Origin of the sequence: Aeromonas sp. L_1B5_3, from assembly GCF_963866575.1 — a bacterium.
Classification (GTDB): domain Bacteria; phylum Pseudomonadota; class Gammaproteobacteria; order Enterobacterales; family Aeromonadaceae; genus Aeromonas; species Aeromonas jandaei.
This window is the reverse complement of sequence record NZ_CAWMDN010000113.1, coordinates 1-57,671: the sequence shown is the minus strand read 5'-3', so window position 1 is coordinate 57,671 and position 57,671 is coordinate 1. Positions and strand designations below refer to the sequence as shown.

Annotated in this window: 52 protein-coding genes (1 of these 52 running past the window's edge); 23 read left to right on the top strand and 29 right to left on the bottom strand. The window is 57.5% G+C overall.

Annotated elements, in window-relative coordinates:
- The 3 genes from AACR93_RS10435 to AACR93_RS10425 form a co-directional block, all read left to right on the top strand.
- Positions 1–21, top strand: the 3' end of a protein-coding gene (locus tag AACR93_RS10435) for a hypothetical protein (protein WP_181364361.1). Its footprint begins 156 nt before the window's first position; only the last 21 of its 177 coding nucleotides appear in the window; its start codon lies beyond the left edge, outside the window; its stop codon occupies positions 19–21.
- A gap of 95 nt (positions 22–116) precedes the next feature.
- Complete coding sequence (locus AACR93_RS10430) at positions 117–764, top strand: AAA family ATPase (RefSeq protein ID WP_041209517.1); 648 nt, start codon at positions 117–119, stop codon at positions 762–764.
- Between the two features lies 1 nt (position 765).
- A complete protein-coding gene (locus tag AACR93_RS10425) occupies positions 766–1,134 on the top strand; it encodes a hypothetical protein (protein ID WP_043850715.1) in 369 nt (122 codons plus the stop codon).
- 727 nt (positions 1,135–1,861) lie between these two features.
- On the opposite strand, the gene hemN is transcribed toward AACR93_RS10425, so the two are convergent.
- From hemN to AACR93_RS10405, 4 genes are all read right to left on the bottom strand, one after another.
- Positions 1,862–3,235 carry an oxygen-independent coproporphyrinogen III oxidase gene (gene hemN / locus AACR93_RS10420; RefSeq protein WP_043850714.1) on the bottom strand — a complete coding sequence of 458 codons (1,374 nt, stop codon included), beginning with the start codon at positions 3,233–3,235 and terminating at the stop codon, positions 1,862–1,864.
- Positions 3,236–3,266: 31 nt separating this feature from the next.
- On the bottom strand, positions 3,267–3,707 hold the full coding sequence (locus AACR93_RS10415) for a DUF2489 domain-containing protein (protein ID WP_043850713.1): 441 nt from the start codon (positions 3,705–3,707) through the stop codon (positions 3,267–3,269).
- Between the two features lie 11 nt (positions 3,708–3,718).
- Positions 3,719–4,300 (bottom strand): Der GTPase-activating protein YihI, encoded by a 582-nt coding sequence (gene yihI, locus AACR93_RS10410; protein ID WP_043850712.1) that lies wholly within the window; start codon positions 4,298–4,300, stop codon positions 3,719–3,721.
- An 841-nt stretch (positions 4,301–5,141) separates the two neighbouring features.
- Entirely contained in the window at positions 5,142–5,759 is a 618-nt protein-coding gene (locus tag AACR93_RS10405; RefSeq protein ID WP_033114784.1) for a c-type cytochrome, read from the bottom strand.
- 142 nt (positions 5,760–5,901) lie between these two features.
- Between AACR93_RS10405 and yihA the strand changes: the two genes are divergently transcribed.
- Positions 5,902–6,558 (top strand): ribosome biogenesis GTP-binding protein YihA/YsxC, encoded by a 657-nt coding sequence (yihA, locus tag AACR93_RS10400; protein WP_043850711.1) that lies wholly within the window; start codon positions 5,902–5,904, stop codon positions 6,556–6,558.
- A gap of 776 nt (positions 6,559–7,334) precedes the next feature.
- Here yihA and AACR93_RS10395 read toward each other — a convergent pair.
- The 9 genes from AACR93_RS10395 to AACR93_RS10355 all read right to left on the bottom strand — a co-directional run bounded on the left by AACR93_RS10395 (position 7,335) and on the right by AACR93_RS10355 (position 14,076).
- Positions 7,335–7,595 (bottom strand): DUF1488 family protein, encoded by a 261-nt coding sequence (locus tag AACR93_RS10395; RefSeq protein WP_043850710.1) that lies wholly within the window; start codon positions 7,593–7,595, stop codon positions 7,335–7,337.
- Positions 7,592–8,413, bottom strand: a complete 822-nt coding sequence (aroE, locus tag AACR93_RS10390; RefSeq protein WP_043850709.1) for a shikimate dehydrogenase — start codon at positions 8,411–8,413, stop codon at positions 7,592–7,594. The genes AACR93_RS10395 and aroE overlap by 4 nt, the downstream gene beginning before the upstream one ends.
- A 103-nt stretch (positions 8,414–8,516) precedes the next feature.
- Positions 8,517–9,425, bottom strand: coding sequence for an oxygen-dependent coproporphyrinogen oxidase (gene hemF / locus AACR93_RS10385; protein WP_043850708.1), 909 nt, complete (start codon positions 9,423–9,425; stop codon positions 8,517–8,519).
- A 102-nt stretch (positions 9,426–9,527) separates the two neighbouring features.
- Entirely contained in the window at positions 9,528–10,088 is a 561-nt protein-coding gene (locus AACR93_RS10380) for a Sua5/YciO/YrdC/YwlC family protein (protein ID WP_043850707.1), read from the bottom strand.
- A 121-nt stretch (positions 10,089–10,209) separates the two neighbouring features.
- Positions 10,210–10,713: a 5-(carboxyamino)imidazole ribonucleotide mutase gene (purE, locus tag AACR93_RS10375; protein WP_033114778.1), complete on the bottom strand. Its 504-nt coding sequence runs from the start codon at positions 10,711–10,713 to the stop codon at positions 10,210–10,212.
- Positions 10,714–10,787: 74 nt separating this feature from the next.
- Positions 10,788–11,345 carry a DNA topoisomerase family protein gene (locus AACR93_RS10370; RefSeq protein ID WP_043850706.1) on the bottom strand — a complete coding sequence of 186 codons (558 nt, stop codon included), beginning with the start codon at positions 11,343–11,345 and terminating at the stop codon, positions 10,788–10,790.
- Positions 11,346–11,400: 55 nt separating this feature from the next.
- Positions 11,401–11,874 carry a DUF494 family protein gene (locus AACR93_RS10365; RefSeq protein WP_041209503.1) on the bottom strand — a complete coding sequence of 158 codons (474 nt, stop codon included), beginning with the start codon at positions 11,872–11,874 and terminating at the stop codon, positions 11,401–11,403.
- Positions 11,867–12,982: a DNA-processing protein DprA gene (gene dprA / locus AACR93_RS10360; protein ID WP_043850705.1), complete on the bottom strand. Its 1,116-nt coding sequence runs from the start codon at positions 12,980–12,982 to the stop codon at positions 11,867–11,869. Before dprA ends, AACR93_RS10365 begins: the two co-directional genes overlap by 8 nt.
- A gap of 2 nt (positions 12,983–12,984) precedes the next feature.
- Complete coding sequence (locus tag AACR93_RS10355) at positions 12,985–14,076, bottom strand: LysM peptidoglycan-binding domain-containing protein (RefSeq protein ID WP_043850704.1); 1,092 nt, start codon at positions 14,074–14,076, stop codon at positions 12,985–12,987.
- 108 nt (positions 14,077–14,184) lie between these two features.
- Here AACR93_RS10355 and def point away from each other — a divergent pair, with 108 nt between their 5' ends.
- From def to AACR93_RS10330, 5 genes are all read left to right on the top strand, one after another.
- Complete coding sequence (gene def / locus AACR93_RS10350) at positions 14,185–14,697, top strand: peptide deformylase (protein ID WP_041209500.1); 513 nt, start codon at positions 14,185–14,187, stop codon at positions 14,695–14,697.
- Positions 14,698–14,709: 12 nt separating this feature from the next.
- Positions 14,710–15,654: a methionyl-tRNA formyltransferase gene (gene fmt / locus AACR93_RS10345; RefSeq protein WP_043850703.1), complete on the top strand. Its 945-nt coding sequence runs from the start codon at positions 14,710–14,712 to the stop codon at positions 15,652–15,654.
- 60 nt (positions 15,655–15,714) lie between these two features.
- The gene (gene rsmB / locus AACR93_RS10340) at positions 15,715–17,007 is read left to right on the top strand and encodes a 16S rRNA (cytosine(967)-C(5))-methyltransferase RsmB (protein ID WP_041209498.1); all 1,293 of its coding nucleotides are present in this window, start codon (positions 15,715–15,717) and stop codon (positions 17,005–17,007) included.
- A gap of 79 nt (positions 17,008–17,086) precedes the next feature.
- Positions 17,087–18,463, top strand: a complete 1,377-nt coding sequence (gene trkA, locus AACR93_RS10335; protein ID WP_033114770.1) for a Trk system potassium transporter TrkA — start codon at positions 17,087–17,089, stop codon at positions 18,461–18,463.
- Between the two features lie 96 nt (positions 18,464–18,559).
- Positions 18,560–20,002, top strand: coding sequence for a TrkH family potassium uptake protein (locus AACR93_RS10330; protein WP_041209496.1), 1,443 nt, complete (start codon positions 18,560–18,562; stop codon positions 20,000–20,002).
- Positions 20,003–20,478: 476 nt separating this feature from the next.
- Here AACR93_RS10330 and typA read toward each other — a convergent pair whose 3' ends face one another.
- On the bottom strand, positions 20,479–22,290 hold the full coding sequence (typA, locus tag AACR93_RS10325) for a translational GTPase TypA (protein WP_041209495.1): 1,812 nt from the start codon (positions 22,288–22,290) through the stop codon (positions 20,479–20,481).
- Positions 22,291–22,641: 351 nt separating this feature from the next.
- Between typA and glnA the strand changes: the two genes are divergently transcribed.
- The 5 genes from glnA to add all read left to right on the top strand — a co-directional run bounded on the left by glnA (position 22,642) and on the right by add (position 28,454).
- Positions 22,642–24,051, top strand: a complete 1,410-nt coding sequence (glnA, locus tag AACR93_RS10320; RefSeq protein ID WP_033114767.1) for a glutamate--ammonia ligase — start codon at positions 22,642–22,644, stop codon at positions 24,049–24,051.
- Positions 24,052–24,165: 114 nt separating this feature from the next.
- A complete protein-coding gene (locus AACR93_RS10315) occupies positions 24,166–24,747 on the top strand; it encodes a DUF4124 domain-containing protein (RefSeq protein WP_043850702.1) in 582 nt (193 codons plus the stop codon).
- An 80-nt stretch (positions 24,748–24,827) separates the two neighbouring features.
- Positions 24,828–25,883 carry a nitrogen regulation protein NR(II) gene (gene glnL, locus AACR93_RS10310; RefSeq protein ID WP_043850701.1) on the top strand — a complete coding sequence of 352 codons (1,056 nt, stop codon included), beginning with the start codon at positions 24,828–24,830 and terminating at the stop codon, positions 25,881–25,883.
- Positions 25,884–25,892: 9 nt separating this feature from the next.
- A complete protein-coding gene (gene glnG, locus AACR93_RS10305) occupies positions 25,893–27,311 on the top strand; it encodes a nitrogen regulation protein NR(I) (protein ID WP_043850700.1) in 1,419 nt (472 codons plus the stop codon).
- Positions 27,312–27,452: 141 nt separating this feature from the next.
- Positions 27,453–28,454 carry an adenosine deaminase gene (gene add / locus AACR93_RS10300; RefSeq protein WP_043850769.1) on the top strand — a complete coding sequence of 334 codons (1,002 nt, stop codon included), beginning with the start codon at positions 27,453–27,455 and terminating at the stop codon, positions 28,452–28,454.
- 151 nt (positions 28,455–28,605) lie between these two features.
- Here add and rmuC read toward each other — a convergent pair whose 3' ends face one another.
- Together rmuC and AACR93_RS10290 are read right to left on the bottom strand one after the other, a co-directional pair.
- Positions 28,606–29,946, bottom strand: a complete 1,341-nt coding sequence (gene rmuC / locus AACR93_RS10295) for a DNA recombination protein RmuC (RefSeq protein ID WP_043850699.1) — start codon at positions 29,944–29,946, stop codon at positions 28,606–28,608.
- Entirely contained in the window at positions 29,943–30,158 is a 216-nt protein-coding gene (locus tag AACR93_RS10290) for a hypothetical protein (protein WP_033114762.1), read from the bottom strand. The genes rmuC and AACR93_RS10290 overlap by 4 nt, the downstream gene beginning before the upstream one ends.
- Positions 30,159–30,299: 141 nt before the next feature.
- Between AACR93_RS10290 and napF the strand changes: the two genes are divergently transcribed.
- The gene (gene napF / locus AACR93_RS10285; RefSeq protein WP_043850698.1) at positions 30,300–30,821 is read left to right on the top strand and encodes a ferredoxin-type protein NapF; all 522 of its coding nucleotides are present in this window, start codon (positions 30,300–30,302) and stop codon (positions 30,819–30,821) included.
- A 53-nt stretch (positions 30,822–30,874) separates the two neighbouring features.
- Here the strand turns inward: napF and AACR93_RS10280 are convergent, their stop codons facing one another.
- The 6 genes from AACR93_RS10280 to AACR93_RS10255 form a co-directional block, all read right to left on the bottom strand.
- Complete coding sequence (locus tag AACR93_RS10280) at positions 30,875–31,327, bottom strand: Rrf2 family transcriptional regulator (RefSeq protein ID WP_033114760.1); 453 nt, start codon at positions 31,325–31,327, stop codon at positions 30,875–30,877.
- Between the two features lie 321 nt (positions 31,328–31,648).
- Positions 31,649–32,488 (bottom strand): PfkB family carbohydrate kinase, encoded by an 840-nt coding sequence (locus AACR93_RS10275; RefSeq protein WP_043850697.1) that lies wholly within the window; start codon positions 32,486–32,488, stop codon positions 31,649–31,651.
- A gap of 106 nt (positions 32,489–32,594) precedes the next feature.
- A complete protein-coding gene (locus AACR93_RS10270; RefSeq protein WP_033114758.1) occupies positions 32,595–33,566 on the bottom strand; it encodes a LysR substrate-binding domain-containing protein in 972 nt (323 codons plus the stop codon).
- Between the two features lie 155 nt (positions 33,567–33,721).
- Positions 33,722–34,450 (bottom strand): glutamine amidotransferase-related protein, encoded by a 729-nt coding sequence (locus tag AACR93_RS10265; RefSeq protein ID WP_043850696.1) that lies wholly within the window; start codon positions 34,448–34,450, stop codon positions 33,722–33,724.
- Between the two features lie 86 nt (positions 34,451–34,536).
- On the bottom strand, positions 34,537–36,033 hold the full coding sequence (locus AACR93_RS10260; RefSeq protein WP_043850695.1) for a CoA-acylating methylmalonate-semialdehyde dehydrogenase: 1,497 nt from the start codon (positions 36,031–36,033) through the stop codon (positions 34,537–34,539).
- 91 nt (positions 36,034–36,124) lie between these two features.
- Complete coding sequence (locus AACR93_RS10255) at positions 36,125–37,456, bottom strand: aspartate aminotransferase family protein (RefSeq protein WP_043850694.1); 1,332 nt, start codon at positions 37,454–37,456, stop codon at positions 36,125–36,127.
- 186 nt (positions 37,457–37,642) lie between these two features.
- On the opposite strand from AACR93_RS10255, the gene AACR93_RS10250 reads away from it, so the two are divergent.
- From AACR93_RS10250 to AACR93_RS10225, 6 genes are all read left to right on the top strand, one after another.
- The gene (locus AACR93_RS10250) at positions 37,643–38,185 is read left to right on the top strand and encodes a cupin domain-containing protein (protein WP_041209486.1); all 543 of its coding nucleotides are present in this window, start codon (positions 37,643–37,645) and stop codon (positions 38,183–38,185) included.
- Between the two features lie 124 nt (positions 38,186–38,309).
- Positions 38,310–39,806, top strand: coding sequence for an aldehyde dehydrogenase (locus AACR93_RS10245; RefSeq protein WP_043850693.1), 1,497 nt, complete (start codon positions 38,310–38,312; stop codon positions 39,804–39,806).
- A gap of 125 nt (positions 39,807–39,931) precedes the next feature.
- On the top strand, positions 39,932–40,102 hold the full coding sequence (locus AACR93_RS10240; RefSeq protein ID WP_005341999.1) for a hypothetical protein: 171 nt from the start codon (positions 39,932–39,934) through the stop codon (positions 40,100–40,102).
- A 114-nt stretch (positions 40,103–40,216) separates the two neighbouring features.
- The gene (gene rarD, locus AACR93_RS10235; RefSeq protein ID WP_043850692.1) at positions 40,217–41,119 is read left to right on the top strand and encodes an EamA family transporter RarD; all 903 of its coding nucleotides are present in this window, start codon (positions 40,217–40,219) and stop codon (positions 41,117–41,119) included.
- Positions 41,120–41,261: 142 nt separating this feature from the next.
- Positions 41,262–42,881 carry a methyl-accepting chemotaxis protein gene (locus tag AACR93_RS10230; RefSeq protein ID WP_043850691.1) on the top strand — a complete coding sequence of 540 codons (1,620 nt, stop codon included), beginning with the start codon at positions 41,262–41,264 and terminating at the stop codon, positions 42,879–42,881.
- Positions 42,882–43,011: 130 nt separating this feature from the next.
- Entirely contained in the window at positions 43,012–44,121 is a 1,110-nt protein-coding gene (locus AACR93_RS10225; protein WP_197077951.1) for a YeeE/YedE thiosulfate transporter family protein, read from the top strand.
- Between the two features lie 128 nt (positions 44,122–44,249).
- On the opposite strand, the gene mgtA is transcribed toward AACR93_RS10225, so the two are convergent.
- Complete coding sequence (gene mgtA / locus AACR93_RS10220; protein WP_043850690.1) at positions 44,250–47,012, bottom strand: magnesium-translocating P-type ATPase; 2,763 nt, start codon at positions 47,010–47,012, stop codon at positions 44,250–44,252.
- 438 nt (positions 47,013–47,450) lie between these two features.
- Between mgtA and AACR93_RS10215 the strand changes: the two genes are divergently transcribed.
- Entirely contained in the window at positions 47,451–47,753 is a 303-nt protein-coding gene (locus AACR93_RS10215) for a hypothetical protein (protein ID WP_104016265.1), read from the top strand.
- Between the two features lie 373 nt (positions 47,754–48,126).
- Here the strand turns inward: AACR93_RS10215 and ompA are convergent, their stop codons facing one another.
- From ompA to AACR93_RS10200, 3 genes are all read right to left on the bottom strand, one after another.
- On the bottom strand, positions 48,127–49,218 hold the full coding sequence (ompA, locus tag AACR93_RS10210) for a porin OmpA (RefSeq protein WP_043850688.1): 1,092 nt from the start codon (positions 49,216–49,218) through the stop codon (positions 48,127–48,129).
- A 166-nt stretch (positions 49,219–49,384) separates the two neighbouring features.
- Complete coding sequence (locus AACR93_RS10205; protein ID WP_043850687.1) at positions 49,385–50,290, bottom strand: tetratricopeptide repeat protein; 906 nt, start codon at positions 50,288–50,290, stop codon at positions 49,385–49,387.
- On the bottom strand, positions 50,277–50,867 hold the full coding sequence (locus AACR93_RS10200; protein ID WP_043850686.1) for a hypothetical protein: 591 nt from the start codon (positions 50,865–50,867) through the stop codon (positions 50,277–50,279). The genes AACR93_RS10205 and AACR93_RS10200 overlap by 14 nt, the downstream gene beginning before the upstream one ends.
- A gap of 524 nt (positions 50,868–51,391) precedes the next feature.
- On the opposite strand from AACR93_RS10200, the gene AACR93_RS10195 reads away from it, so the two are divergent.
- Positions 51,392–52,300, top strand: coding sequence for a helix-turn-helix transcriptional regulator (locus AACR93_RS10195; RefSeq protein WP_197077950.1), 909 nt, complete (start codon positions 51,392–51,394; stop codon positions 52,298–52,300).
- On the opposite strand, the gene AACR93_RS10190 is transcribed toward AACR93_RS10195, so the two are convergent.
- Genes AACR93_RS10190 through AACR93_RS10180 form a run of 3 tightly spaced genes read right to left on the bottom strand, consistent with a single transcriptional unit; the run spans position 52,297 to position 57,018 of the window.
- A complete protein-coding gene (locus AACR93_RS10190; protein ID WP_043850684.1) occupies positions 52,297–53,628 on the bottom strand; it encodes an McrC family protein in 1,332 nt (443 codons plus the stop codon). The genes AACR93_RS10195 and AACR93_RS10190 overlap by 4 nt on opposite strands.
- Complete coding sequence (locus tag AACR93_RS10185; protein ID WP_082044093.1) at positions 53,625–55,157, bottom strand: McrB family protein; 1,533 nt, start codon at positions 55,155–55,157, stop codon at positions 53,625–53,627. Before AACR93_RS10185 ends, AACR93_RS10190 begins: the two co-directional genes overlap by 4 nt.
- 43 nt (positions 55,158–55,200) lie before the next feature.
- Positions 55,201–57,018, bottom strand: coding sequence for an McrB family protein (locus tag AACR93_RS10180; RefSeq protein ID WP_231556931.1), 1,818 nt, complete (start codon positions 57,016–57,018; stop codon positions 55,201–55,203).
- Positions 57,019–57,671 lie beyond the last annotated feature (653 nt).

Genomic DNA, 57,671 nt, shown 5'->3' with positions numbered 1-57,671 from the left:
GGCGGTAGTCAGCACTACTGATAGATTGGGCGGGAGGCAAAGCACCTCCTGCCTTGTTATGAGAGCAGCCCCTCCTATACTGAAAACAGCGGTTTTCTCATGGATAGGGGAACGTCATGATCTTGTTGGTTGGCGGAGAAAAAGGAGGGAGTGGCAAGAGCTGCCTGGCGCAAAATCTGGCGGTCTACCTCAGATCCCAGTTTCAGGGGGAAGTTTTGCTGGTCGACTGCGATCCCCAGCGCACCACCTCCGACTGGATTCAGGAGCGCAATGACAATCCGGAACTGCCACAAATCAACTGCGTCCAACTCTACGGCAATATCCGCAACGACCTGCTCAGTCTGAAAAACCGCTACGACTACGTCATCGTCGACTGTGGCGGACAAGACAACCGGGCGCTGCGTTCTACCATGGCAGTCGCCACCCACGCTCTTATACCGCTGCGCCCCAAACGCCGGGATCTCAAGACCCTACCCCATATGGAAGATCTCATCACCACCTGCAAGATGGTCAACCCGGCCCTCAATGCGGCTGTAGTGCTGACCCAGTGCCCTTCCCTGCCCAATCAGGTGAAACGGATTCTTGAAGCGAAAGAGGTTTGCTCCTCCTTTGGGGTAGATGTGCTTAATGCCATCACCTATGGACGCAACGTCTACGACGACAGCGAGGAGAAGGGGTTGTCGGTGATGGAGATCGAGCCGGATGGCAAATCCGCCGAAGAGATCCGAGCCATTGCCAAAGAGTTCCTGCAAGTGGGGGTGTGAGATGGGTCTGGCCGATCTGAAGAAGAAGCACCAGCTTCATCACCAGAAGAACTTTACCGTCGACGAGTTTATCGAAGATGCGGAGTTCTACGCCAAAGGCAAGCCCAAGGTGGTCAGTCTGGAGCTGAGCCTGCACCGGAACGAAGCACTGACGGCACTGGCATTCATCGAGAGCGGTGAACACCTCAAGCCCAGTTACAAGAAGGCGACCTTCTCCATGAGTACCGTCGCCATCGATGAGTTGGGCAATCTGACCCAGCAGGACGGCATGAACAAATCTCTGCTACTGCGCCTCTTTACTCACTACTTCTCATCGCTCAGCCCTGAAGAGCGGCAGACCATATACGAACGGCTCAATCAGCGCTCCTGACACCGCCTTTTCTTGCTCAAATTCCCCTTTTCCTGCTGGTGAAAGACATCACCATCAGGACGACATATTGGTTTCCAAAGCAACCATAACGCCTCGTAAGAGATCAGCCATTAAGGATGTGAGCAATACGCTCGAAATGTTCTCGAAATAATCGGAAGATAACGTCTTAAAAACAGCAGCAGAATCCAATAACACAATGTTTTATATCAAATAAATCGAAAGAGATTGCTTTCGTTAACCATCAACACAAAAACGTTTTCCATCTTGCCATTGTCGCCTCCCAGAAAATCCTTATAGTTACTCATGCACGGACGCAATGAAGTCGGTCAGGAGGACTGGCTGCCAGGGTTGGGCAAATGGACTAGTCACAGGATGTGGCAAAGGACACCTCCCAGGACGGAGAAAGTGCGGCGGGAAAGGATGACTCGTCAGGCCAAGATGGCTAAAGGACACCCCAAAGGATTGGGAAGGGGAAACCTAAAGGAAGAGGTAAACAGTCAGGGATTGCAGGGAGCAACTTCGTTCAAGGATCTGAGCGATACGACTACCGGGGGCGACGCAAGTCGCCCCCATCTTTTTGTCTGCGTTTCACCGGGCAATTGCTTGCCCCACTCGCAGCGCTTTCTTGCCAAGACCTTCCAGCGTCACTGGCTCAAGCAAAAGACATGCATATGAAAGGGGCGCCACTGATGGCGCCCTTTTCTGTTTTCTGGCCGGCAAGCAAAACTTATATCACGCGAGAGAACTGCTGCTGGCGAGCCTTGTTGCGCAGGTAGACGTCGAAGCACATGCAGATGTTACGGATCAACAGCTGCCCAGTGGAAGATACCTCAAGCCCCGTATCCGTCATACGCACCAGCCCATCGCCGATAAAGGTCTGTAGCAGCTTGAGATCCTCGGCGAAGTACTCTTTGAACTCCAAGCCAAATGTCTGCTCAATGGTGGTGAAGTTCAAACGAAAATCGCAGATAAGGCGCTTGATCACTTCACGGCGGATCAGGTCATCCTGATTGAGCGAGCACCCTTTCCATTGTGCCTGCCCCAACTCCTCAACCTGAGCGTAATAGGTTTTGAGCTCTTTCTGATTCTGCGAGTAGGCATCGCCGATCATGCTGATGGAGGAGACGCCCAGCCCAAGCAGATCGCAATCCCCCTGGGTGGTATAGCCCTGGAAGTTGCGATGCAGCTTGCCTTCGCGTTGTGCCACGGCCAGCTCATCATCCGGCTTGGCGAAGTGATCCATGCCGATGAACTGATAACCGCGGCCGGTAAGGAACGCGATAGTCCCCTGCAACATGGCCAACTTCTCCTGCGGAGCAGGCATATCCTCTTCCTTCAGCTTGCGCTGCGCAGCAAAGCGACTGGGCAGATGGGCATAGTTGAAGATGGATAGGCGCGCCGGATCCGTCTTGAGCACCTCTTCCAGCGTATGGTGGAAGCTCTCTTTGTTTTGATGCGGCAAACCGTAAATCAGGTCGAGATTGGTTGAGCGAAAGCCCAGCTTTCTGGCTCGTTCCAGCATGGCGCGAATGAAGTCGTTATCCTGCTCGCGATTTACGGCAACCTGCACATCCTTGTTGAAGTCCTGCACGCCCAGACTGATACGGTTAAACCCGACTTCTCGCAACACATCCAGCATGGACAGTTCGATCTCGCGCGGATCGACTTCAATACTGAATTCGCCCTCATCGGCAAAATGGAAGTGCTCGCGCAGCATGGCCATCAGACGCCGGGTCTGGCTTTCATTGAGATAGGTAGGAGTGCCACCACCCCAGTGCAGCTGGGTAACCAGCCGCTGTTTGAATAGTGGAGCCTGCGCCTTGATCTCCCGTTCGAGATAGTCGAGGTACTCGTCAGCCTTGTGCTGATGACGGGTAATGACCTTGTTGCAGCCACAGTAGTAACAAAGTTTGTGACAGAAGGGGATGTGAACGTAGAGAGAAAGATGGCGCTCGGGGTACTGCCCGGCAGCACGAACAAAATCCGGGTAACCGAAGTTCTCGTTGAACTCCAGTGCCGTGGGATAGGAGGTATATCTCGGGCCGCTGTAGTTATATTTTTCGATCAGGGCCTGATCCCACACAATCTGTCCTGCTTGCACGCTCGCTTCCTCTCTTTTTGTTATCAATGGCTTATCGGCTTAACTGAAAATCCTTCAGTTGTGCCACATCCTTGAGGATCTGGGCTTCCAGCTCGGCCTCATAACCGCTGCGCTCGAGATCCATCTTCATCACTTCATTGCGCTTGAGTGCACGCCGCGCCTCATGGGTCGGCATATCCTTCACCTTCTCGTATAACCCGTAGAGACCGGGAAATTCGCTGGCAAAAGGGCGCCCATCCTTGATCTGCAGAGCATCCAGCAGATTGGTCAGCCGAATGGCTCCTTCGGAGTAGTCGCACTGCCCCTCCTGCACCGCATGGGCAATGACCCGCACGCTCTCCAGGATTCGTTTATTGCGAGCTGCAATAACCTGCCACTGCATCGCCTGCTGGCGTCGGAGTCTGGCCAGCAGCATACCTGCATAAATGGCCAGCCCGGACAAAATCAGGCCGCCCAACAGGGCGGCCAGCATCCATCCACTCATCACTTCTTCTTCGGCTCAGGCTTGGTCTCGGGCTGATAATCGACCTGGGTAAAGCGATCCCACAACTCATCTTCAGAAGCTGGCTGGAACGACTCTTCATAGTCGCTCTCCTCGAAGGCGTCGTCGGTCTCTTCGTCATCGTCGTTGTCGATGATGCCAAGCTCATCCATCAGCTCCTGATAGCGGTCAACCCGCTGGTCAACCCAGGCCTGCTCAGCCGCTTCCAGGGTTGCACCGGCATCGAGACGATCCAGCAAATCATTGAGACGGTCATCGTTCTCGATGGATGCCAACTCCTGCTCCGGAGTCATCACCAGCTTCTTCTCTTTTACCGCCTTGGATACGGTGGACTTGGAGCCCTTCTCTTCAACAATCAGAGCGACCGGCTTGCGTGAACCGATACGCGGATCCTTGGCCTGTTTGCCGGCTGACTTGCCTTTCTGCTGCTCGACTTGCTGGCGAGAGCCCGCTTTCAAGCCCTTGCGCTTGGCCGCACGTTTCCGCTCACGACCTTCCTGAGCACTGGCTTCTGATTCTTTGCGCTTGCCAGCAGGCTTGCGATTGGGTTGTTTGGCAGACATGAATGGATAACTCCGAAAAATAACTGGAATGAGCCCGACCCCGGGATGATCTCACCCGGCGGGATGCAATTCTGGGGAACAGTGAAACCGGAACATCAGCAGGATCCCGCATCAATCCGGCCCGTCAGGGCCACTGAACACCGCAGGATCGGTATCCTCTGGGCATATTGCTGGTATTTTGACACAGAAAGGCTGATCGGGTTAATGACCCAATAAGAAAAAAGGCAGCCGAAGCTGCCTTGATATGTTTGTGTGAGGATCATCCTGAATGGCAAAACAGCCTGTTTTGTCCCGTCCATGACGACTTGTTGCCACATCATATCTTTATATGGTCATCCTGACCTTCTTGTGGTCGTTCCTGAATGTGCGTGTGCCTGTTTGACCCGTTCCGACCGCATCCTGCCATCGTGCCGGGGAGCCTGCATCCCGCAACTCCATCCCGCTCCGGAGATGGTCACCATCCTGATCTTTCAATCCCTTGCCAGTTCTTGCGAACCCATGGCATCCCGCCATGCCAAACATCCTGTGCTCACAGCATCCCACTGTGAAACCGCTATCCATTCCGTGGATAAATCCATTGAACTTAATGTATCAGCTCTATAAAGACACTCAATCTACCTGAATAGATCCCAATACCGCAGAAAACCGCAATAAAGCCATAACTCATTGATATATATCTTTTATTTTAAATTTTATACAAATCTATGAGCCTTGACCTGCCGCGGGAATGGAAGATCTCTTACATAACGAGAGGATTAAACCGAGAATGATGTGGAAACCATAAAAACAACGAGGAGCCCAAGCTCCCCGTTTCTCATCCATTGCAGGTAACGCAATCAGCTTAGTGCAGTCCGGCAACATACTTGGACAACACATCGATATCCTGATCAGTCAGCTTCTTGGCAACGTCGCGCATCATGCCATTCGGGTCGTTGTCCCGAGTACCGGCACGGAAACCGGTCAGCTGCGCTTTGATATAGGCAGGGTGCTGCCCGGAGAGACTGGGATATTTGGCCTGCTCAACCCCGGAACCTCGCGGCCCGTGGCAAGCAGTACAGGCTGGCAGGCCGCGACTCATGTCGCCACCCATATAAAGCGCCTTGCCTGCAGCAACAACGTCATCAGGAACGGCCACCGGAGTCACTTTCTGGCTGGAGAAGTAAGCCGCCAGGTCATCCATGTCCTGATCCGACAAAGGCAGAGCCATCGGCCCCATAACGGGCGCAACCCGACCAATTTGGCCAGAAGCGGCAGCCTTCAGTTCAACCAACTGCTTTTTGATATATGATGCGTGCTGACCAGCAATTTTGGGGTACATATCAATCAGGCTGTTTCCGTCCGGTCCATGACAAGCCGCACAAACTGCAGCCTTGGCCTGTCCCGCAGCGGCATCGCCTTTGGCTTGTGCCATCCCCGTTACGCCAACCATCAGAGCAAGAGTAATGACTAGGTTCTTCATGGCGTTCCAACTTTTAGTTATTAGGCTTCCAGATCCCATGCCGCTGAAGGCATGTTAAAATAAACGCGTTTAAGCGACGCCATTTTACACCTTTTTACAAAAAAGTAACTCTATAACCCTCTATCTCCATGGGGAATTTACGTTGGATACACAAACTCTCAATTTCAATAAGGTGCATTTTGTGACCAGCGCACCCGACATCCGCCACCTGCCAAATGATGGGGGTGTCGAGATCGCGTTTGCTGGCCGTTCCAACGCCGGTAAGTCATCTGCATTGAACACGTTAACCAAACACAAGAACCTGGCCCGAACCAGTAAAACCCCCGGCCGCACCCAGCTGATCAACCTGTTTGAGCTGGAACCGGGCAAACGTCTGGTCGACCTGCCGGGTTATGGTTATGCCCAGGTTCCACTGGAAATGAAGCTCAAGTGGCAAAAGTCACTGGCAGAGTACCTGCAACGTCGTGAGTCATTGAAAGGGCTGGTAATCCTGATGGATATCCGTCATCCGCTCAAAGATACCGACATGAACATGCTGGAGTGGAGCGCTCATCGCGAACTGCCGGTCATGCTGTTGCTGACCAAGGCCGACAAGCTGAGCCCTGGCCCGCGCAACAATCAGGTGATCAAGGTGCGCCAGGCCGTTGCCAACCTAGGATCCCAGATCCAGGTTGAAGCCTTCTCCTCCCTCAGTAATATCGGGGTAGAAAAACTGGCCCAGACCCTGACCAACTGGTATGTCACCGGAGCCGATGACTCTCACATCGCAGCGGATGAGCAAGAACCCGCCGGGGAGTGATCCACTCCTCGCTAGTCTCGCAATTGGCGGAGTCCCCCTCCGCTGATTGAAAGACTTTCAGATCCCTACAATCCTCACAACCCCGCCCACACATCAGATATCACTCTTGGCAAGAGCGAGTTAGTGGTTGAAATTCATATAGATAGACAATTAATTCTCGAGAATAATTAACTTTTCATGTTTTTGATATCGTTTTCATATCTGCCCCCACATCAGGGATGAAAATCACCAAAAACGACAAAAAATGAAATTTAATTACATCGCGAGCAGAGAAGGGATAAAAATGAGGCCGGACGACAGTTCTGCCATCCAGCCTTAAACAATAAGTTCAAAAAATTGGGAAGAAGCTGAATCTCGAGCACCAGACGACCGGTGTACCTCAAGAATCGACCCCATTTTAGCAAACGCATCGACAAATTAAAGCTTTTACTCTAAATGCTGCGCATAAAAAAACACCCCGACGAGAAACTCATCGGGGCCGCTATTCAGCCACATTCAATTACGTGAAATAAAAGGTCTGAAAGATAGAACATCTTACCTCTGTACCCTACGCAGACAACTGTACAGCAAAGCAGCAAAAAGTGAAAGTAATTTATGTAATTTAGTTTCACGAGTTTTTGCTTTATAAAAAATACTTTTATTTCAAATAGATAAAAAAATCCCCAGTACGAATACCGGGGAGTTATAAAGGTGACTAGCTAGCACTTCCTCAACTATCAAGTTAGTCAGCAGAAAATCGATGAAGTTCCGCTGCAAAGGAAAAAAACTTTGAAAATCTACAGATAGATGGCACCATCTTCGGCAAATGATTGTTCTTCAATGAGTTTTTCAGCCAAATCCTCAATATCAAAACGCACGCTTTCGAATGCTCGCAGGATGTCATCCTCTCGGCTCAGAGCCAGACCAGTCATCTTCTCCAGCCGACGCAGGCTGATATAGCAGTTGATCAGTGCCCCCATCTGCTGGGCAGGAAAATGCACCCGCATCTCCTGGGCCCGCCACTCCATCAGATCAGGAAACAGAATACCCTGGTTCATATCACCCCCAAGTTACGCTTCAACTCTCTCAATACCTGTTTAGTCCCGGGACGGATTCCACGCCACACGGTAAACGCCTCGGCAGCCTGTTCGACCAGCATGCCGAGCCCATCCATGGTTTGACGGGCGCCATGTTGCTTGGCCCAACCAATGAAGGGGGTATCCGTTGCACCATACATCATGTCGTAGATAGCAATATCGGCGTGGATCAGACCGGGAGCCAGCGGCGGCAGCTCACCCTGCAGACTGGCCGACGTGGAGTTGATAACAAGATCGAAATGACCGGCCAGCTGCTCATACGTCAGGGCGCTGACACTACCCAGGTCGCGGAATTCGGCAGCCAGTTGTTCTGCCCGGGCGTGGGTACGGTTGACGATCACCACCTCGGCCGGATGTTCGGCCAGCAGTGGAGCCAGAGCACCTCGAGCGGCGCCTCCGGCCCCCAGCAGCAGGATCCGGCTGCCGGTCAACGTCACGCCATGAGCCTTGAGATCCGCCACCAGCCCGGCACCATCGGTGTTATCGCCAAGCAGCACACCGTCATCGGTCAGTTTGATGGTATTGACTGCCCCCGCCCGTTTTGCCCTTGGGCTCAGCCGATCAACCAGCGCGAATGCCTGCTCCTTGAACGGCACGGTGACATTGCAGCCCTTGCCGCCCCGAGCAAAGAAGTCCCGCAGAGTGTTGGCAAATTCATCCACCGCAGGTTCGGCCAACCCATACTCCAGCTCTTGCTGGGTCTGTCTGGCAAACAGGGTGTGAATGAAAGGGGATTTACTGTGGCGCACCGGGTGGCCAAAAACCAGATAACGATCCATCAAACAGTTCCTTTATAGGGCAATCTCCCGATTTAACGGTTTTTCCCCTGCGGGAACAAGTCGAATATCGGCTAACAAAAAGGGGCCATTATGGCCCCTTCGTTCACAACCACTCGCGTGGCTTGAGGTAATCGCTGTAGAGCAGGGCTTCCGGACTGCCTGCAGTCGGTTGCCAGTCATACTCCCAACGAGCCAGAGGCGGCATCGACATCAGGATCGACTCGGTACGGCCACCGCTTTGCAGCCCGAACAGAGTGCCCCGATCGAGCACCAGATTGAACTCCACATAACGTCCGCGACGATAGAGCTGGAACTCCCGCTCCCGCTCGCCATAAGCAAGATCTTTGCGTCGTTCGATAATCGGCAGATAGGCCGCAAGGTAACCGTTACCCACCGCCTGCATAAAGGCGAAGCTGTCGGCAAAGGGCCAGCGATTCAGGTCGTCGAAGAAGAGGCCACCGACGCCACGCGTCTCGTCCCGATGCTTGAGGAAGAAGTAGCGATCGCACCAGGATTTGAATTCCGGATAGATATCTGCGCCAAACGGCTGACAGAGGTCATGAGAAACCTGATGCCAGTGGCGAACATCCTCTTCGAACGGATAGAAAGGCGTCAGGTCAAAACCACCGCCAAACCACCAGATGGGCTCTTCGCCCTCTTTCTCGGCAATGAAAAAACGGACGTTGGCGTGGCTGGTCGGCACATAGGGGTTGTGCGGATGGATCACCAGAGAGACCCCCATCGCCTCGAACTTGCGACCGGCCAGTTCGGGTCGATGAGCGGTGGCAGAAGCCGGCATGGCATCCCCATACACATGGGAGAAGTTGACCCCACCCTGCTCGATCACTGCACCATGGCGCAGCACGCGGGTGCGACCGCCGCCACCGCCTTCACGACTCCAGGCATCTTCCACAAAGTGTCCGCTGCCATCGGCCTGCTCCAGGCCACGGCAGATCTCGTCCTGCAACTGCAGCAGAAAGGCCTTGACCCGGGCCACATCCGGTTTGCTCATCTTGTCTCCAGCTCAGGCGGGATCTACAGAGTCCCGCTCATTTTTTATAGTGATATTACAGGCGGGCTAGCCCGCCGGCATGGCCGCAAAGCGGTCTGCCACTCAGGAAGGGCGGATGATTGCGCCGCTTCTGGCATCCTTGATTTCGGAGGGGTTGGCTTGTCCACCCACCTCACCCGGCAGGATATAGGCCAGCTTGCTTGCCAGCAGTTCGCCGATATCGGCCACGCGGCGAGCCGGCTCTTCGCCAGTCAGGTTGGCGCTGGTAGAGACCAGCGGCTTGCCAAAGGCCCGACACAGCCCTTGTACCTGCGGATGCGCCGTGACCCGCACTGCCAACGTATCGAACTGACCGGTCAGCCATGAGGGTGTGTCGGGCTTGGCAGGCATGATCCAGGTAAAAGGGCCTGGCCAGCTGGCCTCAACCCGAGCCAGCTGCTCTGCGGTGAGCTGACTCAGATCGATATAATCGAGCAATTGCCCCAGCTCGGCCGCAATCAGGATCAAGCCCTTCTCCACCGGACGCTGCTTGATATCGAGCAGACGCTGCACGGCCAGTTCAGAGTCCGGATCACAACCCAGGCCAAAGACCGCCTCGGTTGCATAGGCGATCACCCCTTCACTCTCGAGCGCGGCAACCGCTTGTTCAAATTCGTTTTGCATCAGAAAAAATGCGGCAGTCCAGCTGCCGCCTCATCATTGGGTTGCTATCAACACAATGGCCACCGTTGCAAACCCGGCATCCCGGAGGGAAGCGCCGTGCAACTGGCGGCCACCTAGAAACTTACTTGAGCTGCGCCTGCAGGGCAGCATCTTTCGCCATCACCTCTTCGGCGCTCTTCTGGCGTTCGGCACGCACTCTTGCGGCCAGCTCGTCGTCAGCGACAGCCAGCAGCTGAGCTGCCAGATAACCGGCATTCTTGGCACCCGCCTTACCGATGGCAACCGTCGCTACCGGTACGCCGCCCGGCATCTGCACGGTAGAGAGCAGCGCATCCAGCCCTTTCAGCGGGCCACCATCAATGGGCACCCCGATCACGGGACGCGTGGTGATACCTGCAACTGCCCCTGCCAGATGGGCAGCCAGACCGGCAGCACAGATAAATACCTTGCAGCCACGGGCCTCGGCATCGGTCACATACTGGTGGGTCGCAGCCGGAGTCCGGTGGGCTGAAGTCACTTTGACTTCCACTGTGATATCAAACGACTTGAGCACTTCAAGGGTGGCTTGCATCACGGGGAAATCAGAGTCAGAGCCCATCAGTACGGCAACAAAGGGTTTCTTCATGGTGGGAATTTCCTTACTCCAAGTGGGGGGTTGAAGCTCGCCGAAAACGTTTTAGTTCCGTTATGGCGGCGCGATTATACCCGCTCACTTTGATGGCCGCATTTCTTTTGCGGACAGACCCAGCGCAGCGTTCCCCGCACCTTTTTCTCAACCATGATGCCCCAGCCACACTGCGGGCAAGGCATGGGAACCGGCTTGTCATTCACCACATATTTGCAGTGTGGATAGCCGTCGCAGGAGTAAAACTGCTTGCCGTAGCGGGAGGTGCGGCTCACCAGATGGCCCTTGCCACACTCCGGGCAGAGGATCTGGGTATCGTCGCTCTCCTGCAGGGATTCGATATGCTGGCAGGCCGGGTAGTGAGTACAGCCGACAAACAGACCATAACGCCCCTTCTTGATCGCCAGCGGCTGACCGCATTCGGGACAGACAGAGCCCTCGAGCACCTTCTCGATATCGCGGCCGGATGGCGTCAGCGAACGAATATAGTCACAGGCGGGGTAGGCAGAACAACCGAGAAAGGGGCCATGCTTGCCCTGACGGATCACCAGCTCGGCCCCGCACTGCGGGCACGGCTCGCGCTCGAAGGCATGTTCGTGGGCTGAAAAGAGGTGATGATCGATTTTTGACATGGGCCGCGCCTTGAAATCCAGATGGCCTGAATTCTACCAGCGCGGCACCGGACTGTCAGTGAATGACGCCGTCTGACTCGTCAAACACCAGCTCTTCCATCTGCTGGTAGGCATTTTCACTGCCCGGCACGTTGAATAACACCATCATGACGACCCACTTGAGGTCATCCAGCTCGATGTCCGGTTTATCCAACTCGAGCAGGCGCTCGATGCAGATCTCGCGGGTCTCGGCGTTAAGTACCTGGGCTTGTTCCAAAAACAGCAGGAAACCGCGGCACTCGGTGCTGAGACGAGCCAGCTCTTGCGGAGCATAGATACGCATGGAGCCTTGCGCGCTGGCGGCTACATAGACCTCCCGCTCGCTATCATGCAGATTGGCCAGCCGCTCCAGCCAAGTCAGGGCCTTGTCGATCTCTTCCTTGTCAAAGCCGGCACGGCTCAACTCGTCGGTGAGTTCATTCTGCTCGACCATCACATCTGCATCGCTGTGGATGTAGGTCTCGAAAAGGTACATCAATACATCAAACATGATTCACCCTCCTCGCTCTGACGTATCCACCGGCGACCGCCGTGACTGCTCCTGCCAGCTCCAGCTCTACCAACCTGCCTAATACCACTTCGACAGGAAGCTGGGCCCGCTCGGCGACGGTATCCACACTTGTGGTCTCGTAATCTACGTTATCCAACAAATCTGCATAAGGCAATTCGCTATTATGCGATTGCTCAGATGATACGACCGGTTCCGGCAACCGCACTGCCCATTCGGGCAGCTCTTCCACTATATCGGCCGCACTCAACACAAGTTTGGCCCCCTGCTGAATTAATTTATTGCACCCGGTTGCCTGCCCGTTTTGCGGCGCTCCGGGCACCGCAAATACCTCGCGTCCCTGCTCCAGCGCATAGCGCGCCGTAATGAGCGAGCCACTCTGCTCGGTTGCCTCAACCACCAGAGTACCAAGGGATAAGCCACTGATGATACGGTTGCGGCGGGGAAAATGTTCAGCCAGCGGCCCTTTGTCCGGTGCCAACTCGGAAATCAATACGCCACCCCGCTCGAGTATCGCCGCCGCCAGCGCTTGATGACGTTTGGGATAGAGCTGATCCAGACCTGACCCCAACACCGCTAGGGTCATGCCTCCGGCGGCCAGGGCCTGCTGATGGCAGACGCCATCGATGCCAAGCGCGAGACCCGAGGTAATTGCCAAGCCACAGCCAACCAGCTCGCTACAAAGACGGGCTGCATTATCCTTGCCGGCATAGGTTGGATGACGGGTCCCCACCATCGCCAGCTGTGGAAGGGACAGCGCAGCAAGCTCACCACGGCAGTAGAGCAGCAAGGGGGCGGCGGGGATCTCCCTGAGCAAGGGAGGGTAAACGGGATGATCCTGCGAGAGCAGTGTATTGCCGGGCTGGGTCGCCCACATCAGACTCTGCTCGACAACAGGTGATGGCCAGCGCAATTGGCGGATCTGCTCTGACGACAATCCCATCTGGTGCAACTGCGTTTCGTCACACTGAAACAACAGCTGAATATCACCGCCAACCCGCTCCAGCAGACGAGACGCCGTTACCGGGCCAATCCCGGTGACGGCATCCAGCGCGAGCCAGAGTGCAAGGCGATCGTCAGGGTAGTGCACGGTCAGAAGTGAGTTACCTGATAACCAGTACTCACCATGTCCTTGCTCTGCATGATGAGGCCGTAACTCAGCTTGTCATACACCTTGAACAGCATGACCCGGGCAATCGCTTCGGAAGGCAGTGGCGCCTTTTTGTTGCTGCTGTAAAACACCTTGTTATAGACCGACGAGAGCTCTTTGTACTGGACAGTACCGTTCTTGGTGACCAGCGCAGCACCGGGACGGCGAATATCGAGCACATCGCCCGCCGACAGCAGATCCCGACTCCCCTTGTTGATGAGCACCACGTCGAACTTGCCACCGCCTCGCGCCTTGCTTGGCAGGTCGACGACATAACCCGGCTGGATGGCAGGTGCCGCCTTAGGCATGAATACGGCAGGCATGCTCTCCTGCTCGGGTAGCGGCATCACCTTGTCACCCTGCAGCACCTCCCTCTGGTTGTGAGTCAGAGTCACTTCGGTGCGATCACCATCCAGGCGCGCCACCGCTCGAACGATGCCGGTGAGCACGGCCTCCTGCCCAAGCAGTTCGCCTGTATCGCGATCCTTGTAGATTGCACCGGGATGGTACACACCATACACCTGGCCCGGGGTCAAAGCCCCCTGGACATAGAGAGTATCCCCCTCCAGCATACCGATATGTTTCTCATCCGACCCCAGCAGATAGGGCAGTTTTTTTCCTTCCTGAGCGTTGGCAAGAATATGGTCGGTCTGCAAAAACGGGCCAATCTCGCTGATAGGAAGGGTGGGAATAGGATTGGCTTTGCTCGCGTAGCGGTTTTTCGGGCTCAGGCGGATGACCTGCTTGCCCCCTTGCATCGCCTTGCCAAGACGGGGTTCGCCATTGACCCAGCTCAGTTGCAGCACGTCACCCGGGTAGATCCAGTGGGGATTGGCAATCTGAGGGTTGATATTCCAGAGACGGGGCCAGAGCCAGGGCTCGGAGAGATATTTGCCGGAGATGTCCCACAATGTGTCGCCTTTTTGCACGACATAGCTCTCGGGATAGCCGGCTTTAAGCTTCAGCTGGTCGGCCAGCAGAGTCGGGCTCGCGGCAACCAGCAGACAGGCCAGGATGGTTCGCTTCAGATACATAACACTCCCTGTTACTTCTGCGCGCAAAGTGTTGCTGTTTTTTGTCGGCGTAAATGACTAGAATTACGCCAATATTGACTGCATTTATACGAAACTAAAGAAAAAACTATGGCCATTCTAGATGTATTGCGTTTTCCCGATGAGCGCTTGCGCACCGTCGCAGCCCCTGTCGAGACCTTTACACCCGAGTTACAGCAAATTGTAGATGATATGTTCGAAACCATGTACGCAGAGGAAGGCATCGGCCTGGCTGCAACACAGGTGGACATTCATCAGCGCATCATAGTGATCGATGTCTCTGAAAACCGTGAAGACCCTCTGGTATTGATCAATCCGGAAGTCATCTCCCAGTGTGGCAGCACCGGCATCGAAGAGGGTTGCCTCTCCGTGCCCGGCAGCCGTGCTCTGGTGCCGCGTGCCGAACAGATCAAGATCCGCGCGCTGGATCGCCATGGCAAGCCATTTGAACTGGAAACGGACGACCTGCTCGCCATCTGCATCCAGCACGAGATGGATCACCTGATGGGCAAACTGTTTGTGGATTACCTGTCCCCGCTCAAGCGCCAGCGCATTCGCCAAAAGCTGGAAAAGATGGCCCGTGAAGATCGCAAAGCCCTCTGAGGATCTGCCCCGTTGAATAAGTTGAAACTGATTTTTGCCGGTACTCCCGACTTCGCCGCCCGTCACCTGGCGGCGTTGTTGTCTTCCGACCACGAGGTCGTCGCCGTTTATACCCAGCCGGACAAGCCCGCCGGTCGCGGCCAGAAGCTCACCGCCAGCCCGGTCAAAGAGCTGGCGCTGACCCATAATCTGCCGGTTTATCAACCGGCTAGCCTGCGCAAGGAAGAGGCGCAAGCCGAGCTGGCAGCCCTTGGCGCCGACCTGATGGTGGTGGTGGCCTATGGCCTGATCCTGCCCAAAGCGGTGCTCGATACCCCGCGTCTGGGCTGCATCAACGTCCATGGCTCTCTGCTGCCGCGCTGGCGCGGTGCCGCACCGATCCAGCGCTCCATCTGGGCGGGCGATGCCGAAACTGGCGTCACCATCATGCAGATGGATGTGGGGCTGGATACCGGTGCCATGATCCGCAAAGTGACCTGCCCCATCGCCGCCGACGAGACCTCCGCCAGCCTCTATGACAAGCTGGCCGAGCTGGGCCCGCAGGCGCTGGTCGACACCATCGATGCCATGGCCGCCGGCGACACCGCGGCCGAAGTGCAGGACGATGCGCTGGCCAACTACGCCGAGAAGCTCTCCAAGGAAGAGGCCCGCATCGACTGGTCGATGGACGCCGTCGCCATCGAGCGCTGCATCCGCGCCTTCAATCCCTGGCCCATCAGCTGGTTCGAAGTGGCTGACCAAACCGTCAAGGTATGGCAAGCCGCCGTCATCGACAGCGACCATGGCCAGCGCGCCGGAACCCTGCTCAAGGCCGACAAGCAGGGGATCGATATCGCCACCGGCAAAGGGGTGCTGCGCCTGCTGACCCTGCAGCCGCCCGGCAAGAAGGCGATGTCTGTGACGGACCTGCTCAACTCTCGCCGCGACTGGTTTGAACCCGGCACGCAATTGAATTGAACTGGATTGAATTGACACAAGCGGGGCCCAGGCCCCGACTTGCGCATCTAAGGTAACACTATGAAAACACGCGCACAGGCTGCTCTCGTTATTCAACAGGTGCTGGATCAGGGCCAGTCCCTCTCCGCCGTTCTGCCTGCTGCCCAGGAGAAGGTTGCGCCCCGCGATCGCGCCCTCCTGCAAGAACTCTGCTACGGTACCCTGCGCTGGCTGCCCCGCCTCGATGCAGCGGTCGGCGAGATGATGGACAAGCCGCTCAAGAACAAGAGCCGCATCTTCCACTACCTCATCCTGGTCGGCCTCTACCAGCTCATCTACACCCGCATTCCGGCTCACGCCGCGGTGGCCGAGACCGTCAACGCGGTCAAGCTGCTCAAGGGCACCTCCCTGCGTGGCCTCATCAACGGTGTGCTGCGCAACTTCCAGCGCAGCGCCGAAGTGATTCTGCTGCGTATCGACCGCGTGCCGAGCGTGCGCCTCGGTCACCCCGAGTGGCTCACCAAGCGCCTGCGTCAGGCTTATCCCGACGAGTGGGAGTTCATCATGGAGGCGAACAACCAGCGCCCCCCCATGTGGATCCGCAACAACAGCCAGCGCCAGAGCCGCGAGCAGATGCTGGCCCGCATGGCCGAAGCCGGCATCAATGCGGTGGCCGGTGAAGAGGGCGAGGATTGCATCCTGCTGGAGCGTCCCTGCGACGTGACCAAGCTGCCCGGCTTCGAGGTCGGCGACTGCTCGGTACAGGATGGTGCAGCACAACAGGCGGCCGCCCTGCTCGACCCGCAACCGGGTGAGTGGGTGCTGGATGCCTGCGCCGCTCCCGGCGGCAAGACTGCCCACCTGCTGGAGCGTCAGCCCAAGCTGGCTGGCGTGGTCGCCGTTGATGCCGACGAGAACCGCCTCAAGCGGGTGCAGGAGAACCTGGATCGCATCGGCCTGACCGCCAAAGTGATCCACGGCGATGCCGCGGCACCGGAACAGTGGTGGCCGGAGGGCCAGTTCGACCGCATCCTGCTGGATGCCCCCTGCTCCGCCACCGGCGTTATTCGTCGCCACCCCGACATCAAGTGGCTGCGCCGAGATCAGGACATTCGTGAGCTGGCCGAGCTGCAACGCCGGATTCTCAATGCCCTCTGGGGCAAGCTGAAGAGCGGCGGCACCCTGCTCTACGCCACCTGCTCCGTCCTGCCGGAAGAGAACCGCGAACAGATCCGCGCCTTCCTTGCCGCGACCAAAGATGCCAAATTGGTACCGTTGCACGAACAGGACACCCCGGATTGCCCGGGTCGCCAGTTCCTGCCGGGTGAAGCCGAGATGGATGGCTTCTACTACGCCAAGCTGGTCAAGCTGTGACGCTGACATGCTTCTTCCGGGGCAATCGCCATGCTGGCGGCATGCCCCTTTACTGCCTCAACGTGAGTAGACGTTCCCTATGAAGATCATCATTTTGGGAGCCGGCCAGGTCGGCGGCACTCTGGCCGAGAACCTGGCCGGAGAGAACAACGACATCACCATCGTCGATACCGACAGTGAGCGCCTGCGCGAACTGCAGGACAAGTTTGACCTGCGGGTGGTCAACGGCCACGGCGCTCACCCCAAGGTGCTGCGCGAAGCGGGCGCCCAGGATGCCGACATGCTGGTCGCTGTCACCAACAGTGACGAGACCAACATGATTGCCTGTCAGGTCGCCTACTCCCTGTTCAACACCCCGAACAAGGTGGCGCGGATCCGTTCGCCCGCCTATCTGACCGAGCGGGATCGCCTGTTCCTGCCGGAATCGGTGCCGGTGGATCACCTGATCGCGCCGGAGCAGCTGGTGACCGACTATGTACGTCGTTTGATCGAGTATCCGGGCGCCCTGCAAGTGGTTGATTTCGCAGGTGGCCGCGTCGGTCTGGTGGCGGTCAAGGCCTACTACGGCGGCCCGCTGGTCGGCAACGCCCTCTCCACCCTGCGCGAGCACATGCCCAACATCGAAACTCGCGTAGCAGCCATCTTCCGTCAGGGCCGCCCGATCCGTCCGCAAGGGACCACCATCATCGAAGCGGATGACGAGGTGTTCTTTGTGGCGGCGGCGGGCCATATCCGCGCCGTGATGTCGGAGCTGCAGCGCCTCGAGAGCCCCTACCGCCGTATCATGATCGTCGGTGGCGGCAACATCGGCGCCGGTCTCGCCCGTCAGCTGGAGAAGCGCTACAGCGTCAAGCTTATCGAGCGCAACCAGAAGCGGGCGGAGCAGCTCTCCGAGCTGCTGGAGAACACCATCGTCTTCTGCGGCGATGCGGCGGATCAGGAGTTGCTGGCCGAGGAGCACATCGACCAGATCGACGTCTTCATCGCCGTCACCAACGAGGATGAGGCCAACATCATGTCGGCGCTGCTCGCCAAGAAGATGGGCGCCAAGAAGACCATGGTGCTGATCCAGCGCGGCGCCTACGTCGATCTGGTGCAGGGCGGTTCCATCGACATCGCCATCTCGCCGCAGCAGGCCACCATCTCGGCCCTGCTGACCCACGTGCGCCGGGCCGATATCGCCAACGTCTACAGTCTGCGCCGCGGCGCTGCCGAGGCGATTGAGGCGATTGCCCACGGCGACGAGAACACCTCCAAGGTAGTCGGCAAGACGGTGGGCGAACTCAAGCTGCCGCCGGGCACCACCATTGGTGCCGTGGTGCGCGGGGATGAGGTGCTGATCGCTCACGATCGCACCAGGATCCAGCAGGATGACCACGTGGTCATGTTCCTGGTGGACAAGAAGTACATCCCGGAAGTGGAACGGCTGTTCCAGCCCAGCCCCTTCTTCCTGTAACGGGCCCATGGCCGCTCACTGTCACGCCAGACCCGGCTCAGCCCCACCAGGGGGATGCTCCGGGTCTTTTTTCAATCACCGACCAGGTTATCGAACATGATCAAGCTGCGTCCCATCATCTTTACTCTCGGGCTGGTGCTCTCCAAGCTGGCGCTCTTCATGTGGCTGCCGACCCTGCTGGCCCTGCTGACCGGCTCCGAGGGGTTCGTCGAGTTTCTCAAATCGGTGCTCATCACCCACGGCGCCGCCCTGCTCTGCCTCCATTACGGGCGCAAGGCAGAGTTTCATCTGGGGGTGCGGGAGATGTTCCTGCTCACCACCTCGGTCTGGGTGGTGGCCTGTATCTTCGGGGCGCTGCCCTTTGTCTTCATCACCCACATCAACTTTACCGACGCCTACTTCGAGACCATGTCTGGGGTGACCACCACGGGCTCTACCGTGCTCTCCGGCCTCGACAACATGGCCCACAGCATCCTGCTGTGGCGATCCATCCTGCAGTGGTTGGGCGGGGTCGGTTTTATCGTGATGGCGGTAGCTGTGCTGCCCTACCTCAACGTCGGCGGCATGAAGCTGTTCCAGACCGAGAGCTCGGACTGGTCGGATAAAAGTGCGCCACGGGCCAAGACGGTGGCCAACAACATAGTGCTGGTCTATCTGGTGCTCTCCATGCTCTGCATGATGGCCTACTGGGCCAGCGGCATGACGCTGTTCGAGGCGATCAACCACTCGATGACCACCCTCAGTACCGGCGGCTACTCCACCTCCGATCAATCCATGTCCCACTTCTCCAACTCGGCGCACTGGATTGGCACCCTGTTCATGTTCCTCGGTGGCCTGCCCTTCCTGCTCTACGTGCAGAGCCTCAACCACCGGGATTACAGCCTGTTCAAGGATGCCCAGGTACGCGGCTTCTTCTGGCTGGTGGTCTGGGTCACCGCCATCATGACCTTCTACCTGTGGGAGCGGAACCTGTTCGACTTCTGGGATGCCCTGCGCATCAGCTGCTTCAACATCGTCTCGGTGCTTACCACCACGGGCTTTGGCCTGGGTGACTTCGGTACCTGGGGGCCGCTGGCCAGCATCACCTTCATCGTGCTGCTGGCGCTTGGCGCCTGCTCGGGCTCAACTGCGGGTGGCCTCAAGATCTTCCGGGTACAGGTGGCCTTTGCCCTGTTCAAGAAGCAGATGCGCCAGCTGATGCACCCCTCCGGCGTATTTCCCCAGAAGTACAACGGCCGGACGGTCAACGACGCCATCATCCGCTCGATGATCTCCTTCGTGCTGGCCTACTTCGCCATCATTCTGGTGATCGCGGCACTGCTGGCCGCCATCGGGCTCGACCCCCTCACCTCCATCTCCAGCTCCATCACCGCGGTTGCCAACGTGGGGCCAGGGATGGGGCCGGTGGTCGGCCCCAGCACCAACTTCGCCAGTCTGCCCGACTCGGCCAAGTGGCTGCTGTCGTTCGGCATGCTGCTGGGACGGCTGGAGATCCTGACGGTCGCGGTGCTGTTCTTCCCCTCGTTCTGGCGCCAGTAACGCGCAAGTAACGACGCCCGCCACCGGTGGATAACAACCGGTGGCGGGCGTCGTTTTTTATGCCCCCGGATCGGGCACCACCCTGTAACGGCCTGGCATAAGCCACAGAGAGCTTCAGGCAGCCCAAGTCGTTCACATAAGATAAAGCTGGGCCATTAAGGCAAAATCCATAAATTAAATTTATAGCGATTGCTTTGGCTCACCCATAAGAGCCCACCCCTGCCAGCAGGCCCGGTAAGGCCATCTTCCGATCTGCAGAGCCCTGCCTCCAGAACACGCCCTCTGCATCGAGCCATAGCAAGCCAAACGCCCATTGAAAGCCTGTCACGCGCGGCCGCAGCGCTTATCCACAAGGCAAGGTGTAACTGAACCGCCCAGCCCAACGCAGATAAAAAAAGGCCCAAACCTGAGGTTTGGGCCTTTCTATCAGCGAATCGTCAGCAACCACGAGGGCTACCGAGACTCAGCACATGGGATTAACCACGGCCAGAGCGCTTGCGATCCAGCTCGGTCAGCAGCTTCTTACGGATACGGATGCTCTTCGGAGTGACTTCTACCAGCTCATCGTTGTCGATGAACTCGAGAGCCTGTTCCAGAGTCATGCGGATCGGCGGAGTCAGAACCTGAGCTTCGTCGGTACCGGAGGCACGCATGTTGGTCAGCTGCTTGCCTTTCAGGCAGTTAACAGTCAGGTCGTTGGAACGGGAGTGAATACCGATCACCTGGCCTTCGTACACTTCGGTCGCGTGACCGATGAACAGACGACCGCGGTCTTGCAGACCGAACAGGGCGTAAGTCAGTGCCTTACCGGTAGCGTTGGAGATCAGCACGCCGTTCTGACGCTCACCGATGCTGCCACCCTTGTGCGGACCGTAGTGGTCGAAGGTGTGGTAGAGCAGACCGGTACCGGAGGTCATGGTCATGAACTCGGTCTGGAAGCCGATCAGGCCACGGCTCGGGATCATGAAGTCCAGGCGAACGCGACCCTTGCCATCCGGGGTCATGTTGGTCATTTCGCCCTTACGCAGACCCAGCTGCTCCATGACGGAACCCTGGTGCGCTTCTTCCACGTCCACAGTAACGGTTTCGAACGGTTCTTGCAGTTCGCCGTCAACGGTACGCAGGATTACTTCCGGACGGGATACCGCCAGCTCGTAACCTTCGCGACGCATGTTTTCGATCAGGATGGAGAGGTGCAGTTCACCACGACCGGATACACGGAACTTGTCCGGATCATCAGTCTCTTCCACGCGCAGGGCCACGTTGTGGACCAGCTCCTGGTTCAGACGTTCCAGAATGTTGCGGGAGGTCACGAACTTGCCCTCTTTACCGGCGAACGGTGAGGTGTTGACCTGGAAGGTCATGTTCACGGTCGGCTCGTCAACGGAGAGCGGCGGCAGCGCTTCAACAGCACCGTTGTCGCAGATGGTGTCGGAGATCTTCAGCTCGCCCAGACCGGTGATGGCGATGATGTCGCCAGCTTGCGCATCGGCAACTTCGGTACGGGACAGGCCCAGATAGCCCAGCACCTGACCGACTTTACCGTTGCGGGTCTTGCCGTCGGCACCAACGATGGTGACCTGCTGGTTGGTCTTGACGCGACCACGGGTGATACGGCCGATACCGATAACGCCCACGTAGGAGTTGTAGTCCAGCTGGGAGATCTGCATCTGGAACGCGCCTTCGGTGTCAGCTTTCGGGGCTTCCACGTTGTCGACGATGGCCTGGAACAGCGGCTCCATGTTCTCGGACTCGACGTCCTGATCCATGGTGGCCCAACCGTTCAGTGCAGAGGCGTAAACCACTTTGAAGTCCAGCTGTTCGTCAGTCGCACCCAGGTTGTCGAACAGGTCAAATACCTGATCCATTACCCAGTCAGGACGAGCACCCGGACGGTCAACCTTGTTGATGACCACGATCGGCTTCAGACCCTGAGCGAATGCTTTCTGGGTCACGAAACGGGTTTGCGGCATCGGGCCGTCAACGGCGTCAACCAGCAGCAGCACGGAGTCAACCATGGACAGTACGCGCTCAACTTCACCACCGAAGTCGGCGTGACCCGGGGTATCAACGATGTTGATGCGGTAGTCATTCCAGCGGATCGCAGTGTTCTTGGCGAGAATGGTGATGCCACGTTCCCGTTCCAGATCATTGGAGTCCATGATCCGTTCCTGGCCTTCCGTGGAGCGGTCCAGGGTACCGGACTGCTGCAGCAGTTTGTCCACCAGCGTCGTTTTGCCGTGGTCAACGTGCGCAATAATCGCAATATTGCGTAAATTCTCTAACATTCTCGCCTCAATCACCGGGTAAAATTGGGCGCTAATTGTACTCTTGCCTTTGTGATCTGCCTAGCAGAATTGCAGTACATTCGCGCATGACAACGGATCTGGATCATAGACCTCGTCTGTAAACCCTGCTTATATGGGGTGCGACCGCATCTTGCGCACTATTTCAGTGCACCAAAACGATCCACGGTCGCACCCTTTTGATGCAACACCAGTCGAGATTGCCTGCTTTTGGGGAACCACCGAGACGGGATTGCCCTGAAATCAGGCTGTCACAAACTTGGCACGATACTGGCTTATGTGAATACGACGACGCATTCACCCAGAGAGTTTTAACACCGGAGGTTATTTAGCATGTCAGTCCAGAACGTTTTGGCCCTGATCCAGGAACACGAAGTCAAGTTTGTTGATCTGCGCTTTACCGACACCAAGGGCAAAGAGCAGCACGTATCCATCCCTGCCCATCAGGTTGATGAAGATTTCTTCGAAGACGGCAAGATGTTCGACGGCTCCTCCATCGGTGGCTGGAAAGGCATCAACGAATCCGACATGGTACTGATGCCGGATGCCGCCTCCGCCAAGCTGGATCCCTTCACCGAAGAGACCACTCTGAACATCGTGTGTGACGTGCTTGAGCCTGCCACTATGCAGGGCTACGACCGCGACCCGCGCTCCATCGCCAAGCGCGCCGAAGATTTCCTGAAGTCCAGCGGCATCGCTGACACCGTGCTGTTCGGGCCGGAGCCGGAATTCTTCATGTTCGACAACATCACCTTCTCCAACACCATGGGCCACAGCTTCGTGAAGATCGAATCCGAAGAAGCTGCATGGAACTCCGGTACTGCCTATGAGCATGGCAACAAGGGCCACCGTCCGTTCGTGAAAGGCGGTTACTTCCCGGTTGCGCCGGTCGACTCCTCCCAGGATATCCGTGCCGCCATGTGTCTGGTGCTGGAAGAGATGGGCCAGGTTGTTGAAGCTCACCACCACGAAGTGGCTACTGCCGGTCAGAACGAGATCGCTACCCGCTTCAATACTCTGACCCTGAAAGCGGACGAAGTGCAGGTACTGAAGTACGTGATCCACAACGTGGCCCACGCCTACAACAAGACCGTCACCTTCATGCCGAAACCCATGTTCGGTGACAACGGCTCCGGCATGCACTGCCACCAGTCTCTGGCCAAGAACGGCGTCAACCTGTTCGCCGGCGACCTGTATGGCGGTCTGTCCGAGATGGCGCTGCACTATATCGGCGGTATCATCAAGCACGCCAAGGCCATCAACGCCTTCGCCAACCCGACCACCAACTCCTACAAGCGTCTGGTTCCGGGTTATGAAGCACCGGTCATGCTGGCCTACTCTGCCCGCAACCGCTCTGCCTCCATCCGTATCCCGGTGGTTCCGAGCCCGAAAGCCCGTCGTATCGAAGTGCGCTTCCCGGATCCGGCAGCCAACCCGTACCTGGCCTTCGCAGCTCAGCTGATGGCCGGTCTGGACGGTATCATCAACAAGATCCATCCGGGCGATGCCATGGACAAGAACCTGTACGACCTGCCGCCGGAAGAGGCTGCAGAAGTACCGACCGTTGCCGGTTCTCTGGACGAAGCACTGGCCGCTCTGGATAGCGATCGCGAGTTCCTGACCCGTGGCGGCGTGTTCAGCGATGACTTCATCAACTCCTACCTGGAACTGAAACAGCAGGATGTTGACCGTGTGCGCATGACCCCGCACCCGCTGGAGTTCGAGCTGTACTACTCCGTCTAAGCCGAAAACTGCTGTCCGGTTAATCGGACCAGCTTGCCCAATCGTGACAAAACCCGCCATCTGGCGGGTTTTTTCTCTGATAGGATTAAGCAAGATACCGTCAAGGAGAGATGGATGAACAACAAGTATGGCATCGGGCTTGTCGCCCTCCTGTTGCTGACCTCGTTTGGTACGCATGCCGCCAAGGTCTACTCCTGGGTCGATGGCAATGGCGTCACCCACTACACGGATGCCCCTCCTCCCGGCAAGAAGGTAAAGGAAGTCGATCTGCGCACGGCCCCCTTCTTAAGCGGAGCGCCCCATTCGGTACAGGTGGAAAACTTCAACTCCCTGACCGGTGTCGATGCCAGCAAGAAGAAAGAGGCGACCAAGCTGGTAATCGCCCTGCTTTCACCGGAACAGGGCAGCACTCTGCGCGACAATACCGGCAATATCGTCTTTCAGGGCCAGATCAGCCCCAAACCACCCACCCAGTATGATGTCCGGCTGACACTGGATGGCAAAGCGGCTCCCCTTGTCAGCAACAGCCTCTCGATCCGGATCGAAAACGTCGATCGCGGAGCCCACGAGGCCCAGCTCGAACTGCTCGCCAAAGACGGTACGATCCTTGCTAAATCGACTCCAGTCACCTTTTACCTGCATAGAGCAAGCGTGGATCCGGCTCCCAAACCCACCCCCAAAGCCAACCAGGGGTGATATAGCGCACCGATGCGGGTAAACTCAATGCACCATATCGGTGCATTGCAGGTGCACAGCACCGTTTTAGGGAGAAACCAGTGCCAACCCGCTCGGACAACGCCAAAACACTCTTGGATAATTTGCTGACCGCCGTGATCCTGATGGATGAACGGCTCTGCATCCAGTTTGTCAATCCCGCCGCCGAGCAGCTGCTCTCTCTCAGTGAACGGCGGCTGATCGGCATCGAACTGCCCCATCTGCTGGAACATATCTCCCTCGATTTGCAGCGGCTCAAGCAGTGCCTCGTTTCAGGGCAGGGCTTTACCGATAGCGAAGTGACTCTTGTGGTAGAGGGAGAACCGCGGTTGGTAGAGCTGAGTGCTACTCCCATGGCCGACCACGAGCAGCGCCTGCTGGTCGTGGAGCTTCGCAAGATCGACCAGCAGAAAAAGATCAGTCAGGAGCAGCAACAGCATGCCCAGCAGCTGGCAGCCAAAGAGCTGGTGCGCGGTCTCGCCCACGAAATCAAGAATCCCCTCGGCGGCCTGCGCGGCGCAGCCCAGCTGCTGCAAAAGGAGCTGCCCGACCCGGCCCTGCGCGAATATACCGGCATCATCATCGAACAGGCCGACCGGCTACGGGTTCTGGTCGATCGCCTGCTCGGCCCCCAGCGCCCCGGCCGTCACCAGATGCACAATGTCCATTCGGTGCTGGAGCAGGTACGCCGACTGGTGGAGCTGGAGCTACCACCGACGGTGCGCATCGAGCGGGATTACGACCCCAGCATCCCCGAATTCGAGATGGAGCCGGATCAGCTGCAGCAGGCGTTTCTCAACATAGTGCGCAACGCCGCCGAAGCGCTGGGCGATCAGACCGGGCTTATCCGTATCAAGACCCGCACCGCGTTCCAGATCACCATCCACGGCCAGCGTTACCGGCTGGCGGCGGAGATCAAGATCATCGACAACGGCCCCGGTATTCCCGATGCCATTCGCGACACCCTGTTCTATCCCATGATCACCGGCAAAGAGGGCGGCACCGGGCTTGGCCTCTCCATCGCCCAGAACCTGATCGACCAGCACAAGGGGAAAATCGACTGCATCAGCTGGCCAGGCCACACCGAATTCACCATTTTTCTACCGCTTCGCAAGTAAGGGAACACCATGACAGCCAAAGTGTGGATCGTCGACGATGACAGCTCTATCCGCTGGGTGCTGGAACGCACCCTCGGCAGCGAAGGCTTCAACTGCGAAAGCTTTGCCGATGGCGAAGCGCTGCTGCATGCCCTTGAGCTGCGCTCGCCCGATGTCATCCTCTCCGATATCCGGATGCCCGGCATCGATGGCCTGAGCCTGCTGGAGCAGATCCACCGCCGTCAGGCCGATCTGCCCATCATCATCATGACCGCCCACTCGGATCTCGACAGCGCGGTCAACGCCTACCAGCGCGGCGCCTTCGAGTACCTGCCCAAGCCGTTCGACATCGACGAAGCTGTGACCTTGGTGCGCCGCGCCGAGAATCACCTCAAAGAGCAGCGCACCAAGCGGAAGTCTCGTCAGCAAGAGTCCACAGCCACTCCCGAGATCATCGGTGAAGCGCCGGCGATGCAGGAGGTGTTCCGCGCCATCGGCCGCCTGTCGCGCTCCAGCATCTCGGTGCTGATCAACGGCCAAAGCGGTACCGGCAAGGAGCTGGTCGCCCACGCCCTGCACAAGCACAGCCCGCGCGCCCACAAAAACTTTATCGCTCTCAACATGGCGGCTATCCCGAAAGATCTCATCGAATCTGAGCTGTTCGGTCATGAGAAGGGGGCTTTTACCGGCGCCAACAACATCCGCCACGGCCGCTTCGAGCAAGCCGACGGCGGCACCCTGTTTCTCGACGAGATCGGCGACATGCCGCTGGATGTGCAGACCCGGCTGCTGCGGGTCTTGGCCGATGGCCAGTTCTACCGGGTAGGCGGCCACCAGCCAGTACAGGTGGATGTTCGGATCATCGCCGCCACCCACCAGAATCTGGAGAAACGGGTCGCCGATGGCGAGTTTCGCGAGGATCTGTTCCACCGCCTCAACGTCATCCGCATTCATATTCCCGCCCTCAAGGAGCGCCGTGAGGATATCCCCCAGCTGGCCCGTCACTTCCTGCTGCGCGCCGCCAAAGAGCTGAACGTGGAGGCCAAGAGCCTGCACCCTGACACCCAGGCCTATATCAGCCGCCTGCCCTGGCCGGGCAACGTGCGCCAGCTGGAGAACGTCTGCCGCTGGCTCACCGTGATGGCCTCCGGGCAGGAGGTGCTGGTGAGCGATCTTCCCCCCGAGTTGCTTACCCCCATCACCCACAACGCCGAGCCCGGCCAACCGGCGTTGCCCGGTTGCTGGCAGCAGCAATTGCAGGAGTGGGTGGCCAGCAAGCTGGCGCTGGGAGAGACCGACATCCTGGCCGATGCCATGCCCCAGTTCGAACGGATCATGCTGGAGACGGCGCTGGAGCACACCCATGGCCACAAGCAGGAGGCGGCCCGTCTGCTTGGCTGGGGTCGCAACACCCTCACCCGCAAGCTGAAGGAACTCGATCTCTCCTGAGTCCCGGGGAAAAACGATTCCCATCACGCCTTGATAAATCACCGACCAATAAGACCCCGTTTGCCAGCAAACGGGGTATCTTTTTTGAAAGCCCCGCCTAGAATGGCAGGCTTTCAAACCCGACTCGAAGAAGGCGCCATCATGATTGACAGATCTCTCCCCCTGACCGACCTGCACCGCCATCTGGACGGCAACATCCGTCCGCAAACCATCCTCGAGCTGGGTCGCCAACACAATATTCAGCTGCCCGCCTTCGAGCTGGAAGCGCTGCGCCCTCACGTACAGATCGTCGAGAACGAGCCGAGCTTGGTCGCCTTCCTGAAGAAGCTGGACTGGGGTGTTGCCGTGCTGGCCGACTATGACGCCTGCCGCCGGGTTGCCTACGAGAACGTGGAAGACCTGCTGCGCGCCGGTATCGACTATGCCGAGCTGCGCTTCAGCCCGGCCTATATGGCGATGACCCACAAGCTGCACCCGCAAGGCGTGGTGGAAGCCATCATCGACGGCGTGGCCGCGGGCAGCCGTGACTTCGGCATCAAGGCCAACCTGATTGGCATCATGAGCCGCACCTTCGGCACCGAACAGTGCAATCAGGAGCTAGCCGCCTGTCTGGCCCACCGCGACAAGCTGGTCGCCATCGATCTGGCCGGTGACGAGCTGGGCTTCCCGGGGGAACTCTTTGTAGACCACTTCCGCAAGGTGCGCGATGCAGGCATGCGCGTCACCGTGCACGCCGGTGAGGCGGCTGGCCCCGAGAGCATGTGGCAGGCCATTCGCGAGCTGGGTGCCGAGCGTATCGGCCACGGTGTCAAAGCGATTCAGGATCCGGCCCTGATGGCCTATCTGGCCGAGCACCGCATCGGCATCGAATCCTGCCTCACCTCCAACGTCCAGACCACCACGGTGGCGAGCCTGACCGAACACCCGATCCGCCAGTTCCTGGCTGCCGGCGTGCTGGCTTGCCTCAACACCGACGATCCAGCGGTGGAAGGGATCGATCTGCCCCACGAATATGAAGTGGCCGCTCCGGCCGCCGGCATGACCGCCAGCGAAATCCGCACCGCCCAGCAGAACGGCCTGACCCTGGCCTTCCTGAGCGATAGCGAGAAGGCCGAACTGAGCGCCCGCGCCGCCAGCCGCTGATTAACACCGGCAGTGCAAATAACAACGGCCCACTTCGGTGGGCCGTTTGCTTTGCGGATTTCTGATGATGGGTCAGCACGAAGCGAACTGACAGATAGCAAAAGGCCCAAACCGGGTTTGGGCCTTTTGCTGATGGCTGTAAGGGGAAAAACTACTCCCGCTCCTTGTCACGCTCCAGCGCCCGTTCCACCAGCGGCTCGGGCAGGCTCTTGGTCACCTCCACCCCCAGCTCGCGGAAACGCTCGACCTGCGCAATCAGATTGCCACGGCCGTTGACCAGCCGTCCCATCGCCTTGTCGTAGCTCTCCTGCGCCTTGTGCAGGCTACCGCCCATCTGCTGCATCTCCTCGACAAACAGCCGCAGCTTTTCGTAGAGGCGACCGGCCCGTTCGGCAATCTGGCGGGCATTCTGGTTCTGCCGCTCGTAGCGCCACAGGTTCTCGATGGTGCGCAGCGCCACCATCAAGTTGGTGGGGCTCACCAGCAGGATATTGTTGTCTAGACCGTAACGCACCAGCGAGGGATCGGCCTCCATCGCGGTGAGGAAGGCGGGCTCCACCGCCACGAACATCAGCACATAGTCGAGGGTACGCACCCCGGGCAACTGCTGGTAATCCTTGCGACCCAGCTCGCGGATATGATTGCGCACCGAGGCGACGTGCTCTTTCAGCGCCACCGCCCTCTCCAGCTCGTCATCGGCGTTGTACCAGCGCTCGTAGGCGGTCAGCGACACCTTGGCGTCGATGATGATGTCTTTCTCTTGTGGCAGGTGGACGATCACGTCGGGCTGGTAGCGCTTGCCCTTCTCCACCTCGATATTGACCTGGGTGTGGTACTCGTGACCCTCGCGCAGACCGCACTCGCTGAGGATCCGCGCCAGCACCACTTCCCCCCAGTTGCCCTGCTGCTTGCTGTCGCCCTTGAGGGCTCTGGTCAGTGCCGCAGCCTCTTCGGTCATGCGGGCATTGAGCTCGGCGAGGCGCTCCAGCTCGAACTTGAGACTGTGGCGCTGGGCCGTCTCCTGCGCGTGGGTCTCCCCCACCTGACGGCGGAAGCCCTCCAGCTGCTCCTTGAGCGGAGTGAGCAGCAGATCGAGGCTGTTCTGGTTCAGTTCACGGAAGCTGCCGGAGTTTTGCTCGAAGATCCGGTTGGCAAGATTCTCGAACTGCTGGCTGAGGCGCTGCTCCGCCTCCTGTTGCAGTTGCAGCTTCTCGGCGGCAGCCAGCCGTTCGCTGCGTAGGGTCGCCTCCGCATCCTTGAGACGGGCGGTGAGTTTGATGAGCAGGGTCTGCTGCTGATCCAGCTTCTGCTGCCCCTGTTGCCGCTCATCCTGCAGTTCGTCAAAACGCTCCTGCAGCGCCTGATAACGCTCCTGTGCCAGCAGCAGCTCCTGAGTCTGCGCCGTGCTGTTGCGCCGGCCAATCAGCCAGCCTGTTCCGAGTGCCAGCAGGGCGGCTGGCAGCAGGATGACCCAGAGCCCGGGCTCGATCATTTACGGCTCCGTTGGCGCAGGAAGAGTTCGAGATAGCGGTTGGCCAGCAGCCAGAGCAGCACGTAGATGAGGTAGGCGGCGAGCACCACCCACTTGTGGCTGTTGACCCCGGTATCGAGCTCGACGAACTCGATGCCCTTGATGCGGCAGTAGCCCCACATCAGCAGGGGAAAGATATAGAGCAGGGACGAACGCCAGAGAAATAACCACATATGTTTTCATTCAACCACGGAAAAGAGACCCGCCTAGCTTACACAAGGGCAACAGCCCTTGCGATCCTGACGGCTGCTATTCTCTGGCCTGCCCTCGCAAACTTCGATAAAATTAACCCCTAATAGGTATCAGGGGTGGGCATGACTCATTATTTCCTCCGTTGGCTGACACAAGGTTGGCAAGCTTCACGCGAACCCGCGGTGGTTTGCCATGAAGCGCGCCCGCCGTGGGCGATCGAGGAGTCCCAGTACCTCACCCTCTGCACCCGCTGTGGCGAGTGTTTCAAGGCCTGCCCGCGCGGTCTGCTCAAACCGGCCACCCAGGAGGAGTACGAGGGGAGCCCGATTGCCGGCACCCCGGTGCTCGATCTCGCCTGCGGCCAGTGCAGCTATTGCGGCAGCTGCGCCAGAGCCTGTCCGACCGGTGCACTCGACTTGCAACTGGGCCGTCAGGTGCAGACCCGGGTCCAGATTGAAGATAGTTGTCAGGCCCGTCAGGGCTTCTACTGCCTGCTCTGTGAAGATGCCTGCCCCCAGCAGGCAATCAAGGCCACCGCCGATGGCATCAACGTCAACATGGATGCCTGCAATGGCTGCGGTGCCTGCGGCCTCGCCTGTCTGCACGGCGCCATCACCCTTATCCGCCAGCCGGGTAATCGCTGACAAGCAAAAGGGGCCATCAGGCCCCTTTCTTAACTGTTCTTGTTTCCTGCCCATCAGGCCATCGCCAGAATGGACTCCTGCTCGATGCCCAACAGGTGGCAGAGACGGTTCGGATCGCGTACCGCATCGGCCAGGGTGTACTCACCCAGCACTTCGAGGAAGGCGTTCATGGCGCGGCGCAAAATGCCCTGAATGCGGCAGCCGCCGGAGAGACGGCAGTTCTCGCGCTTGCAGTCGACCGGACAGAGCACGTGCTCCATGTCCATCACCACATCGCGCAGGTTGATGGAGACCGCGGAGCGACCGAGCCGGATACCGCCATGCTTGCCACGCACCGTCTCGATGTACCCCTTGATGCCGAGCTGGTGCACTATCTTGACCACGTGGTTGCGAGAGATGCCGAAGGTATCGGCCACTTCGGTAATGGTCGACAGGCGATCGCCCGGCTGCACCGCCAGGAAGGTCAGGGTACGCAGGGCGTAGTCGGTAAATCGTGTCAGTTGCATGGTCGCACTTGCCTCTTACTACAAGCCAGGAATCAGGACGACAACATTGAGCTAAGAGGCAGGAGACAACCGGTTTGCCTCTGTCCACCAGAGGGGGGCCTGTCTCTTAATCTGAGTTGCGGAGTGACAAGGTTAAGAGCAGCACAACCGGGTGTCGATGAAGATGCACATAAATCGACACTTTCTTTGATTGATCGCAAACTTGCCGGGTTAGCCCGGCGTTTACCTCCATTCTGGCGGCTAAATTTCCCGAAATTCCTCACCGCCGCACCCAACAGACAAGAGGGGAAATCCCCCTTCGAACAGTGAATGAACGGGGCGTCAGTGAGGCTGTTTCAGCCAGTTTTTCAGCGCGACCGAGGGGATGGAACTCTCGGAGGCGACGGCAAATGCGCCCCAGTCCACCGCACACTGCAACGCATCCTTGATCGCCATGCCTCGTGCCAGACCATGGATCAATCCCCCAGCGAAAGCATCCCCTGCCCCCGTGGTATCAACCACAGATACTGGCCGGGCGGCGACCCTAATCTGCTCCTCACCGTGGATGGCCACTGCGCCTGCCTTACCCTCGGTCAGCACCAGCCACTCCAGCTGCTCCCCCGCCAGCTGGCGGGCATGTTGCCAGGGGTCGCTCACCTCGCCAAGATCGGAACGGGAGGCCACCAGTACGTGGCAAGGACGGCGCGCTTGCCCCCCCTTGGGATACTGGGCCACCACGAAGCTCTTGCCGAGCATCTGGCGCATGTAGCTGATGATGGAGGTACCGGGATAGTTCACATAGAGGCAATCCACCCCTTCCAGCGGCAGATCACCGGGCAGATCGGGACGCCGCGGGCGGCGCAGTATGGTGCGCTCGCCGGTGGAGTCCACCAGAATCAGCAGCTCGCCGGTCTCGCCGCCAAAGCGCTCCACATGGCTGCAATCCAGCCCGTAACCAGCCGCCTGCTCCAGCAGCCAGTCGCCGGTCTCGTCCAGTCCGATGCGGGAGGCGATGGTCACCTCGTGACCTGCCCACACCAGCCCGATGCCGGTGTTGGCTGCGCCGCCGCCCAACCTGCGCCCCTGATCCACATATTGCAGCCGAGCACCCGCCACCAGCGGTTCGGAGAGGGAGAGCACATGATCACAGTTGAGATTGGCAAGCAGCAGAATGCGGGACATAGAGACCTCGGACGATGGAGATAGCCCAAAAGAGACAGGCTGAACCCTGAGTAGAGCCCAGCCTAACAGAAGAGACAACCGGCAGCGATCGGGAATCCGATCGGGATCAATAGATGGGCAGCTCCACCCCGGCCAGCAGCTCGTCAATGCGCGCCTGGGTCGGCTGCTGCATCACGCTCTGGATCACCTCCTTGGTGAGGTGGGGCGAGAAGGAGCTGATGAAGTCATACATGTAGTTCTGCAGCAGAATGCTCTTGCTGAAGCAGATCTGGGCCGGGCAGGGCTTGAACAGGTGCTCCAGATTGATGGAGACCAGCCCGGGGCTGTCGGTGTCGTTGGCCACCAGCGAGGAGATGATGCCTATGCCAAAGCCCAGCTCCACATAGCGCTTGATCACTCCGGCATCCATTACCGTCATGTAGTAGCTCGGGGTCAGCCCCGCCGCCTGAAACACCTCGTCCTGCACCTGCCGACCGGTGGCACCGCTCTCGTAACTGAGGATCGGGTAGTGGCAGAGCTGCTCCAGCGTCGGCTTCTTCACCTTGGCCAGCGGGTGATCCTGCGGCACCACCAGCGAGAGGGTCCAGAGGTAGGCGGGCAGCGCGATCAGCTCCTTGTCGAAGCCAATTTCGTGGGCAACGATGGAAAAATCGGAGTAACCCTTGCTGATCTGCTCCTTGCTCGCCGACATCACTGGATGGAGGTGGAACGAGATCTTGGGGTACTTCTTGGTGAAGTAGGTAACCGATTTGGGCAGCAGATAGCGGGCGATGGTATGAGTGGTGTGAATATTTAGGGTGCCCACGGTCGGATCCAGATACTCGCGGGAGATCGCCTTGATCTTGCTCTCGATGTTGAGCATCGCCTCGGCACACTTGATGATCTCCTCGCCCACCGGGGTGATGCGGTGCAGATGCTTGCCACGGCGCTCGAAGATCCGCACTCCCAGCTCGCTCTCCAGCAGGCCGATCTGCTTGCTGACCCCGGGCTGGCTGGTATAGAGCGCATCGGACGCCACCGAGACGTTGAGGTTGTGGTCCCGGATCGCGATCAAGTACTTCAATTGCTGTAGTTTCAAGGCTTCACCCTCTCAAGCTGGTGCGGCGATCACGCCAGACAAACAGGCCGCCACAAAGGGCGGCCAGTGTATCATCCGATCCCGACATCGCAGCGCTTGATCCTTCATTTTGCTACAAAATCTAGCACCCGAAGGGGGTCGCTGACAAACCGGGCTCAGGCCGCGCCGGCCTGCAGCGGCAGGATCCCCAAAAACTGCAGCAACCACTGCATCATGGTGGTCGAATCCACCTCCCCCTCCAGCGAGGAGAGGCTGCTCTGGTAACGCTCGTCGGGCAGCAGGCCACGGCGCCGTTCGATCAGCGCCCGGTTGTACTCCACCGAGAACTCGGGGTGCCCCTGAATGGCCACTATGTTGTCCCCCTGCAGGAACATGAAGTTGGGACAAAAATCGTTGCCCGCCAGCCGGGTTGCTCCGGGGGGGAGCAGCGCCACCTGATCCTGATGGCTCGCCAGAATGCGGATATGATCCCGCGCCGGCGCCATCCAGGGGGCATCTTCCAGCATGGGGTGAACCGATACCCCCAGCCCCCACCCCTTGGTGGACTTCACCACCTCGCCACCGAGCGCCTGGGCGATCACCTGATGACCGAAACAGATCCCGGCCAGCTTGACGTCGGCATCGTGGGCACGGCGGATCCAGCCGCGCAGTGCCTGGATCCAGGGGATATCGCTATAGGCATCGTGGCGCGAACCTGTGATGAGCCAGGCATCGCACTCATGCAGATCCTCCGGCAACTCGCCATCGATGGCTGACCAGACCCGAAACTCCAGCTCGGGTGCCAGCGGCTGAAACCCCCTGATAAACATCTCGGAGTAGACGGGGCCAAAACGATCCGCCAGATCGGGATCCAGCCGGTCACAATCGAGAATTCCCAATCGCATCTGTTGCTCCTTTACAGAAGTGCCCCCGCAGACCAGCGATCTGCGGGGGCAAGAGAATCAAATCATGGTGGTGAGCCTTTGGCTCATCACTTCATGGTTGGCATGGAGAACTCGGCACCACTGCGCAGGCTCTGGGGCCAGCGCGCCGTGACCGTCTTCATCCGGGTATAAAAGCGAACCCCATCCGGCCCGTGCATGTTGAGCGGCCCGAAGATGGAGCGCTTCCAGCCGCCAAAGCTGTGAAACGCCATCGGCACCGGAATGGGAACGTTCACCCCTACCATACCGACCTGCACCCGCGCCGTGAAGTCCCGCGCGGTGTCGCCGTCACAGGTAAAGATGGCGGTACCGTTGCCGTACTCGTGTTCGTTGATAAGGCGCAGCGCCGTCTCGTAATCCGGCACCCGCACGATGGAGAGCACAGGGCCGAAGATCTCCTCGCGGTAGATGCGCATCTCGGGAGTCACCTCGTCAAACAGGCAGCCACCGATGAAGTAACCCTCGTCGTGGCTCAGCGTACGACCATCGACCCGCAGCGCGGCCCCTTCGGCCACCCCCTGATCAACGTAGCCGCGCACCTTGGCCAGATGCTCCTTGCTGATGAGCGGCCCCATTTCGTTCTCCGGGCTCTGGCCCAGCCCCGGACCCACCCGCAGTTTTTCCACCAGCGGCGTCAGCTTGGCCACCAGCGCATCGGCGGTCTCATCCCCCACCACCACGGCCACCGAAATAGCCATGCAGCGCTCGCCCGCCGCCCCATAAGCAGCCCCCATCAGGGCGGAGACCGCCTGATCGAGGTCCGCATCCGGCATCACCACCATGTGATTCTTGGCGCCGCCCAACGCCTGCACCCGTTTGCCGTGAGCCGAGGCGGTGGCATAGATGTACTGGGCGATGGGGGTGGAGCCGACAAACGACACGGCACCTACTCGCGGGTCGGTCAGCAGCACATCCACCACCTCCTTGTCACCGTTCACCACGTTGAGCACGCCGTCAGGCAGACCTGCCTCCTTGAGCAGCTCGGCCATCCGCAGCGAGAGAGAGGGATCCTTCTCGGAGGGTTTGAGAATAAAGGTATTGCCACAGGCGATGGCGACCGGGAACATCCAGAGCGGCACCATGGCCGGGAAGTTGAACGGCGTGATACCGGCGCAAACCCCGACCGGCTGCATCATGGAGTAGCTGTCTACCCCGCGACCGACGTTGAGGGAGTGCTCCCCCTTGAGCAGATGGGGAATGCCGCAGGCAAACTCCACCACCTCCAGCCCGCGGGTCAGCTCACCCTGCGCATCGGAGAAGACCTTGCCGTGCTCACGGCTGATGAGCTGGGCCAGCTCGTCCCTGTGCTGCTCCATCAACTCCTTGAAGCGGAAAAAGACCCGGGCCCGCACCAGCGGCGGGGTTTGCGACCAGTCGACAAAGGCGCGCTCGGCGATGGCGATCGCCTCCTGACACTCGGCGGCGCTGGAAAGCCCCACGCTCCCCTGCTGCTTGCCACAAGCGGGATTGAAGATGGCCCCTTGCCGCTCGCTGCGACTCTCCTGCGGTTGGCCGTTGATGAAGTTGCTGACCCTGTATGTCATGTATCCTCCGTGATAACTGATGTCGTGGTGGCGCAGCGCTCGTCAAAACGAGGCAACGCAAGGCCCCGCCAGAGCGGGGCCACCAAATGGGTTAGGGTTGGGCCTGCAGGGCATCCTGCAGCAGGGTGAAGAGATCGTCGATCTGGCTGCGCTCAATGATGAGGGGGGGCGACAGGGCGATGATGTCGCCGGTCACCCGGATCAGCGCCCCCTTCTCGAAGCAGCGGACAAACACCTCGTAGGCGCGCTTGCCCGGCGCATCCGGCATGGATTCCAGCTCGATGCCCGCCACCAGCCCGTAGTTGCGCACATCCTTCACATGCTTGCAGCCCTTCAGCGAATGGGCCGCTTCCTCCCAGTAGCCCGCCAGATCGGCGGCGCGGCTGAGCAGGTTCTCGTTGCGATAGATCTCGAGGGTCGCCAGACCCGCAGCAGCAGCCACCGGATGGCCGGAGTAGGTGTAGCCGTGGAACAGCTCGATGGCCCCCTTGCCTGCCGCCATCATGTCGTCATAAATGTGCTTCTGCACCAGCACCGCCCCCATGGGGATAGCGCCGTTGGTGAGCCCCTTGGCGCAGGTGATCATGTCGGGGATGACATCGAACTCCTGAGCGGCGAAGGGGGAGCCGAGGCGACCGAAACCGGTGATCACCTCGTCAAAAATCAGCAGGATGCCGTGCTTGGTGCAGATCTCCCGCAGCCGCTTGAGGTAGCCTTTCGGCGGCATCAGTACGCCGGTACTGCCGGCGATGGGCTCGACAATCACAGCCGCGATATTGCTGGCATCGTGTAGAAAAACGATCTTCTCCAGCTCGTCGGCCAGCGCCACATCCTCCTCAGGCAGCCCTTTGGTGAAGGCATTTTTAGCGATATTGAGGGTATGGGGCAGATGATCCACCCCGGTCAGCAGGGAGCCGAACCACTTGCGGTTGCCGGGAATGCCCCCCACCGAGATGCCACCGAAGCCGACCCCATGATAGCCACGCTCGCGGCCAATCAGCCGGGTGCGAGTGCCCTGACCGCGCGCCCGCTGCCAGGCCAGCACAATCTTGAGCGCGGTATCGACCGACTCGGAGCCGGAGTTGGTATAGAAGACGTGGCCAAAACCCTTGGGAGCAATCTCCACCAGCTTGTTGGCCAGCTCGAACGGCAGCGGGTGGCCCATCTGGAAAGTGGGGGCGAAATCGAGGTGGGAAATCTGCTGGGAAACCGCCTCGGCAATCTCGCGCCGACCATGGCCCGCGTTGCAACACCAGAGTCCGGCTGTGCCATCCAGTATCTTGCGGCCATCCTCTGAGTGATAATACATCCCCTCCGCCGACTTCAGGATGCGCGGCGCCGCCTTGAACTGCTGGTTGGCAGTGAACGGCATCCAGAAGGCGGACATGTCGGAGGGGGTATTGATGTCGCTGATCGGTTTCATGGTCACCTCATCCTTAAGGTGTTTAGCAACTATCGGCCATTGCCTATTAAATTAAACACCTGAATCCTTAAAAAAGGGCTCATTATGGCCCTATCTGATCTCACCCCAACTAGCTGTGCTGAACGGGGTGGTATAAGATATTTAACACAAATTTAATAATAGTAAACAGTCAAGGAGTGTCTATCGATGGATATCGGCCACCGCCTCAAGGCGGTTCGCACCAAAGCCGGCCTCTCCCAGCGCGAGCTGGCCAAACGCTCCGGCGTGACCAACGGATTCATCTCCCAGATCGAGAAAAATCAGGTGAGCCCGTCGGTTGCCTCCCTGCGCAAGGTGCTGGAAGGGATCCCCATGTCGCTGGCCAGCTTCTTTACCGACGAGACCGAAATGGACTCCGAAGTGGTCTTTCGCGCCGCCGATATGCCGGATCTCGGCACCCATCCCATCAGTTACCGACTGGTAGGCCACAGCCGTGCCAACCGCGCCATCGGCATGATGCAGGAGATCCTGCCTGCCGGGGCCGACACCGGTGACGACATGCTAAGCCACGAGGGTGAAGAGTGCGGCATCGTCATCAAGGGCGAGGTTGAGGTGACCGTCGGCGAGCAGATCTACCTGCTGACGCCGGGCGATGGCTACTACTTCGACAGCCGTACCCCCCACCGTTTTCGCAACGTGGGCGAGCAGGAGTGCGTGCTGATTTCAGCCAATACTCCCGCCAGTTTCTAACTGACTGGCATCGGTTAAAAACAGCCCAATGTTTAATGAATTGTTACAGAATGGATTTACAAGCGGCAAGATGTTTAGCATATTGATACGCGGATAGTGACTTTTGCCGGTTCAAGGAGTGAACATGAGTGACCTGACCCTGGCCCAGTGGCAACACAAGGCCTCCCACCTGACTCTGCCCTCGCAAGCCTTTATCGATGGCAGCTACCGGGATGCCATCAATGGCGCTACCTTCGACTGCATCAACCCGGCCAACGGCAAGCTGCTGACCAAAGTGGCCGCCTGCGACGCCGCCGATGCCGAGTTGGCGGTACAGGCCGCTCGTGCCGCATTCGATGACAAGCGCTGGAGCGGTCTGCCACCGAAACAGCGCAAGCAGATCATGCAGCGCTTCGCCGAACTGATGCGTCTCAACAAACTGGAACTGGCGCTGCTGGAGTCGCTGGACATGGGCAAACCCATTGGCGATGCCATGGGCTATGACGCTCCGGCCGCAGCCAACTGCATCGCCTGGAACGCCGAAGCGATCGACAAGATTTACGATCAGGTCGCGCCGGTCGAGGAATCCGCTCTGGCGCTGGTGACCCGCGAACCACTTGGGGTGGTCGCCGCCATCGTGCCTTGGAACTTCCCGCTGGTGATGGCCTGCTGGAAGCTGGGCCCGGCGCTCGCCACCGGCAACTCGGTGATCCTCAAGCCTTCCGAAAAGTCCCCCCTGACCGCCCTGCGCATCGCGGGTCTGGCCAAGGAGGCAGGCATTCCCGACGGCGTATTCAACGTGCTGCCCGGCTTTGGCCATACCGTAGGCGAGGCGCTGGCCATGCACATGGATGTGGATTGCATCACCTTCACCGGTTCCACCAAAATTGGCAAGCATCTGGTGGAGTGCTCCGGCAAATCCAACCTCAAGCGCGCCTTTATGGAGTGCGGCGGCAAGAGCCCCAACATCATTCTGGCTGACGTGCCCGATCTGGACGCTGCCGCCAGAAGCGCCGCAGGTGCCATCTTCTACAACCAGGGCGAGGTGTGTACCGCCGCCTCCCGGCTGCTGGTGCAAAACAGCATCAAACCGCAATTTATGGAGCGACTACTGGCCCATGCCCGCGAGTGGATCTCGGCCAACCCGCTCGACCCCGCTACCCGCATCGGCGCCATGGTGGATCACATCCAGATGGAGCAGGTGCTGCGCTATATCGAAATTGGCAAACAGGAGGGAGCCAAGCTGCTGCTGGGGGGCAACCGCACCAACACAGTGAGCGGCGGCTTCTATATCGAACCCACTATTTTCGATGAAGTCACTCCGCAGATGCGTATCTTCCGCGAGGAGATCTTCGGCCCGGTGCTGGCAGTGACCGGCTTCGATACGCTGGAGGAGGCTATCGCGCTCGGCAACGACACCGACTACGGACTGGCCGCGGCAATCTGGACGGCGGATCTCAATAAGGCGGTCAAGGGCTCACGCGCCCTGCGCGCCGGCACAGTGTTCGTCAACAACTGGGATGGCGGCGACATGACCATGCCGTTTGGCGGCTTCAAACAGTCCGGCAACGGTCGCGACAAGTCGCTACACGCGCTGGAGAAATATACCGAGCTGAAAAGTACCTGGATCCAGCTCGAATAAGGGGATAAATAGCCATCATCATCAGCAAGGGGGGAGAAATCCCCCCTTTTGCATTTCGGTCTTCCATCAGGCGGCACAATCGATATAATCATCAAATAAGCAAGCCATTAAATATAAAGATAAAAATGCTATTTTTTCTGGGAAGTGTCCTGTTTCTGGTGATCGGTTTGCCCCTGCTCTTCTTCGTGCTGGGGCACGGCGAGGCCTACGTGACCTGGGGCCCCTGGATCTCCGCTATCGCCCTGATGCTGTGGCTGCTGATGGATGTTGACAAGATCCGCCGCGGTAAAGGCTGATCCCTCTCCTCCCCCCAGACTTCGCTTTATTCGCTTCTTTCCCCGCACAAGGATCGCTACACTGATTTTTTGCGATGTTTTTCCAACATCCGCACTCCAGTGAAGGCCATCTGCATGTCGCAACAGACCCAGCGCGAGGGGATCATCTACGCCCTGAGCGCCTATACCCTATGGGGCATAGCCCCGATCTATTTCAAAACCATTGCCGCCGTGCCGGCCATCGAGATCCTCACCCACAGGGTGATCTGGTCCTGCGCCCTGCTGATGGTACTGGTACTGCTGGGCCGCCAGTGGCACAAGGTGCAGGCGGTGCTGCGTCGGCCGAAAGTGCTGCTTACCCTCGCCTTTACCTCCTTCACGGTGGGGGGCAACTGGCTGCTCTTCATCTGGGCCATCAACAATGGCCATATGCTGGATGCCAGCCTCGGCTACTACATCAATCCGCTGTTCAACGTGCTGCTGGGCATGCTGTTTCTGAGCGAGAAGCTGCGCCGCCTGCAGTGGTGGGCGGTCGCCCTCGCCTTTATCGGCGTGGCAATCCAGCTTATCGCCTTCGGCTCCCTGCCCTGGATCGCACTGGTGCTGGCGTCGAGCTTTGCTCTATATGGTCTGGTGCGCAAAAAGCTGGCCCTCGATGCACTCACCGGCCTGCTGCTGGAGACACTCATCATGCTGCCTGCTGCTGCCTTCTACCTGTGGGGCCTCGCCGACAGCCCGACCAGCCACATGACGGAGAACGGCTGGCAGCTCAACCTGCTGCTGATCGCCGCCGGCGCCGTCACCACGGCTCCCCTGCTCTGCTTCACCGCGGCGGCCACCCGGCTCAAGCTCTCCACCCTGGGTTTCTTCCAGTACATAGGCCCCAGCATGATGTTCATCCTGGCCGTCACCCTTTACGGCGAGGCGCTGGCAATGGACAAGCTCATCACCTTCGCCTGCATCTGGAGCGCACTGGTGATCTTTACGCTGGATGGGCTGCGCAGCGGCAAGACCAAGCCTGTACCAGCCAAAGAGTAAACCCTGTCATCCCACCCCGGCCGTCGTGCCGGGGCAAACCTCGGCAGCAGAACTTTTCTCGTCATCTCACGCCAGTCACGATTGAATCACCTTCCTGATAATGAAGCTATGCTATCCATGGACAACACCGCATGGAGGCATCATGTTCAGGCAAATTCACGACCGTTCACTGCTATTTAGCCAGCTGCTTGGGGTGGTGGTCATTATCGTGCTGATATCAATCAGCTTTTTTGGTCTCTATTCGCTCAGGAGTGCAGCCGATCAGATGGGACAAGGCAAGGACGTGGTCGCCGACATCCTGCCACCTCCGCTCTATCTCATCGAATCCCAACTGCAGGTCTATACCCTGCTCCATGCCAAACCTGAGGAGCGGGAGGGGTTGCTACAGACTCTCGCTCGCCTGCAAAAGGAGTTCGAAGAGCGCAACCGCTTCTGGCAAGAGAGCAACCTCAATGAACCGCTCAAACAGCTGCTATTGGGGGAGCAGAAACAACAGGGTGAGCGGTTCTGGCAACTGCTCAATACGCAATTTGTACCCGCAATCAAGGCAGGCGATTTGGTACAGGCGGGTGCCATCGCCGCACGCCTGCGAACCCTCTATAACGCCCACCGGATCGGAGTGGATGCCACCGTCATCAGCGGCAACCAGTATGCCGCCGAGCAGATGGCCCATCTCGCCAGTACAACCCGGCTCTGCTATGGCTTGTTGCTGTGCGCTGCTCTGCTGGGCGGCGGACTCATCTTCTGGCTGGGGCGACCCACCCAGCAACGCCTGATGGCCGCCGGCAAGGCTACCGCCGCCATTGCCGAAGGGGAATTGAACCGTCCCATGCCGGAACCTGGCCTCGATGCCATCGGCGAGCTAATCCGCCAGATCGGAACCATGCGCGATCAGCTTGCCACCCTGGTCGAGTCGCTGCAGCGCAGCGCCAGCACTCTCGATGATCGTGCCACCAACCTGACGTCGATGGCACAACGGTACACCGATGACAGCCAGGCGCAGGTCGGGGCAGCTCAACATATCGAACAGGCTATCGAACAGCTCACTCACTCCATCGAGCAGGCGGCTAGCCAACTCCATCAAGTGGGGGACCGAACCCTCCAGTCAGCCGAGCGGGCACAAGAAGCATCGCGCGCCATGCGCACCGTGGAGCAGGTGATCGAGGAGCAAGCCACTGGAGTAAAGCGGGTATCCAGCACCATTTCAGATCTGGCTGGCCTCTCGCAGCAGATTGCCGGGCTGGCTGGCGCCATTCACGATATTGCGGAGCAGACCAATCTGCTGGCGCTCAATGCCGCGATTGAAGCTGCCCGGGCAGGCGAACAGGGGCGCGGTTTTGCCGTCGTGGCCGATGAAGTCCGCTCGCTGGCGACCCGCACCGGCAGCGCCACTACCGAGATCAATACCATCATCGGCAAGATCCAGGATGTCAGCCAGCGCGCCGCCAACGAGATGGATACCGAACTGGCCCGGGTCGAACAGGCGGTCACCCACGCGGTGACAGCACGCCAGAGCGTCGCCCGGATAGAACAGAGCTGCGAGGAGATCAATCAACGTATCGCTCAGGTCGATCAGCTGATGGGCGATGAAACCAGACTTGTGCAGGGGATCCATCATCAGGTTAGCGAACTGTCCCGACTGGCAACCGAGGTTAATCAAAACGCCAGCCACGCCGCTGAAGAGGCGAGCATGGTGGCCCAGCATGCCCGCATCCTGACCAAACAGACCCGTCATTTCCATCTCGACACTCTGCAGCACTGAATCACCCGGCCGGCCATAGCCGAGCGACTCCACCACCCATTTTTTCAATCACTGGCAAAATCGGTGGTGTTGGGCTCCATGAGGGAATAGGATCCGCCCCTCCAATAACCAACTACAAGGATCAACTGGCATGAATCGAAAATGGTCGCTCCCCATCGTGGCAATCGCGGGGGGAGCGTTACTCTGGCTCGGCAACACCTTTGGTATGAAATGGGCTTTGATGGCCCTGATCGGATTCGGCTTCGGCTTCACCCTCTCCTTCAGCCGCTTCGGCATCGTCTTCGGTTGGCGCGAGATGCTGACCAAGCGCAACAGCTACTATGTGCGGGTTCACCTGCTCACCATCGCCATCGAAATTCTGCTGTTCACCACCTTCCTCTCCTTTAGTCACGCCCTGTTTGGCGATGCCATGGTGGGTAACGTGATGGCTATCGGCATTCCTTTCATCGTCGGTGCCTTCCTGTTCGGCATTGGCATGCAGCTGGCAGGCGTCTGTGCCACCGGCACTCTTTATTGCTGCGGCGAGGGACAGCCCCGCTTCTGGCTGGTGCTGATCTGCTACGGCATCGGCACCCTCATCAGCAACCAGTTCCGCCCCGAACTGGAGGCCACCTTCTCCAGCCATGTGGTGCTGGCCAAGGATTTGACCGGCAATATCTGGAGCGGCATGCTGCTCAACCTAGCGCTGGTCGCCGCGCTGTTCCTGCTGTTTCGCAAGAGCGAACTCAAGCGCACCGGCGAGCTCAAGCCCCTCTTCAGCGGCGGCAACCTGTTCTGGCGCGATGGCCGCTTCACTGTGCTGACCGGCGGCATCATCATCGCAGTGCTCAACTCCACTGTCGTCGCCCTGCACGGCTCGGCCTGGACCATCACAGGCGCCGTCTATGACATGGCGCTGCGCGGCGCCTCTCTGTTCGGCCTGTTCGAGGGCAACCCCAAGCTGGCCCAGCCACTCTTCATCAATCCCATGGTCGGCATGTTCTGGCTCGGCATTCTGGGGGCCATGCTGGCGCGTTGCATCAGCGGTGGCGGCAACTTCGCCCCGATGCGGATCGGCAACAGTCTGGCATCCATCCTCGGCGGCCTGCTGATGGGGATGGGCGCCATGTACAGCGCCTGCAACCTCGGCGGCTTCTTCGACGGCACCGCCTCCGGCAGCCTGCACGGCTGGGTCTGGATGCTGATGGCCCTCGCCGGTAGCCTGATCGGTATTCGCCTGCGTCCGCTGTTCAAGCTCTAAGCCACAGGCCGGTACTCGCCAACAAGGGAGTCGGGTCACACCAAATAGAGAGAGCCAGTCCGCTTGCGCGGACTGGCTCTCTTTTTTCTGTCGTGCCGGGATCACTCCGGCCTTTTGCTAGCTCTTCATCAGAACCACTGGCCGTGGCGCTTGATGTAGATGGTCTTGACGGTCTGGGTCAGCCCCATGTAGGCCAGCATGGTGATCACCAGCCACATGAAGTACTTGGGCCCATCCAGAGTGATGAAGCCGAAGTGCTCAGCCACAGGCGAGAAGGGCAGGTAGCAGCCGATGGCGATGGCGATCGAGGTGGAGAGCAGCACCGGCAGGGTAGCAGTACTCTGCAGGAACGGGATCTTGCGGGTACGCAGCATATGTACCACCAGCGTCTGCGACACCAGCCCCTCGATAAACCAGCCGGAGTTCATGATGGCCTGACCGTTGACCAGCGGATCCATGCTGCCGTTGGCGGTGGCATAGAGGGCGCCGGCACCGAACACGAACCACATCAGGCAGTAGGTGCTGATATCGAACACCGACGAGGTCGGGCCAAGCCAGAGCATGAAGCGCTTGATGTTGCTAGCCTCCCACTTGCGCGGCCGCTTGAGGAACTCGGGGTCCATCTTGTCCCACGGCAGCAGCATCTGGGAGACGTCATACACCAGATTCTGGATCAACATCTGCATCGCCAGCATGGGTGCCCAGGGCAGCCAGGCGGAGGCGACCAGCACCGAGAAGACGTTGCCGAAGTTGGAGCTGGCGGTCATGTTGAGGTACTTGAGAATGTTGCCAAAGGTCTCGCGCCCCTTGATCACCCCCTCCTCCAGCACCATCAGGCTCTTCTCCAGCAGGATGATGTCGGCAGTCTCCTTGGCGATGTCGGCACCGCTGTCCACCGAGATCCCCACGTCCGCATCCCGCAGCGCCGGGGCATCGTTGATGCCGTCGCCAAGGAAACCGACAGTGTTACCGTTGGCCTGCAGCGCCTTCACCACCCGCGACTTCTGCAGCGGGGTGAGCTTGGCGAAGATGGTGGTCTGTTTGACCGCCTCGCACAGCGCCACGTCGTCCATCCCTTCGATATCCTTGCCGAGCAGCGGCACACCGGGCTCCAGCCCCACATCGCGACACACCTTGCTGGTGATGATGGGATTGTCGCCGGTCAGCACCTTGACCGCCACACCATAGTCGTTCAGCGCGCGGATGGCTGGTGCTGCCGAATCCTTGGGCGGATCGAAGAAGGTGAGGAAGCCGCGCACCACCAGATTGACCTCGTCACTGGTGCGATAGCTCTGCTTGCGCTCGCCCGCCGGGATCTCGCGGGTTGCCACGATCAGTACCCGATACCCCTCGGCGTTGAACTCCTCGCTCTGGCGCAACAGGGCACGGCGATCGGCGTCGGTCAGTGCGCGGATCTCCTTGCCATCGGCGATATGGCCGGAGACGGCCAGCATCTCTTCCACCGCACCCTTGGAGACCATCAGCTGCTGGCCCAGATCGTCCTGCACAATAACTGACAGGCGACGGCGCACGAAGTCGAACGGCAGCTCGTCCACCTTGCCGTAGTTGGCCGGCTTGCAGCTCTCCCCCAGAGCATCGGCGTGTTCGATCACCGCGATATCCATCAGGTTCTTCATGCCGCTCTGGTGAAAGCTGTTGAGCCAGGCCAGCTGCAGGATCCGGTCATCCCGATTGCCACGCACGTCGTAGTGGTGCTCGAGGATGATCTTGTCCTGGGTCAGGGTGCCGGTCTTGTCGGTGCAGAGCACATCCATGGCACCGAAGTTCTGTACTGAGTTGAGCCGCTTCACCACCACCTTGCGTTTGGCCATCGCCACCGCGCCACGCGCCAGGTTGGCGGAGACAATCATCGGCAGCATCTCGGGGGTGAGGCCCACCGCCACTGCCAGCGCGAAGGTGAGTGCCGACATCCAGTCGCCACTGCTGATGCCGTTGAGCATGAAGACGATGGGCACCATCACCAGCATGAAGCGGATCAGCAGCCTGGTGACGCTGTTTACGCCGCGATCGAAGCTGGTCTCGATGCGCTTGTGACTCACCACATTGCGGGCCAGCGAACCAAAGTAGGTATCACTGCCGGTGGCCACCACCACGGCGCGGGCGGTACCGCTCACCACGTTGGTCCCCATAAAGCAGATGTTGGGCAGATCGAGCATCCCGCCATCGCCAGCACCGGAGCCTTCCGCCGACTTGCCGGCCACAGCGCCCAGAGTGTCGTACTTCTCGACCGGCAGTGCTTCGCCGGTCAGCACAGCCTGGCTGATGAAGAGATCACGGGATTCGATCAGCTTGATGTCGGCCGGGATCATGTCCCCCGCCTGTAGGTGCACAATGTCGCCGACCACCAACTCGGTCATCGCCACCTCCTTGCGCTGGGGGGTCGCCCCCGGCGAGGGACGGCGCTGCACGGTGGCGGTATTGCGTACCAGTGACTTGAGCGCCTCGGCCGCCTTGGCGGAGCGATACTCCTGCCAGAAACGGAGCAGGCCGCTCAGGCTGACCATCACGCCGAGGATGATCACCTTGACCCAATCCTCGTCACCCGGTTCGGCCATCAGTACATCCATGACGTAGCTGACCAGACCCAGCGCGATCAGCACCATTACAAAGGGGTTCTTGAACGCCTGCAGCAGCTGGATCAGCGCATGGGGCGGCTTGTCGTGATTCACCTCGTTGAGACCGAACTCGGCCAGCCGGTTGGCTGCCTCGGTCGCAGTCAGACCGTCGATGTTGCTGCGCACGGCGGTGAGGGTGTACTCGAGGGATTTGTCGGCCTCGTCGAGCACCCGGGAGGAGATCTTCTCTCTCTGCGTACCCGGCGCAACAAAGCCCTTCTGCTTGTGCCGGCTGGCGGTATGTTGTTGTTTCATGAGTCTTTATCCTGATTTTTACGCACAGGCGGGCCCCGTCGCGGGCTTGGCCTGGCGTCAGTACTGATATCAAAGGCAGTGAACCCAACACGCTGCCGATGCGCTCAATCGCCGCACACGGGGCGGCCCATCAGACAAATGTCTGCCGTCGCGCTAACCAGCATGGTTGGGTCAGATCAGGGGTCAGGACACCGCATCCCGTCCCCGCAGGGGGATCAGGAGTGGGGAGGCGTGGACCCCGAGGGTCGAGGTTTGGGCTCTTCGGTCATCGGTTTTCCTCCGAGTTTGCCAGGGCGCATGCTGGATACGGGTATCCGCCAGCAGTGCCAGTAAGTGATAACGAAAATCAGGATAACGATTGCGAACTACAAGATAATGGCGCGAGTCAAATAATGTCAGGCGTGTTTCATTGAGCCATTCACAGAAAAGTGACAGGCTATGGAATATATTTCAGCGAAAAATCAAAACCACCAGATATATATTTCACACAAACCAAAGATATATTTATTCGCAACCACGCCTATCGAAAACAGAGCTGTTTTCAATATGGTGGAATTCATCTTGTTCTTCGACGCCCACTCGCGCTCCGGCTGCACAACGGCCAGTCAGATGCTGCTCGACGGCAACACGGACTTGCTGCGCAACAGGGGCGACGATGAAGCGTGCGATTACATGATTCGCGAGGCGGTGCGGCTCGCAGATGAGTGGAACAATCCGGTTTGCAACGACAATCCCTGTTAAAACGGGGCCTTGGCTGTTGCGGGAGTCAGTGGTGACTCATTGAAATGCTGCACTCTAATGCTACGTTCGAGCAATCAGAGTGAGGAGGAAAAGAGAGAATATTCGGCCTCAGCTCTGGTAAACCCGCATCGCGATTTGCAATCGGCTACAACTGTCGCAGTCCATAATATTCATCCATCTGTTGATAACACGCAGGGATTCTAACCAAAAGGCTCTGCGGGAGCAAAGTTTAAATCGATATTTTTTCATCTATTTATTTACCTCCCATATCACCGATATTTTCCATATCGAAAATATTCGCTGATTCATTGTCTTGCACGACCTGTTGTCCATAAAAAAACGGGAGGTCAGGCCTCCCGCTTTTCTTGCCATCTTATTGAGCCGGATGGGAAACCCCTTCCAGATGGACTTCGACCCGGCGATCCGGCGCCAGACAGGCGATCAGCGCCTGTTTGGAGTGGCTGGCGCAGTTGCTGCCGGTTACCGGATTGGCCTTGCCACGCCCCTCGACCCGAACCTTGTCGGCATAGAGTCCCTTGGCCACCAGATAGCTGGCCACACTCTGGGCCCGCTTCTCGGAGAGGGCGAGGTTGTAATTGTCGGAACCGATGCGGTCGGTATAGCCGATCACCGTTGCCACCCCGTCCTTCGGATTGGCTGCCACGATCTGGCTGAACAGAGCGTCGAGTGCCTCGCTGGCGGCTGGCTTGAGGGTCGCCTTGTTGAACTCAAACAGCACGTCGGAACTTAGGCTGAACTCCTTGGGTGCCACCACCACGGCTGGCGCCGGGGCAGCGACTACCGGAGCTGGAGCCGGAGCGGCCTCCCCTTGCTGGCCGAAACGATAGAGCATGCCGAACGCCAGCAAGCCGTTGTCCAGCTCGATGCCTGAACGATCGATGGAGGTATCGCCCAGCGGGGTGGTGTATTGATACTCCAGCCGCGCCGCCCAGTTCTGGTCGATTGTGTACTCGGCACCCAGCGCCCCGACAAAGGCAGCACCATGTTTCTTGCCGGTATAGCTCGATCCGCCAAAGTTGATCTTGCTATCCGTCCAGGCATAGCCACCACCCAGACGACCATAGAGATCAAGGGTGCTGGTCGCCGGGAAGCTGATCTTCATGGTGGCCTGCACCAGCTGGCTCTTCGCCTCGCCATCGAGTGTCGTCACCCCGCTGCCGCCACTCATCTTGTACTTGCCGAGCCAGTCGTAGCCCAGTTCAAAACCGAGATTGGGATTGAGCTGGTAACCGGCGAATGCACCCAACCCCAGATCGTTCTTGTCCTCGCTGTTGTTGCCTACAGCATTGAAGGCACTGGCGATATCCTGGTTTTTATCTACACCGTAGTAGTTTGACCAACCGGCCTTGCCACCGGCATACCAGGTGTTGTCCTGAGCAGCCGCCTGCACGGCGCCCGCAGCCAGCAATCCGCCGACCAACACGGCAAGCATCGATTTATTCATGTTCAGCCTCTGCAATAAGTCGTTTAGGCGCCTGAATGCGCACTATCCCTGTGTGAAGCCGTCAGGCGGCCTCGCCGCATTCAGGTTATCCCATCCGCTGGCAGCCTCAAATGACCAAGCCATCAGGAGTGTGAGCTTGCCGACATTCCGGAACGCAAAATGTTAGTCAGAAGAACAATCCATCGTATGACAATGTAACCATCAGAGGTCTATGATTTTCCCACTGCCAGACAGGTAGCGATGCATCTATCACTGGTCGAATTTCAGCCCAATAATCTTCAGGTAGATAGCAACGCTCCTCAGGCAATAATTCATCGGCGCGCGATGACAACTCGTTGATCAGAGACTGCAAATGGGCAATCGTCACGTCTCCTTGCAACTCTAACCGTCCCTCTGTTGCCTCTCTAACCACCCAGGCGAGTGCGGTTACATGGCGCATCGTGCATGCCATCTCTAACCATTGAATCCCTCGCTTACCCTTCTTCTGGGCTTCCAGTAAGGCAAAACGCATGACACTCGCCTTGTGCCGCAAACTGACACCTTTCTTGAGCCATTCACGAGATGCCTTCTGCTCTGCCGGCGATCCGGACTCAAGCAATCTGGCGAGGCAGTAGATAGCCCATGTATGCCCTCTGGTTGCCGCTCGGCGATACCAATAAATCGCTAAAGCCAGATCCTGACTCAGACCCCGGCCATGTTGGATGTTAAAAGCCAGAGCATACATGGCACTATCTGACCCGGATTGTGCGGCCTGCAGAAAGCAGGCGTTTGCCTGCTCCCACTCTCCCACCAGAGAGTGGATATCGCCCAGGGCACACATAGCGATTGCGCTTCCCTGTCGCGCAGCGGCCTCATACCAGTGGCGGCCTTCCAGCGGGTGTTCACTGATGCCCGCCAACATATTCATGGCATCGGCACAGCCTTCGCTCGCCCCCTGTAGCCACAATTGGCGAGCGTGATTTTTATCGATCTGTTTACGCTCACATGACGACCCGACCCCGTAATAGAATTCAATCCCGAGATTGCATAGTCGTGCCAATCGCCACTTTTTAGCTTTATCAGAGCAAGACATGACGTGGATGCCTCGACAGCAATAAACAACTTTCCTGCGGTAAGTAGTTAAACAGAGCATTGTGTAACACCTTGGGTGCCAGCAATGTTTTAAGTTGCTGATACTGGCTCTCAAAATCCTCTAACGTCATCCCCATGCATCCCTCCTCTGAAGCAATCTTCAGTGAGTAATCAATTCCTTGCAGAGACGCGGCATGGCGCGGCAAATCATTTTTCGCCAACAACCAACCATAACGATGAGACTGCAATAATCTCTGAACCTCATGACATTGATCTGGTTGCAAATAGTCATCCGGTGCCATCCAGCCATACAACCAATTGATAAAGGTCACGCCATCAACCCTGGGGGCGTGGATCTGCGATTGATGCTCCGGGATCAGAAACTGGGGGGATAACCAGATAGTAATCCTGGTGCGGCTCGCCACCCATTCCAAAAAGGCGAGTGAGGGAGAGGGTAGGTCAATCACTACAGCGACGGGAGTATTGGCATCTGTATGCGCCAACTCATCCGGGGTGCGATAAAGGATGCCTTCAGGTTCAACACCGATTGGCGGCAACTCGGTAATCAACATCAGCATGGGGACATTCCGGGTTATTCGACTGGCTGTTATTGAACAACATCCTGGCGTCATCCGGTGACGCGAGCCACAACCACCCAGAGTGACGCAACACCCGGTTATAACGTTGCTCGCATTACAGCAAACACGTTAGCGGGAGAGCTCCATGAGTCATTACTTCACCATCCTCTGTCCACATTGCGGTACGACCACCACAGTCGCCACCTCCGTAGCACGCAACGGAACCGGTATCGGCCAGTGTCGCAATTGCCGAAAATTGGTGCGCATTCAAGTGGATCATCGTGGAGGGATAGCAAGAGTCAAGTGACACCAATCGCAATAGTCGCTTGCTATGGCGACAAATCAGGTTCTGGGTCAGAAAATAGCAACGTGTCACTTGAGTCAGACTAAAACCGGGGGCTAGTATGCCCCCTTCTTCAATAGGCTCTGACTCCATTGCCATGTCCGATATCCAGACCCAACGCCATTTCGCCATCCTTAACTATCTGCCTTACGAACCCCAATCAATCTCTACGACGGAGATCATGCTCAAACTGGAGCGCGATGGCTTTGATGTCACACTGCGAAAAGTGCAGCGCGATCTGGAGAGCCTGAGCTGCCGTCATAGCATCCTCAGCGACGAGACGGTGCGTCCGTATCGCTGGTCACGCAAACAAGGCAGTAAAGGCTGGCTGGATATGACACCCAGCACAGCCTTGGCACTGTGCATGGCCAAGCAACACCTGCAGGGGCTGTTGCCACGCCAGTTACAAGGTAATCTGGCCGACTTCTTTGCCCTGGCGGAGCAGCGGCTCGCCAATTCCCACGAGAAGCTGGCGATGTGGCCCAACTGCATTGCATCCCATCCGGCAGGGTTTCAGTTATGTCCACCCAAAGTGAATACGCTGGTGCTGGAAGGTGTCGAACAGGCGCTACTGGAAAAACGGGTTATCGATATTAAATACACTCCCCGGCCACCAAGAGCAGCCAAGCATTATCTGATTAATCCTCTCGCTTTGGTAACCAAAGGATCCACCCTCTATCTGGTCGCAACGCTGGTAGATAATGGAGAGTATCGAAACTTTGCGCTCCATCGGGCAACTCACGTAGATCTCATGGAGACACCTACAACCATGCCGCCGGAGTTCAATCTGACGGACTATCTTGCCAAGGGGAATCTGGCCTTCGCCAGACACCGCAGCATTGAACTTGTATTACGAGTGAATTACATCGAGGGATATCATCTGCAAGAGAGCTGGTTAAGTGAAAATCAGCGCATCGAACCAGACGGTTCATACCATTTCATCCTTCATGCCACTGTCAATGATACGGAAGAGCTGCGTTGGTGGCTGATGTCTATTGCCGATATCAGCGAGGTGTTATCTCCTCCTGATTTGCGAGACATCATCATGGCCAGCCTGCGTAAAGGGCTGGCCAATTATGATGTACGCTAGCAGGCCACTGACTGCCGTGAAGACCAACTTATCTCATCGGGAAGGTGTATCTGCCCGATATCCAGGTCAAACGGCACGGCCCAAAGACGCAAAGGCTGTCTGGCCGCATTGGCCAACAAGAATGGTCCAATGACCCGATCCAGCCCTCGCCATTTGGGGTAGATCAGACACATGTCCCCTGCACCACCCTGATAGGTCTGCCCGTAAGCCAACATCTGATAAAAATCTTGCTGGCTGAGCCCAAACTTGTCTTGGCGGTTTTCCTGCTCGAGTCGTTTCCACTTGGTATCCATGACCCGCAGGCTGGCATGACCTTCCAGCAGCAGGTCTGGCTTGAGCTGGAACATAGCCCCCTCAGCAAGACCCTCTTGACCATAGTGGCAGAGATATTCAGCTCTCGATTGAGTGGTCAGGCCAAGACCAGATGGGAGCTGACGCCTCAGTTGGTGAGCCACATAAACCTCAAATAATCGCTCCATGGGGTAGAGCAGGCTGAGCCCTCGCCACTGCCCGTGGAGCGCCATCGGCATCTGTCGCTGCAGAATCAATTCGCACCAAGGCTTGATGGCTTGGTAACGAGCCATCAAACGGTCGGTACGCCAGGCTCGCAGGTCTCGTTCTATTTCACGGGATGGCTGCAACTCATGAAGCATGCCTTGTAACTCGTGGGATAGCCGCCAGTTATGTGCCACTCGGGTTGCTTTGCAGACTAGGTCTAGCGCACGGCGGATCAATCTGTGCTCTGCACTCTCGGGTTGGAACAGGTCGTGGCGGATCCGGAATTTATGTTGCCGCCCGGCAGGTTGCCGCAGTTGCCTGGCCATATCCAGTTGTCCACGCAGAAATGGAGCCTCCTCTTCGACCTGCACATAATCAAAGCGCAACCCGTGCCTGACCAGATGCTCCAGTTCGGAGAGAAAGCGCCCCATCACCCACTCGCTCAAGGAACCTTCACCCAACTCAAGACCCGCCTCTTCTGCCTCACGCAGGGGGAGGTCCATAGCGCAGGCCAGCATCTTCTTGAGCATGCGTCGGCTACGGCTTACCTCGCTCGCCATATTTTCACCCGGCGCCGCATCATGGGTCTTGGGCAGGATCTCGATGATCTGGCCACAGGGCGACTCCAACACACCCACATAGCTGTCGAGACGAAGCCACTGACGCCCATCCAGATGGAGCATGGGCGCCCCCTGCTTGCCAAATTGTCCCGCCAGCTCGCACAGCCACATAAACGCCGAGCGGCTAATATGGGCACGGTCCAGTGAAGGTGTATCCAGCGGCTCACAGGTCAGACGAGCGTATTCACGGACAATGACGTGACCTTTCACTGCGCGCTCCCCACCTCTGCCGATTGCTCAACCTTGAGCCAGTTGTGAGCCGTAATGCCCATATAGGCGCCCGATTTAGACCAGACCACATCCCCTTCCGGTTTAATCTTCCAACCGGCGGGCAAGTTGCCCAGTTCAGCCTCTTCACCGAATAGCTTCTGCAGATCGAGATCTTCATCCTGAGTTACAAAACGGTCACCCTTGGACTTGCGATGGTCATTCAGCACCAGGGCTATCTTCTGCCAATCCTCGAAGAAGTACTCCTGCAGCAAGGGCAGCACCTGTTTTTGGAAAATCCGCCCCAGGTGTGGCAGATTGGGATCCTTTTGCAGGGGCATAAAGAGGGCATGCCCCAGACAATAGTCACGGCCCAGCAAGGCAGTAATGCGACGGTTGATGGTCCGCAGCAATTCACCGATCTGGATCCCTTCCACATACAGACTGTCTAGTAATTCAGGACGGGGCGGCATCTCTTTAAAGAAGAAGCGGCGACGCAACGCCAAATCCAGGCCAGCCAGCGAGCGGTCTGCCGTGTTCATGGTGCCGATCAGATAGAGGTTGTTGGGCACGCCAAAAGGCTTCTTCGAGTAGGGGAGAACTACTTTAAGCTCCTCTTCGGCACCCAGGCGCTTGGACGGCTCCAGCAGAGTGATCAACTCACCAAATATACGGGAAATATTGCCCCGGTTGATCTCGTCGATAATCAGCACATAGGGATTTTCGGGATCCGCTTCAGCCCGCTGGCAGATCTGTTTGAACAGACCATCAACCACCCGATAGTGCAGTACACCATCCTGACTCTCCGCCTTGATGCCTTCGATAAAATCTTCGTAACTGAAACTTTGGTGGAAGGTGACAAATTGGATGCGCTGCTCAGCGACCAATTCACCAAATCGGTCCTGCAATTCATCGCGGTCATCAATGTTATGCTCAACAATCCCCGGCTCAATAATATCGAGCGCTTCTGCCACTGTGTTATAGGTTTTACCTGTCCCTGGAGGACCAAACAGGATCTGATTTATAGCTTGTGTTACACCACTTATTCCTTGAGGTGCAATGTTCACATCATCATCAGGATCTTCACTTTCCTGATAGTCGGATGGCACATATCCTTTGCGACCTGACGGGAAAATAAAATCTGTCGTTTGACACAGCTGGCGAAGAAATGCTGAAACATTTTCCAACGTGCTTTCGTCACTGATAGCATCAACCATTAACTTTCCATTCACTTCTCTCATCTGTTCGAAGCTGGGAGTAAAAGATGAACATACGTTTTTATTTACTTTTATACCAAAGGTGCGGCTTTTAAATAAAACCCGAACCAAGACTTTTCCTTTGTGGTTTAGACTCGGCTCTTTCACCCCAAATCGGAGAGGGGTCGAGGGACTATTCACAACAAAAGCATCATAGATCGGAAAGATATCATTAAAGATATCAATAAACTCTGAAAATAGTTTCTTGGTAACCTCTGGCCATTGCCGATATAGCTTTTCCAATCTGTCACTGGTTAAAATATCTTCAACTTTCATATGAATTCTCTGTGTATACAATAGCAACAGGTTCTTACTATGATTATATTATTCCGGCGTATGCTGGAGCGAGTGACCAGACGGCATCCCCTTCCGGTTTAATCTTCCAGCCGGTGGGCAAGTTGCCTAATTCGGCCTCCTCACCGAATAGCTTCTGCAGATCGAGATCCTCATCCTGAGTCACAAAACGGTCACCCTTGGACTTGCGATGGTCATTCAGCACCAGGGCTATCTTCTGCCAATCCTCGAAGAAGTACTCCTGCAGCAAGGGCAGCACCTGTTTCTGGAATATTCGCCCCAAGTGCAACAAGCTGGGATCCTTTTGCAGCGGCATAAAGAGGGCGTGCCCCAGACAATAGTCACGGCCCAGCAAGGCAGTAATGCGATGGTTGATGGTCCGCAACAATTCACCGATCTGGATCCCTTCCACATACAGACTGTCTAGTAATTCAGGACGGGGCGGCATCTCTTTAAAAAAGAAGCGGCGACGCAGCGCCAGATCCAGCCCGGCCAGCGAGCGGTCTGCCGTGTTCATGGTGCCGATCAGATAGAGGTTGTTGGGCACGCCAAAAGGCTTCTTCGAGTAGGGGAGAACCACTTTAAGCTCCTCGTCGGCACCCAGGCGCTTGGACGGCTCCAGCAGAGTGATCAACTCACCAAAGATACGGGAGATATTGCCCCGGTTAATCTCGTCGATAATCAGCACATAGGGATTTTCGGGATCCGCTTTGGCCCGTTGGCAGATCTGTTTGAACAGACCATCGACTACCCGATAGTGCAATACGCCATCCTGGCTCTCCGCCTTGATGCCTTCGATAAAATCTTCGTAACTGAAACTTTGGTGGAAGGTTACAAATTGGATGCGCTGCTCAGCGACCAGCTCACCAAATCGGCCCCGCGGTTCATCGCGATCATCAAGGTTATGTTCGACAATCCCTGGTTCAATAATATCGAGAGCCTCTGTCACTGTATTATAGGTTTTGCCTGTACCTGGAGGGCCAAATAGTATCTGGTTAAGCTCTATTTTATTAATAACCTCAGCACTTAGAATAACGGCCTCAGATGAACTGTTTTTTACCGGAGAGATACGTCCGTTATGTCCTGTAAAATAAATATCTACAGAATCATTTTTATTGAAACCGGCGCTACTCAAGACATCAATAAGTTTGAGCTTGTTACTATTTCTAAAACAAAATGGACTAATCCAATAGCTGTTGTTATCAGTATGTCTTAATACAGCTTGATAGCTAATATCACCAATAGACAAATTAATATCATTTGGGCTGTTCAACTTGAAACCCAGTACTTCATTATCAAGCGTCTTGATAGCAATTTCCATTGAGGTCGGGCTAGGCATGGTGACTTTTCCTGTAACCGCAACCACATTCTTACTAATTTCAGAGAATGAAGAGAACCACACCTCATTTAGCGCTGTTAACTCAGATGCTGAGGCTATATCTAGATTGGCATAATACCAATCTTTTTTTCCATTGTGGGGCTTACAGAAACCTGATTCATCTGCGACCTGCATGAACATTTTTTGCTCATAGGCTATTCGCTGCCGCGTTGAATACGCAGCTTCGAGGCTGGAGCCCACGACTCTAAATCCTCCATAGCTGTTAATCGCTTTTAAATTAAATTGCTCAGCAAAATACAACGTTGGCTTATCACTATATGAATAGGCAACAAGACCTTTTGAGGCTATAAATGAAAAGTATGGCGAAAACACATTTTTTATAATTTCAACAACACGACTATCGATTGCTCTTAATGCAATCCACGTATGCTCTCCAACATGCTCATACGAAATATTGTGCTCAATGAGTTTGTTTTTTAGAAATTCTTCTGCATTAACTAACATAGTTAATCAACTCTTGTTTAAATAAATGAATGGGATATGTGCTCGTCATAGCATCAGATTGCTTATGTGATCATGAAATTCATAAACCGATTCTTCATTAAAACATAACTTGTCATATACAATCTTCGTATTTCTATCATTAAGATATGTGTACACAAAGCAATACCCATGTTCTTTTTTAATGCAGAAGAAAAGTTTATCTTTAGAGAATTCTCTACCTGATATCGAGCCAATAAATACCGTTGTTTTATTTTCATCTGCATTTTTAATTGTGTAGAATTTATTGAAAAATAATTGCCTTCATGATTATGATATGTATGAAATTAATAGGTCATTAGACTATTTATTTTATGCACATGAAAAAATATATATTCGTGCCCTCCAACCCTCTGCTCAACATTACGATAACTGGCCTTGGATGCTTATCAGTCCTTTAAATTATACTGACTGCAGGATAGATGAAGAGGAAAACACAAGGCAATTCTTCAATAACTGCCGCATGGAACACCTCTAAACGAAATGTGCAGGTTCTTTCATTCTTGCTGGAGACATTATCTGCGACCAAGCGTCATTCCATGACGCTTGGTTGTTTTGATGAAAGAAATATTTACTGATTGATTTAAAAACAAGGGAGGCTAAATAACTGATCCCAA

Excerpts from the sequence above, each read along its gene's own strand:
- AACR93_RS10275 (WP_043850697.1), bottom strand. The coding sequence starts at position 32,488 with ATGTCCCGCATTCTGCTGCTTGCCAATCTCAACTGTGATCATGTGCTC.
- AACR93_RS10205 (WP_043850687.1), bottom strand. The coding sequence starts at position 50,290 with ATGTCTTGCTCTGATAAAGCTAAAAAGTGGCGATTGGCACGACTATGC.
- AACR93_RS10225 (WP_197077951.1), top strand. The coding sequence starts at position 43,012 with ATGAATCGAAAATGGTCGCTCCCCATCGTGGCAATCGCGGGGGGAGCG.
- AACR93_RS10265 (WP_043850696.1), bottom strand. The coding sequence starts at position 34,450 with ATGCGATTGGGAATTCTCGATTGTGACCGGCTGGATCCCGATCTGGCG.
- AACR93_RS10380 (WP_043850707.1), bottom strand. The coding sequence starts at position 10,088 with ATGCAAAACGAATTTGAACAAGCGGTTGCCGCGCTCGAGAGTGAAGGG.
- glnA (WP_033114767.1), top strand. The coding sequence starts at position 22,642 with ATGTCAGTCCAGAACGTTTTGGCCCTGATCCAGGAACACGAAGTCAAG.
- AACR93_RS10425 (WP_043850715.1), top strand. The coding sequence starts at position 766 with ATGGGTCTGGCCGATCTGAAGAAGAAGCACCAGCTTCATCACCAGAAG.
- trkA (WP_033114770.1), top strand. The coding sequence starts at position 17,087 with ATGAAGATCATCATTTTGGGAGCCGGCCAGGTCGGCGGCACTCTGGCC.
- glnG (WP_043850700.1), top strand. The coding sequence starts at position 25,893 with ATGACAGCCAAAGTGTGGATCGTCGACGATGACAGCTCTATCCGCTGG.
- AACR93_RS10365 (WP_041209503.1), bottom strand. The coding sequence starts at position 11,874 with ATGTTTGATGTATTGATGTACCTTTTCGAGACCTACATCCACAGCGAT.
- AACR93_RS10195 (WP_197077950.1), top strand. The coding sequence starts at position 51,392 with ATGCTCAAACTGGAGCGCGATGGCTTTGATGTCACACTGCGAAAAGTG.
- hemF (WP_043850708.1), bottom strand. The coding sequence starts at position 9,425 with ATGAGCAAACCGGATGTGGCCCGGGTCAAGGCCTTTCTGCTGCAGTTG.
- ompA (WP_043850688.1), bottom strand. The coding sequence starts at position 49,218 with ATGAATAAATCGATGCTTGCCGTGTTGGTCGGCGGATTGCTGGCTGCG.
- mgtA (WP_043850690.1), bottom strand. The coding sequence starts at position 47,012 with ATGAAACAACAACATACCGCCAGCCGGCACAAGCAGAAGGGCTTTGTT.
- add (WP_043850769.1), top strand. The coding sequence starts at position 27,453 with ATGATTGACAGATCTCTCCCCCTGACCGACCTGCACCGCCATCTGGAC.
- AACR93_RS10280 (WP_033114760.1), bottom strand. The coding sequence starts at position 31,327 with ATGCAACTGACACGATTTACCGACTACGCCCTGCGTACCCTGACCTTC.
- rsmB (WP_041209498.1), top strand. The coding sequence starts at position 15,715 with ATGAAAACACGCGCACAGGCTGCTCTCGTTATTCAACAGGTGCTGGAT.
- AACR93_RS10315 (WP_043850702.1), top strand. The coding sequence starts at position 24,166 with ATGAACAACAAGTATGGCATCGGGCTTGTCGCCCTCCTGTTGCTGACC.
- AACR93_RS10255 (WP_043850694.1), bottom strand. The coding sequence starts at position 37,456 with ATGAAACCGATCAGCGACATCAATACCCCCTCCGACATGTCCGCCTTC.
- AACR93_RS10405 (WP_033114784.1), bottom strand. The coding sequence starts at position 5,759 with ATGAAGAACCTAGTCATTACTCTTGCTCTGATGGTTGGCGTAACGGGG.
- AACR93_RS10230 (WP_043850691.1), top strand. The coding sequence starts at position 41,262 with ATGTTCAGGCAAATTCACGACCGTTCACTGCTATTTAGCCAGCTGCTT.
- rmuC (WP_043850699.1), bottom strand. The coding sequence starts at position 29,946 with ATGATCGAGCCCGGGCTCTGGGTCATCCTGCTGCCAGCCGCCCTGCTG.
- AACR93_RS10370 (WP_043850706.1), bottom strand. The coding sequence starts at position 11,345 with ATGTCAAAAATCGATCATCACCTCTTTTCAGCCCACGAACATGCCTTC.
- yihI (WP_043850712.1), bottom strand. The coding sequence starts at position 4,300 with ATGTCTGCCAAACAACCCAATCGCAAGCCTGCTGGCAAGCGCAAAGAA.
- AACR93_RS10430 (WP_041209517.1), top strand. The coding sequence starts at position 117 with ATGATCTTGTTGGTTGGCGGAGAAAAAGGAGGGAGTGGCAAGAGCTGC.
- rarD (WP_043850692.1), top strand. The coding sequence starts at position 40,217 with ATGTCGCAACAGACCCAGCGCGAGGGGATCATCTACGCCCTGAGCGCC.
- AACR93_RS10240 (WP_005341999.1), top strand. The coding sequence starts at position 39,932 with ATGCTATTTTTTCTGGGAAGTGTCCTGTTTCTGGTGATCGGTTTGCCC.
- AACR93_RS10245 (WP_043850693.1), top strand. The coding sequence starts at position 38,310 with ATGAGTGACCTGACCCTGGCCCAGTGGCAACACAAGGCCTCCCACCTG.
- AACR93_RS10215 (WP_104016265.1), top strand. The coding sequence starts at position 47,451 with ATGGAATATATTTCAGCGAAAAATCAAAACCACCAGATATATATTTCA.
- typA (WP_041209495.1), bottom strand. The coding sequence starts at position 22,290 with ATGTTAGAGAATTTACGCAATATTGCGATTATTGCGCACGTTGACCAC.
- aroE (WP_043850709.1), bottom strand. The coding sequence starts at position 8,413 with ATGGATCGTTATCTGGTTTTTGGCCACCCGGTGCGCCACAGTAAATCC.
- AACR93_RS10185 (WP_082044093.1), bottom strand. The coding sequence starts at position 55,157 with ATGAAAGTTGAAGATATTTTAACCAGTGACAGATTGGAAAAGCTATAT.
- AACR93_RS10260 (WP_043850695.1), bottom strand. The coding sequence starts at position 36,033 with ATGACATACAGGGTCAGCAACTTCATCAACGGCCAACCGCAGGAGAGT.
- napF (WP_043850698.1), top strand. The coding sequence starts at position 30,300 with ATGACTCATTATTTCCTCCGTTGGCTGACACAAGGTTGGCAAGCTTCA.
- AACR93_RS10330 (WP_041209496.1), top strand. The coding sequence starts at position 18,560 with ATGATCAAGCTGCGTCCCATCATCTTTACTCTCGGGCTGGTGCTCTCC.
- AACR93_RS10290 (WP_033114762.1), bottom strand. The coding sequence starts at position 30,158 with ATGTGGTTATTTCTCTGGCGTTCGTCCCTGCTCTATATCTTTCCCCTG.
- def (WP_041209500.1), top strand. The coding sequence starts at position 14,185 with ATGGCCATTCTAGATGTATTGCGTTTTCCCGATGAGCGCTTGCGCACC.
- AACR93_RS10355 (WP_043850704.1), bottom strand. The coding sequence starts at position 14,076 with ATGTATCTGAAGCGAACCATCCTGGCCTGTCTGCTGGTTGCCGCGAGC.
- AACR93_RS10180 (WP_231556931.1), bottom strand. The coding sequence starts at position 57,018 with ATGTTAGTTAATGCAGAAGAATTTCTAAAAAACAAACTCATTGAGCAC.
- AACR93_RS10250 (WP_041209486.1), top strand. The coding sequence starts at position 37,643 with ATGGATATCGGCCACCGCCTCAAGGCGGTTCGCACCAAAGCCGGCCTC.
- purE (WP_033114778.1), bottom strand. The coding sequence starts at position 10,713 with ATGAAGAAACCCTTTGTTGCCGTACTGATGGGCTCTGACTCTGATTTC.
- AACR93_RS10200 (WP_043850686.1), bottom strand. The coding sequence starts at position 50,867 with ATGCTGATGTTGATTACCGAGTTGCCGCCAATCGGTGTTGAACCTGAA.
- AACR93_RS10395 (WP_043850710.1), bottom strand. The coding sequence starts at position 7,595 with ATGAACCAGGGTATTCTGTTTCCTGATCTGATGGAGTGGCGGGCCCAG.
- AACR93_RS10415 (WP_043850713.1), bottom strand. The coding sequence starts at position 3,707 with ATGCTGGCCGCCCTGTTGGGCGGCCTGATTTTGTCCGGGCTGGCCATT.